This window comes from Weissella halotolerans DSM 20190 (genome assembly GCF_000420365.1).
GTDB classification, from domain to species: Bacteria; Bacillota; Bacilli; order Lactobacillales; family Lactobacillaceae; genus Weissella; species Weissella halotolerans.
In genome coordinates this window covers 1-57236 of the sequence record NZ_ATUU01000002.1, presented here as the reverse complement: position 1 = coordinate 57236, position 57236 = coordinate 1, and the positions used below count along the sequence as shown (strand labels likewise).

63 protein-coding genes and 1 rRNA gene (1 of these 64 running past the window's edge) are annotated in these 57236 nt (G+C 43.2%); 59 read left to right on the top strand and 5 right to left on the bottom strand.

What is annotated here, in order from left to right; translation table 11 throughout:
- Positions 1-986, top strand: the 3' portion of a protein-coding gene (locus G414_RS0102870) for a hypothetical protein (protein ID WP_022791357.1). The gene continues 97 nt to the left of window position 1, outside the view; only the last 986 of its 1083 coding nucleotides appear in the window; its start codon lies off the left edge, out of view; the stop codon is at positions 984-986.
- A gap of 40 nt (positions 987-1026) precedes the next feature.
- Here G414_RS0102870 and G414_RS0102865 read toward each other — a convergent pair whose 3' ends face one another.
- From G414_RS0102865 to G414_RS0102855, 3 genes are all read right to left on the bottom strand, one after another.
- Positions 1027-1365, bottom strand: coding sequence for a heavy metal-binding domain-containing protein (locus G414_RS0102865; RefSeq protein WP_022791356.1), 339 nt, complete (start codon positions 1363-1365; stop codon positions 1027-1029).
- Positions 1362-1802 carry a DUF4231 domain-containing protein gene (locus G414_RS0102860; protein ID WP_022791355.1) on the bottom strand — a complete coding sequence of 147 codons (441 nt, stop codon included), beginning with the start codon at positions 1800-1802 and terminating at the stop codon, positions 1362-1364. Before G414_RS0102860 ends, G414_RS0102865 begins: the two co-directional genes overlap by 4 nt.
- Before the next feature lie 86 nt (positions 1803-1888).
- The gene (locus G414_RS0102855) at positions 1889-2110 is read right to left on the bottom strand and encodes a hypothetical protein (protein ID WP_022791354.1); all 222 of its coding nucleotides are present in this window, start codon (positions 2108-2110) and stop codon (positions 1889-1891) included.
- Between the two features lie 170 nt (positions 2111-2280).
- Between G414_RS0102855 and G414_RS0102850 the strand changes: the two genes are divergently transcribed.
- From G414_RS0102850 to G414_RS0102755, 20 genes are all read left to right on the top strand, one after another.
- Positions 2281-2481 carry a hypothetical protein gene (locus tag G414_RS0102850; RefSeq protein WP_022791353.1) on the top strand — a complete coding sequence of 67 codons (201 nt, stop codon included), beginning with the start codon at positions 2281-2283 and terminating at the stop codon, positions 2479-2481.
- A 5-nt stretch (positions 2482-2486) separates the two neighbouring features.
- Positions 2487-2633, top strand: a complete 147-nt coding sequence (locus G414_RS07610; RefSeq protein ID WP_022791352.1) for a hypothetical protein — start codon at positions 2487-2489, stop codon at positions 2631-2633.
- Between the two features lie 16 nt (positions 2634-2649).
- A complete protein-coding gene (locus tag G414_RS0102840; RefSeq protein WP_022791351.1) occupies positions 2650-2931 on the top strand; it encodes a hypothetical protein in 282 nt (93 codons plus the stop codon).
- Between the two features lie 151 nt (positions 2932-3082).
- Positions 3083-3655, top strand: coding sequence for a cadmium resistance transporter (locus G414_RS07495; RefSeq protein WP_022791350.1), 573 nt, complete (start codon positions 3083-3085; stop codon positions 3653-3655).
- Positions 3656-3811: 156 nt separating this feature from the next.
- Positions 3812-4693, top strand: coding sequence for a phosphate ABC transporter substrate-binding protein PstS family protein (locus G414_RS0102830; protein ID WP_022791349.1), 882 nt, complete (start codon positions 3812-3814; stop codon positions 4691-4693).
- A gap of 2 nt (positions 4694-4695) precedes the next feature.
- Positions 4696-5613, top strand: coding sequence for a phosphate ABC transporter permease subunit PstC (gene pstC, locus G414_RS0102825; RefSeq protein WP_022791348.1), 918 nt, complete (start codon positions 4696-4698; stop codon positions 5611-5613).
- A gap of 2 nt (positions 5614-5615) precedes the next feature.
- Complete coding sequence (pstA, locus tag G414_RS0102820) at positions 5616-6506, top strand: phosphate ABC transporter permease PstA (protein ID WP_022791347.1); 891 nt, start codon at positions 5616-5618, stop codon at positions 6504-6506.
- An 80-nt stretch (positions 6507-6586) separates the two neighbouring features.
- A complete protein-coding gene (gene pstB / locus G414_RS0102815) occupies positions 6587-7348 on the top strand; it encodes a phosphate ABC transporter ATP-binding protein PstB (RefSeq protein WP_420031173.1) in 762 nt (253 codons plus the stop codon).
- 9 nt (positions 7349-7357) lie between these two features.
- Complete coding sequence (pstB, locus tag G414_RS0102810) at positions 7358-8116, top strand: phosphate ABC transporter ATP-binding protein PstB (RefSeq protein WP_022791345.1); 759 nt, start codon at positions 7358-7360, stop codon at positions 8114-8116.
- Positions 8117-8199: 83 nt separating this feature from the next.
- Positions 8200-8874: a phosphate signaling complex protein PhoU gene (phoU, locus tag G414_RS0102805; protein WP_022791344.1), complete on the top strand. Its 675-nt coding sequence runs from the start codon at positions 8200-8202 to the stop codon at positions 8872-8874.
- Between the two features lie 59 nt (positions 8875-8933).
- On the top strand, positions 8934-9746 hold the full coding sequence (locus tag G414_RS0102800) for a RecX family transcriptional regulator (RefSeq protein ID WP_027694516.1): 813 nt from the start codon (positions 8934-8936) through the stop codon (positions 9744-9746).
- A 78-nt stretch (positions 9747-9824) separates the two neighbouring features.
- Positions 9825-10376 (top strand): DUF402 domain-containing protein, encoded by a 552-nt coding sequence (locus tag G414_RS0102795; RefSeq protein ID WP_022791342.1) that lies wholly within the window; start codon positions 9825-9827, stop codon positions 10374-10376.
- Between the two features lie 126 nt (positions 10377-10502).
- Positions 10503-11099 (top strand): hypothetical protein, encoded by a 597-nt coding sequence (locus G414_RS0102790; protein ID WP_022791341.1) that lies wholly within the window; start codon positions 10503-10505, stop codon positions 11097-11099.
- A 139-nt stretch (positions 11100-11238) separates the two neighbouring features.
- On the top strand, positions 11239-12810 hold the full coding sequence (locus tag G414_RS0102785; RefSeq protein ID WP_022791340.1) for a peptide chain release factor 3: 1572 nt from the start codon (positions 11239-11241) through the stop codon (positions 12808-12810).
- Positions 12807-13016, top strand: coding sequence for a hypothetical protein (locus tag G414_RS0102780; RefSeq protein ID WP_022791339.1), 210 nt, complete (start codon positions 12807-12809; stop codon positions 13014-13016). The genes G414_RS0102785 and G414_RS0102780 overlap by 4 nt, the downstream gene beginning before the upstream one ends.
- Before the next feature lie 109 nt (positions 13017-13125).
- The gene (locus G414_RS0102775; protein WP_022791338.1) at positions 13126-13566 is read left to right on the top strand and encodes a DUF1694 domain-containing protein; all 441 of its coding nucleotides are present in this window, start codon (positions 13126-13128) and stop codon (positions 13564-13566) included.
- 27 nt (positions 13567-13593) lie between these two features.
- Positions 13594-14883, top strand: a complete 1290-nt coding sequence (locus G414_RS0102770) for a replication-associated recombination protein A (protein ID WP_022791337.1) — start codon at positions 13594-13596, stop codon at positions 14881-14883.
- Positions 14884-15158: 275 nt separating this feature from the next.
- Entirely contained in the window at positions 15159-15437 is a 279-nt protein-coding gene (locus G414_RS0102765) for a hypothetical protein (RefSeq protein ID WP_022791336.1), read from the top strand.
- A 59-nt stretch (positions 15438-15496) separates the two neighbouring features.
- Positions 15497-15943, top strand: coding sequence for a universal stress protein (locus tag G414_RS0102760; protein WP_022791335.1), 447 nt, complete (start codon positions 15497-15499; stop codon positions 15941-15943).
- A 125-nt stretch (positions 15944-16068) separates the two neighbouring features.
- A complete protein-coding gene (locus tag G414_RS0102755; RefSeq protein ID WP_022791334.1) occupies positions 16069-16773 on the top strand; it encodes a hypothetical protein in 705 nt (234 codons plus the stop codon).
- Positions 16774-16855: 82 nt separating this feature from the next.
- On the opposite strand, the gene trhA is transcribed toward G414_RS0102755, so the two are convergent.
- Positions 16856-17503 (bottom strand): PAQR family membrane homeostasis protein TrhA, encoded by a 648-nt coding sequence (trhA, locus tag G414_RS0102750; RefSeq protein WP_027694515.1) that lies wholly within the window; start codon positions 17501-17503, stop codon positions 16856-16858.
- Positions 17504-17905: 402 nt separating this feature from the next.
- Here trhA and G414_RS0102745 point away from each other — a divergent pair, with 402 nt between their 5' ends.
- The 34 genes from G414_RS0102745 to rpoZ all read left to right on the top strand — a co-directional run bounded on the left by G414_RS0102745 (position 17906) and on the right by rpoZ (position 54491).
- Positions 17906-20572 (top strand): valine--tRNA ligase, encoded by a 2667-nt coding sequence (locus tag G414_RS0102745; protein ID WP_022791332.1) that lies wholly within the window; start codon positions 17906-17908, stop codon positions 20570-20572.
- Positions 20573-20787: 215 nt separating this feature from the next.
- The gene (locus tag G414_RS0102740; protein WP_040761480.1) at positions 20788-22125 is read left to right on the top strand and encodes a bifunctional folylpolyglutamate synthase/dihydrofolate synthase; all 1338 of its coding nucleotides are present in this window, start codon (positions 20788-20790) and stop codon (positions 22123-22125) included.
- Positions 22126-22133: 8 nt separating this feature from the next.
- A complete protein-coding gene (locus G414_RS0102735; RefSeq protein WP_022791330.1) occupies positions 22134-24068 on the top strand; it encodes an ABC-F family ATP-binding cassette domain-containing protein in 1935 nt (644 codons plus the stop codon).
- Positions 24069-24230: 162 nt separating this feature from the next.
- Entirely contained in the window at positions 24231-24506 is a 276-nt protein-coding gene (locus tag G414_RS0102730; protein ID WP_022791329.1) for a co-chaperone GroES, read from the top strand.
- A 78-nt stretch (positions 24507-24584) separates the two neighbouring features.
- Positions 24585-26213 carry a chaperonin GroEL gene (gene groL / locus G414_RS0102725; protein ID WP_022791328.1) on the top strand — a complete coding sequence of 543 codons (1629 nt, stop codon included), beginning with the start codon at positions 24585-24587 and terminating at the stop codon, positions 26211-26213.
- Between the two features lie 169 nt (positions 26214-26382).
- The gene (locus G414_RS0102720) at positions 26383-28215 is read left to right on the top strand and encodes an APC family permease (protein WP_022791327.1); all 1833 of its coding nucleotides are present in this window, start codon (positions 26383-26385) and stop codon (positions 28213-28215) included.
- A gap of 146 nt (positions 28216-28361) precedes the next feature.
- Positions 28362-29096: an EcsC family protein gene (locus tag G414_RS07155; RefSeq protein WP_022791326.1), complete on the top strand. Its 735-nt coding sequence runs from the start codon at positions 28362-28364 to the stop codon at positions 29094-29096.
- Positions 29097-29182: 86 nt separating this feature from the next.
- On the top strand, positions 29183-30169 hold the full coding sequence (locus G414_RS0102710) for a DUF2785 domain-containing protein (RefSeq protein WP_081634555.1): 987 nt from the start codon (positions 29183-29185) through the stop codon (positions 30167-30169).
- Between the two features lie 90 nt (positions 30170-30259).
- Entirely contained in the window at positions 30260-31417 is a 1158-nt protein-coding gene (locus G414_RS0102705; protein WP_022791324.1) for a D-alanine--D-alanine ligase family protein, read from the top strand.
- Positions 31418-31549: 132 nt separating this feature from the next.
- Positions 31550-32077, top strand: coding sequence for a YqeG family HAD IIIA-type phosphatase (locus G414_RS0102700; RefSeq protein WP_022791323.1), 528 nt, complete (start codon positions 31550-31552; stop codon positions 32075-32077).
- Positions 32070-33212 carry a ribosome biogenesis GTPase YqeH gene (gene yqeH, locus G414_RS0102695; RefSeq protein WP_022791322.1) on the top strand — a complete coding sequence of 381 codons (1143 nt, stop codon included), beginning with the start codon at positions 32070-32072 and terminating at the stop codon, positions 33210-33212. The genes G414_RS0102700 and yqeH overlap by 8 nt, the downstream gene beginning before the upstream one ends.
- A gap of 7 nt (positions 33213-33219) precedes the next feature.
- On the top strand, positions 33220-33531 hold the full coding sequence (locus G414_RS0102690) for a YhbY family RNA-binding protein (protein WP_027694512.1): 312 nt from the start codon (positions 33220-33222) through the stop codon (positions 33529-33531).
- Between the two features lie 33 nt (positions 33532-33564).
- Positions 33565-34197, top strand: a complete 633-nt coding sequence (locus G414_RS0102685) for a nicotinate-nucleotide adenylyltransferase (RefSeq protein ID WP_022791320.1) — start codon at positions 33565-33567, stop codon at positions 34195-34197.
- Complete coding sequence (yqeK, locus tag G414_RS0102680; RefSeq protein ID WP_027694511.1) at positions 34190-34795, top strand: bis(5'-nucleosyl)-tetraphosphatase (symmetrical) YqeK; 606 nt, start codon at positions 34190-34192, stop codon at positions 34793-34795. The genes G414_RS0102685 and yqeK overlap by 8 nt, the downstream gene beginning before the upstream one ends.
- On the top strand, positions 34792-35163 hold the full coding sequence (rsfS, locus tag G414_RS0102675) for a ribosome silencing factor (RefSeq protein WP_022791318.1): 372 nt from the start codon (positions 34792-34794) through the stop codon (positions 35161-35163). The genes yqeK and rsfS overlap by 4 nt, the downstream gene beginning before the upstream one ends.
- Positions 35163-35909, top strand: coding sequence for a class I SAM-dependent DNA methyltransferase (locus G414_RS0102670; RefSeq protein ID WP_022791317.1), 747 nt, complete (start codon positions 35163-35165; stop codon positions 35907-35909). Before rsfS ends, G414_RS0102670 begins: the two co-directional genes overlap by 1 nt.
- A gap of 3 nt (positions 35910-35912) precedes the next feature.
- A complete protein-coding gene (locus tag G414_RS0102665; protein ID WP_022791316.1) occupies positions 35913-37115 on the top strand; it encodes a nucleotidyltransferase in 1203 nt (400 codons plus the stop codon).
- Between the two features lie 4 nt (positions 37116-37119).
- The gene (locus tag G414_RS0102660) at positions 37120-37671 is read left to right on the top strand and encodes a YceD family protein (RefSeq protein ID WP_022791315.1); all 552 of its coding nucleotides are present in this window, start codon (positions 37120-37122) and stop codon (positions 37669-37671) included.
- 81 nt (positions 37672-37752) lie between these two features.
- Entirely contained in the window at positions 37753-40425 is a 2673-nt protein-coding gene (gene mutS / locus G414_RS0102655) for a DNA mismatch repair protein MutS (protein WP_022791314.1), read from the top strand.
- A gap of 17 nt (positions 40426-40442) precedes the next feature.
- Complete coding sequence (gene mutL / locus G414_RS0102650; RefSeq protein WP_022791313.1) at positions 40443-42476, top strand: DNA mismatch repair endonuclease MutL; 2034 nt, start codon at positions 40443-40445, stop codon at positions 42474-42476.
- Between the two features lie 32 nt (positions 42477-42508).
- Positions 42509-42964 (top strand): flavodoxin domain-containing protein, encoded by a 456-nt coding sequence (locus G414_RS0102645; protein ID WP_022791312.1) that lies wholly within the window; start codon positions 42509-42511, stop codon positions 42962-42964.
- Between the two features lie 303 nt (positions 42965-43267).
- Positions 43268-45232 carry a threonine--tRNA ligase gene (thrS, locus tag G414_RS0102640; RefSeq protein ID WP_022791311.1) on the top strand — a complete coding sequence of 655 codons (1965 nt, stop codon included), beginning with the start codon at positions 43268-43270 and terminating at the stop codon, positions 45230-45232.
- A 166-nt stretch (positions 45233-45398) separates the two neighbouring features.
- Positions 45399-46106: a glucosamine-6-phosphate deaminase gene (locus tag G414_RS0102635; RefSeq protein ID WP_027694510.1), complete on the top strand. Its 708-nt coding sequence runs from the start codon at positions 45399-45401 to the stop codon at positions 46104-46106.
- Positions 46107-46190: 84 nt separating this feature from the next.
- Positions 46191-46685 (top strand): hypothetical protein, encoded by a 495-nt coding sequence (locus G414_RS0102630; protein ID WP_022791309.1) that lies wholly within the window; start codon positions 46191-46193, stop codon positions 46683-46685.
- Position 46686: 1 nt separating this feature from the next.
- Complete coding sequence (locus G414_RS0102625) at positions 46687-47211, top strand: ECF-type riboflavin transporter substrate-binding protein (RefSeq protein WP_027694509.1); 525 nt, start codon at positions 46687-46689, stop codon at positions 47209-47211.
- A 135-nt stretch (positions 47212-47346) separates the two neighbouring features.
- Positions 47347-48237, top strand: a complete 891-nt coding sequence (locus G414_RS0102620; protein WP_022791308.1) for a bifunctional 5,10-methylenetetrahydrofolate dehydrogenase/5,10-methenyltetrahydrofolate cyclohydrolase — start codon at positions 47347-47349, stop codon at positions 48235-48237.
- On the top strand, positions 48222-49496 hold the full coding sequence (xseA, locus tag G414_RS0102615) for an exodeoxyribonuclease VII large subunit (protein ID WP_022791307.1): 1275 nt from the start codon (positions 48222-48224) through the stop codon (positions 49494-49496). The genes G414_RS0102620 and xseA overlap by 16 nt, the downstream gene beginning before the upstream one ends.
- The gene (locus G414_RS0102610; RefSeq protein WP_022791306.1) at positions 49483-49710 is read left to right on the top strand and encodes an exodeoxyribonuclease VII small subunit; all 228 of its coding nucleotides are present in this window, start codon (positions 49483-49485) and stop codon (positions 49708-49710) included. Before xseA ends, G414_RS0102610 begins: the two co-directional genes overlap by 14 nt.
- A 5-nt stretch (positions 49711-49715) precedes the next feature.
- Positions 49716-50573 carry a polyprenyl synthetase family protein gene (locus G414_RS0102605; RefSeq protein WP_022791305.1) on the top strand — a complete coding sequence of 286 codons (858 nt, stop codon included), beginning with the start codon at positions 49716-49718 and terminating at the stop codon, positions 50571-50573.
- A gap of 11 nt (positions 50574-50584) precedes the next feature.
- Complete coding sequence (locus G414_RS0102600; protein WP_022791304.1) at positions 50585-51433, top strand: TlyA family RNA methyltransferase; 849 nt, start codon at positions 50585-50587, stop codon at positions 51431-51433.
- Complete coding sequence (locus G414_RS0102595; RefSeq protein ID WP_022791303.1) at positions 51420-51878, top strand: arginine repressor; 459 nt, start codon at positions 51420-51422, stop codon at positions 51876-51878. Before G414_RS0102600 ends, G414_RS0102595 begins: the two co-directional genes overlap by 14 nt.
- Positions 51879-51900: 22 nt before the next feature.
- Complete coding sequence (gene recN / locus G414_RS0102590; protein WP_022791302.1) at positions 51901-53580, top strand: DNA repair protein RecN; 1680 nt, start codon at positions 51901-51903, stop codon at positions 53578-53580.
- A 78-nt stretch (positions 53581-53658) separates the two neighbouring features.
- A complete protein-coding gene (gene gmk / locus G414_RS0102585; RefSeq protein WP_022791301.1) occupies positions 53659-54279 on the top strand; it encodes a guanylate kinase in 621 nt (206 codons plus the stop codon).
- Positions 54276-54491, top strand: a complete 216-nt coding sequence (rpoZ, locus tag G414_RS0102580) for a DNA-directed RNA polymerase subunit omega (protein WP_022791300.1) — start codon at positions 54276-54278, stop codon at positions 54489-54491. The genes gmk and rpoZ overlap by 4 nt, the downstream gene beginning before the upstream one ends.
- 71 nt (positions 54492-54562) lie before the next feature.
- Here the strand turns inward: rpoZ and G414_RS0102575 are convergent, their stop codons facing one another.
- Complete coding sequence (locus G414_RS0102575) at positions 54563-55201, bottom strand: VTT domain-containing protein (protein ID WP_022791299.1); 639 nt, start codon at positions 55199-55201, stop codon at positions 54563-54565.
- Positions 55202-55337: 136 nt separating this feature from the next.
- On the opposite strand from G414_RS0102575, the gene G414_RS0102570 reads away from it, so the two are divergent.
- From G414_RS0102570 to G414_RS0102555, 4 genes are all read left to right on the top strand, one after another.
- Positions 55338-55919: a peptidylprolyl isomerase gene (locus G414_RS0102570; protein WP_022791298.1), complete on the top strand. Its 582-nt coding sequence runs from the start codon at positions 55338-55340 to the stop codon at positions 55917-55919.
- 52 nt (positions 55920-55971) lie between these two features.
- A complete protein-coding gene (locus G414_RS0102565) occupies positions 55972-56361 on the top strand; it encodes a CvfD/Ygs/GSP13 family RNA-binding post-transcriptional regulator (RefSeq protein WP_022791297.1) in 390 nt (129 codons plus the stop codon).
- A 12-nt stretch (positions 56362-56373) separates the two neighbouring features.
- Positions 56374-56766, top strand: a complete 393-nt coding sequence (locus tag G414_RS0102560; RefSeq protein WP_022791296.1) for a hypothetical protein — start codon at positions 56374-56376, stop codon at positions 56764-56766.
- Between the two features lie 319 nt (positions 56767-57085).
- Positions 57086-57236 (top strand): 16S ribosomal RNA (locus G414_RS0102555); the annotation flags it as partial.

Below are 57236 nucleotides of genomic sequence, written 5' to 3'. Positions count from 1 at the left end.
GGCAAGCTGTGGAGGATGTGATTGATAGACATCACTTGTGGGCACGGCATTTGTGGCTAGTGGATGCTGGTCTGGCAACAATTAACCCCCTTCATTGGTATTGGCTGAAACTTATTTGGGGGCAGCACTTTTGGAAGATTGGTGGACATCAGCTCCATTTTCGTGAAGTGAAGCCGCAGATTAACCCCCTTGTACCAGCTGATCTACCATGGATGCTTGTGCAAACAGCGAGCAACGATGGAATGACGATTCCCTGGCGAACACGAAGTTTTAAAAAAGGTAGCTTTAATCAGGCACAACCAGTTGGCTACCAGGTAGAGAACATGAAAACTGGTCAACTGAGGTGGGTAGAAGGATGTAGCAATCCAACACAAACCATGTGGACGCTCGTTGAAGGCTTGCGGGCCGCTAACGGGGAAGTGGTGGCCTACCAATTGAATTGCCAGGGTAAGGGCCGCCACGACCACCTTGTTAGTCAAACTGATTGGTCTTGTTATACAGATCAGGATTATCGACCCAGTACTGGGCGCATTGCTTGTCAACCAGCGCCTCGCTACTTAGAGTTTCGCCAGCAGCCCGAACTGACTTATCCGCTCCTCCGAAAAAGAATTAAGCATTATTGGCAGTTCTTTTGGAAGTCACATGGCATAAGGTTTAGCCAAGCAAAACAGCAGCAGAATCTCTATAATCGAGCTATTTATAAAAGGCAAGCGGGATTCGCTATCACTACCGCTAACCTGCAACAAAAGGGAGTTAGTCTAGACATACAAAGCGTGTTGCATTGGCAGCGTCAGTTAATGCCGTGGTTAAGCAATCCTGAAGAAGAGATTACGCACTTTTATCAGCCTGAGGATGGACGGCTGATAAAAGTGCGCTTTCAAGCTGCTAATATTTGGTTATGGACTAGTCATCGGTTGACCTTAAACCTGATGAATAAACGTAGGCAGGTGTTACAACGCCAACAATGGAATAAATTGGATATATAAAAAACGGCTAATGTTATTAGCCGTTTTTTATATATCAGCCTTAGACCGAAAGGGGACTAATTTTGACTGCTGTACCATAAGCATTCACCGAATCACCAAGTGAAGAGGTGTTACTATCAAATCGAAACATGATTACAGCATTGCCGCCAAGGTTAGCTGCTTCTTTTTGCATGCGAGCTAGCGCCTCTTGACGAGCGGTTGTTTGCAACTTCGTATAGCCTTTGATTTCACCACCAACCATTGCTTTAAATGACTGGCCAAAATCGGAAATCACATTTCGTGAACGAGTGGTTTGACCAAAAACTTCACCTAAGACCTGGTCAATTTGGTAACCAGGGATATTTTCCGTAGTGACGACTAAAACGTTGTTTTCTTTCATGTGAGGGAAGTTCCTTTCTTTTGGGGTGCTTCACGAATAAAATCAGGTAAGACAGACTGTGTTTTGGTCGTAATCGCGTGGATTAAGGTTTGAACATCGGAAGCCTCTGTTTGATCATAAGGGGCGGAGTGACTTCGAAACAATAAGCGCTCTTTTTGTAAAACCATTAAATCTGTTGTATCACGTTGAATCTTTTCGTTTAAGTTATAAAAGGCCCCAAAGGCTTGTACAAAGGTAATCAGGGCTGCAAAAACTGCAATTAAGACCAATAAGCGGTCATCTTTACCAACTAAGGCAATCAGGATGGGGATACTCGTTGAAAGAACGAGTTGCAAAAGTTGGCTGAACAAAGCGAGTCGCTTGTATCGACGTAAGCGTTGGTCCAATGTATGGATGCTAGCATCTAAGCCAGCCAGCGTTGTTTCATATGTCAGCATGAAGTATAACATCTCCTTTACAATAATGGTAAGGCTCTCGATACTAATGTCCTTCCCTTAAAGGAGGGTTAACGAAAAGGAGGGCTTTAAATTTCAACAATATCAACCTGACCATCGCGATGGGCAATGGAACGGGTATCATCAGATTGATGGGCTAAGAGCATATTAACTGCTTGAACATCGGCATCATCATCAAAAAAATCTGCACCAAGGTGCAAAACAGTTTGACCGCTGCTGATGGCTAACTTAGCGTCTTCATGAATACGAGCAGCTTTAGCTTCTTGTTTTGGTGTTGGATCAAGGGTCATATTGGATACCTCTCTTTATTTAATAAATGGGCCTGATTTGAATACAGTTCCTAGTATACGGCTTAACTAGTAAAAGTAAAAGCATAGGCGGGTGGCTGAGCGCGTATTGGTTTTTGACGGGGTTAGTGGTATTCTAACAGTATAAATAAAGATTGAAGGGAGAACCCATGATGGCAACATTACGTGATGGTTTAGCAGAAAATCGCGAGTCCAAGGCACTAGGTAAGGAAAAGGAAGCTGAAGACAAGCTTTACAAGCATGAAAAGGAGGCTCATAAGGGCCAAGAAATCCATGCTGAACATGAAGAGCACAAAGAAGATCGTTATGAAGAAAAGGCTTTGCATGCTGAAGAAAGAGAATACGAGGGTTAAGCAAAATGACTGAAAAGCGCCATGAATTTGAAGCAGCTGATGCACGCGGAGTTGAAGACGAGAAGCGTAAGTATGAGCGTAAAATGAAGCAAGGTGAATTTGAAGAAGCTTCTAAGGAACAACGTGAAGCAGAACGCCAAGATAAAATCTAAAAAGGGGCTAATCGTCATGACAAAACAAGATTTATTAGCTGAGTTGGACGGTAATGTTGACTACGATGGTTTGAAGGTTGTCTACAATGAAGATACCTATGAATTATCTGCCTATCCAGATGAAGACGGGTTGGGTATCGACATTGACATTTACCGTGATGATGAATTACAGTCAACAATTTATAGTGCTTATAAGCCGGCTGAACTGAAGAAGTTAGATGTTGCACAAACCAAGCAGGTTTTCGCTGGTGTCAACGAAAAAATTGCGGATGCAATTTTAGAAGTTGCAAAGAACTAGGATCTTTGCCCCGTTAAATCCTGCTTATTGATATAGTTAATCTAGGTTTTTACCTGGGTTAACTATATTTTTTTTGCAGACTGGCTTAAGTGTGAGATAATAGTAAAGTATATTAATTATTAGCGGGTGAACCTTTTAAGGAGATAGTAGGATGGGATATTTGATTTCGGCCTTGATGGCCTATGTGGGTAGTAATTTAGATGATTTGGTCCTGGTTACCTTGTTTTATGCACAGGCGCGGACCAAAAAACAAAAAGTTAACGTGGTGCTAGCCCAATTCGTGGTTTTGACCTTAGTCTTTGTCGGAAGTGCCTTTATTGCGGTTGCACTTCAACAATTTCATTTAAGCCATTTGAATTTATTGGGTGTGATTCCTTTAGGACTAGGGCTTTATTCACTGGCTCAATATTTACGAGACAGAGAATACCGTTCCACCAAGTCATCTGAAAGTAAAATTAATCAGGTGACTTTTATGGAAGTGTTTGGCATTACCTTGGCTAATTGTGGTGACAATGTTGGCGTTTATATTCCATTGTTTAGTAATTATTCCATGTCACAGTTAATGGTAGTGGTGGGAATGTTTATTATGTTGATTTTTGTTTGGCAACTGTTGGGTCGCTGGATTGCTGACTTACCAGCGGTTAAGCAGGTGATTTTAAAGTATCAATCAATTTTGATGCCCACGCTTTTAATTATCTTAGGAATTATGATCTTAATGGGTTAAAAAATGTGCCGATATGGTCTTTTAAAAATCGTTTTCACGTTGGTGAGAACGATTTTTTTCTTTGTAACGGTTATCTTTACAAAACTGTGATTTACAGGTTACAAAGAACCAGGATAATAAAAAGGGTAGAAGAAGAAATTGAGGAGGCGTTCGTTTATGAAACGCAGTTGGTTGATCGGCACCATAGTAGTGGCGGTACTGGGTAGCTTCTTTGGCTGGAGCTATCTTAATCGCGATAGTCAAAATGGTGAGAATATTACAGCCGTTGGTTCGACAGCTTTGCAACCCTTAGTTGAGGCAGCTGGTGAAGATTATGCAAGTAAGCATTTAGGCGTATATGTGAATGTTCAAGGTGGTGGTACGGGAACTGGGTTAGCTCAGGTCCAGGCTGGCGCAGTCGATTTAGGTAATTCGGACATGTATGCTAGTGAAAAAAAGGGTATCGATGCGCATGCATTGGTTGACCATCGGGTTGCCGTCGTTGGGATTGCGCCCATGGTAAATAAAAAAGCCCAGGTGCACGATTTAACACAGCAGCAATTAATCTCTATTTTTACGGGTAAGGTTAAAAATTGGCGCGAAGTTGGAGGGGCCAATCTGCCAGTAGTCTTGGTTAACCGGGTTAACGGGTCTGGTACGCGAGCTACTTTTGAAAAATGGGGTCTGCAAGGCGCAAAGTCTGCAGATGCACAAGAACAAGATTCATCAGGAATGGCTCGCCAGATTGTTGCAACTACGCCAGGGGCGGTATCATATGCAGCCTTTGCCTATTTAGACAAGTCAGTGACCGTACCAACCTTAGCTGGTGTTAAGCCAAGTAAACAAACTGTCGCCAATAATACGTGGCCTATCTGGGCCTACGAGCATGTGTATACCAAGGGCCAGCCAAGACCAGCTGTGGCTAACTTTATTGCCTATTTACAAAGTGACCACATTCAAAAGAAGTTGGTACCTAGTCTGGGATACATTTCAATCAATGATATGAAAGTTGAACGCGATATGAATGGCCATGTAAAAATGGTCAGAGAGGAGTCGTAAGCATGGACGAAATTCGAGAATCTTTGTTAAAAGAATCGAAAGCGGCACGGCGCGATAAGTTTGGGCGTGCCATTTCATTTTCAGCCCTATTGCTGATTGTCGTGGTAGTGGTGTCTATTTTTTATTTTGTGGCTTCCAAAGGCTTGGCAACATTTTTTGTTAATAAGGTCAATATTTGGGACTTTTTGACTGGCACTAAGTGGGCACCTGGTCAGGTCGATGCTCATGGTAAAGCATTCGTTGGTGCAGCACCAATGATTACGGGTTCATTTTTAGTGACCTTTTTGTCAGCTCTAATCGCGACCCCCTTTGCAATTGGCACGGCCGTCTTTATGACCGAAATTTCACCTAAGCGTGGTGCCAAGATTTTAGGTCCTGTCACGGAACTCTTGGTAGGTATTCCTTCCGTCGTTTATGGATTTATCGGTGTGTCAGTTCTGGTGCCCTTTATGCGGGCAACCTTTGGCGGTTCGGGATTTGGTATCCTATCTGGGTCCATGGTCTTATTCGTTATGATTTTACCAACGGTAACCTCAATGACCGTTGATACCTTAAAGGCAGTTCCTCGACACTATCGTGAGTCAGCTCTGGCCTTAGGGGCTACCCGCTGGCAAATGATTTATAAAGTGATTCTACGTGGTGCGACGCCAGGAATCCTAACTGCCGTTGTGTTTGGCATGGCGCGGGCCTTCGGTGAAGCACTGGCCGTTCAAATGGTGGTTGGTAATGCCGCTTTGATGCCACAAAACTTAACGTCGCCAGCCGCAACGTTAACGTCTGTTTTGACACAGGGAATTGGTAACACCGTGATGGGATCATTAGAGAATAATGCCCTTTGGAGTTTAGCCTTAATTCTCTTGTTGATGTCATTGGTCTTTAACACTGTGATTCGGGCAATTGCTAAGAAAGGAGCGATGTAGTTATGAATGCAAAGCAAGCAGATAAAGTTGCCACTATTGTGCTCTATGTGATTGCCGGCAGTGTGATCCTTATTTTAGCGGCCTTATTAGGTTATATTCTGATTCAAGGGGTGCCACACTTATCTTGGCACTTTTTGACAGCACCAGCGACGGCCTTTACGGCTGGCGGTGGAATTGGCGTTCAACTTTTTAACTCCTTTTATCTTTTATTCATTACGATGTTGATTTCCTTTCCAATTGCCTTGGGAGCAGGGATTTATTTGAATGAATATGCTAACCAGAAAAGTCGTTTAACTGGTCTGGTACGGACTGCAATCGAAATTCTCTCGTCATTACCCTCAGTGGTAGTTGGCCTATTTGGCTTTTTATTGTTCGTGGTACAATTCAAACTTGGTTTTTCAATTTTATCAGGTGCGATTGCCCTAACTTTTTTCAATTTGCCACTCTTAACGCGGTCAGTGGAAGAATCCCTACGTACAATTCCTAACTTACAACGTGAAGCCGGAGCCGCCTTAGGCTTGTCACGGTGGGAAACAGTTGTGCATATTATCTTGCCAGCAGCCTTGCCATCCATTGTGACGGGAATTGTTCTATCAGCCGGTCGAGTCTTTGGTGAAGCGGCGGCCTTAATCTATACGGCCGGTCAATCAGCACCTGCCTTGAATTTTGCCGATTGGAACCCCTTTAATGTTTCAAGTCCTTTAAATATTATGCGACCTGCTGAAACCTTAGCGGTTCATATTTGGAAGATTAATTCTGAAGGGATTATGCCAGATGCGGCTGCGGTTTCTGCTGGAGCATCGGCAGTCTTGATTATTGCAGTGCTGCTCTTTAACTTCTTAGCACGCTACTTGAGTAATAGCTTGTATAAGCGGTTAACGGCAACGAAATAGGAAGGTGTGGTTAAATGACTGAGAATCAAAATGTGAGTTTTCACCTCTATGATGAACAACCTAAGCGCTTTATCTATGAGATGCGTCCTGAAAAAGAAATTGCTATTTCAACTCATGATATGCAAGTCTACTATGGTGATAAGTTAGCGCTAGATGATGCAGATTTAAGCTTTGAACGTTTTAAAATTACTTCCTTAATTGGTGCCTCGGGTTCAGGAAAATCAACGTTCTTGCGATCGTTGAATCGCATGAATGATGATGTTGCTACGGTAAAGGGACAGATCATGTATCGTGGCTTGGATATTAATTTCAAGGATATTGATGTTTATGAGATGCGCCGGCATATTGGGATGGTCTTTCAGCGGCCTAATCCTTTTGCCAAGTCAATCCGTGAAAATATCACCTTTGCCCTGAAACAGCATGGTATTACTGATAAAGCTTATTTGGATGAAATGGTGGAACACTCGCTGCGACAAGCTGCCCTTTGGGATGAAGTCAAGGACAGCTTAGACGCATCGGCCTTATCTTTATCAGGTGGACAAGCCCAACGACTCGTTATCGCACGTGCGATTGCCATGAAGCCAGATATTTTATTGTTAGATGAACCGGCATCAGCCTTAGATCCCATTTCATCTGCAAAAATTGAAGATACCCTCTTAGAATTGAAAAAGCACTATACCATCATTATTGTGACGCACAATATGCAACAAGCAGCACGAATTTCAGACTATACAGCCTTTTTCCATATGGGAAGGGTGCTTGAGTACAATGAAACGCGTAAGATCTTCACGCGGCCAAAGGTCCAATTAACGATTGATTATGTTAACGGAAACTTTGGCTAGGAGGAAAAGATGACAAATAAAATTTTAAAGACACGGAATGTGCGTTTATATTATGGCGAAAAAGAAGCCCTGCATGGCATCAATCTAAGTTATGAACCAACAGGTATTAATGCCTTGATTGGGCCTTCAGGATCAGGAAAGTCAACTTATTTGCGTACCTTGAATCGGATGCATGATTTGACTGACTATGTGACCGTTAATGGAACTTTCACCTTTAAAGGCCAGGATATCTATGCCCCTAATATGGACGTGGTAGAGTTGCGTAAAGAGATTGGCATGGTTTTCCAACAGCCGAACCCATTTCCCTTTTCCATTTACGATAACGTTGCCTTCGGTATTCGAATATCTGGTGAAAAAGATAAGGCAATCTTAGATGAACGTGTCGAAACGTCTTTGAAACAAGCAGCTATTTGGGATGAGGTTAAGGATAGTTTACATAAGTCAGCCTTATCTTTATCAGGTGGTCAACAACAACGGGTGTCAATTGCCAGGGCGTTAGCTACGCAACCTCAAGTGTTACTATTAGATGAGCCAACGGCAGCTTTAGATCCGGTTTCATCACATAAGGTTGAAGATACTTTAATGTCTTTGCGTGATCAGTATGCGATGATTATCGTCACACATTCGATGTCCCAGGCCTCGAGAATTTCAGATCAGACGGCGTTCTTTATGGATGGTCATCTGGTTGAAGTGAATGCTACTAAGAAAATTTTTATGAATCCTGATAAGCAGGAGACACAGGATTACATCTCGGGTCGCTTTGGTTAAAGAGGATTGACCACAGGGGTAATTAAGTTTAAACTAATAAAAACGTAGTTGCAGGTGCAACCAACAAATAAGGGGGAAAACGGATGCGTCGTATGTTTGATGAAGAGTTAGCAGATTTAGATACTTCTTTTAAGGAAATGGGCCTCCTGGTTTCTGAGACTTTAGAACAGTCGGTGCAGGCCTTTTTAGATCATGATCGGCAAAAGGCCCAGGAAATCATTGATGATGATAAGGCAATTAATCATCGTGAAATTGCGATTGAAAAAAAGACTTTTGAAATGATTGCTTTATATCAGCCAGTCACGACTGATCTTCGTGAAATTGTGACGATTTTGAAGGCTGTTTCTGTCCTTGAGCGAATTGGAGATAATGCCCGTAATATTGCAATTTCAACTATTCATATGAAGGGCAATAAGCGTGTGGCTAATATTGAAGAAAAAATTGGTCAGACTGGCACGATGGTGGCTAACATGGTTAACCGCGTACTTGATTTTTACGTTAACGATGATATTCAAGGGGCTGAGTCAATGGAAGGTGAAGTTGATCAGGTGACCCAAGATACAACTGATATTCGGGGAATGGCAATTTCAGTAATGGAAAAGGATCCTGATATCGTTACGGCTGCGACTGACTATATCGTGGTAGCTGGTTACATTAAGCGGACAGCCGATTATGTGACGGACATTGCTGAATGGTTAATCTATAAGCGAACTGGTAAGATTGTCGAACTCAATCCTGGGACATCATCTTATCTATAAAAGCAACAAGCAAAAGCATCACTTTGGTGGTGCTTTTTATGTTAAGTGAGGGGGCAATAATGGCTAAAGTAACCAGCGTACGCCAGCAGCGACGTCCTGGACGATATAATATCTACTTGGATGATGAATATGCCTTAGCAGTTGATGAAAAAATTTTGATTCAGTTTGATCTTTTTAAGGGACGTCAGTTAGATGATACCGAATTGGAGCGGGTCCAAGAGGCTGAATACGAGCAGAAAGCTTATACGAAAGCCCTTCTCTACGCTACTGGGCAAATGCGGTCTCAACAGCAGGTCATACGAAAATTACGCGACCAGGACTTTCCACTAGCAGTCATTAAAAGGGTGATTGAGCGGCTGTCGGCTGCCAATGTGTTAGACGACCAGCTGTTTGCTGAAACGTATGTACGGGGATTGCAGCGTTCACACAAGTTAGGACCTTTAGCAGCTAAGCAAAAATTACGTGAATGGGGCGTAGATAATGATATTATCACGGATGTTTTAACGGATTATTCAGCTGATGATGAAAGAACTCAGCTTGAGGATAAAGTGGCAACTTTAATGGCTAAACAGAGCCGGAATGCTCATCGAATGGCGATACAAAAGGTTAGTCAAAAGTTACGGCAACAAGGTTATCATCCGCAGTTAATTCAAGAGGCGTTACAAGACTACGAAGCCAATCATGAAGCTGATCCGGAGAACGAATGGGAAAATTTAGATCGGGATGGACGACGGGCATTTGATCGCTATGCCCGCTACGATGGTTATGAATTTACGCGTCGGGTGAAAGGGGCCTTGGCCCGTAAAGGCTACCAATTTGATGAAATCGATCGTTGGTTAAGAACGCAGGCCGCGACCTTACGTGATTTGTGATTTAGTATACACTTTTGGGGGAATCGTGCTACAATAAACGGGATAGATTTGGTTTAAGAACTGCAGAGGGCTCAGAGGATGAAGACAAGTCGACTACCACGGGAGGGTGACTTTATCACGATTAAGAGCTACAAGCATGATGGCAGTCTGCACCGAACTTGGCGTGACACGATGGTTTTAAAAACGAGTGAGAATGAAGTGATTGGATTAAACGACCATACTGTCGTCATTGAGGATGATGGGCGACGGTGGGTAACCCGGGAACCGGCAATTGTTTACTTTCATCGTAAATATTGGTTTAATATTGTCGCTATGTTGAGACCGGCTGGGATATCGTATTATTGTAACTTGGCCTCACCCTACGTTTTGGATAAAGAAGCCTTAAAGTATATTGATTATGACCTAGATGTGAAAGTATTCCCAGATGGTGAACGTCGTTTGCTAGATGCTGACGAGTATCAATCACACCGACAACGCTGGCACTATTCAGCGGATATTGACTTCATTTTAAAGGAACACGTTAAAATTTTGGTCGATTGGATTAATCGTGGTCGAGGGCCTTTTTCAGATGCATATGCTAACTTGTGGTATCGGCGTTACTTAGAAATTAAGCAACGACAAGGTCGCTAATGTAACAAAAGGAATGTGACAAATTTGTCACATTCTTTTTGTTTAAGATGCTTTCAACGAAAAAGGGTCCTTGTTATACTGACTGCATGGGGAAATTAAGCTGAGTGGAGAAAGAGAGTGTATATTATGAAAAAAATAGTAGCTGCAATTGGGCTTATTATTATCTTAGTAGGAGCAGGCGTCGGGTTCATGCGTTACCAAGACCAGCAATCTTATCAACATGAGATAAAAATTGCAGAGCGGGCCGTTAAGGGTCAAAAATGGAAAACAGCGCAAAAGGCTTATGAGGCGGCCCAGGGGAAAAAGCAAACGCCGACGACGTATACGGCCTTGCGACAATTAGCCCATATTATTCCGGCCCAAGATGATTATAACCATGAGGATTGGGATGGTGCCGTGTCTCAGTTTAAACTAGCGTTAGCAATCGACGATGGGTTACCTCTTATTCAAAAAGCGGTCAAGCCGGTTTTAACAGCTGCCAAGGAAAAGCAAACAGCTGCCCGTGAAGCCTCAAAAGAAGCAGCCCAGGCAGCTAAGGCGTCATCAATTGCTCGCGATGAAAGTCGGCGGGCTAAGAGTCGGGCTAGTGAGGAAAGTAGTCGGCGGGCAGCTGAAAAAGAAAAAAAAGAGAAGGAACAAGGAGAGAAAGAGCACCAGTCAGATACCAGTCCTTCGGATAAAGCGACTGAGAAAAAAGACGCTCAACAGGAACAAGAAGATTAAGCTGATTCGTAAGCTGGGCAGGTGCAAATCAAGTGAATTAGGGGCTAGCGGTTGAAGCTAGCCTTTTTTTTCGGTATACTAAGTTGTTAAGTTTATTAAGAAATGTTAAAAAAACTAAAGATTAAGGGCGAAAAATAGAATGACAGCTGAAGAAGAAAATTTTAAAAATCGCCGGACTTTTGCTATTATTTCCCACCCGGATGCGGGAAAAACAACCATTACAGAGCAAATGTTACTCTTGGGTGGCGTTGTTCGTGAGGCGGGGACAGTTAAAGGGCGGAAAGGTAATTTTGCCAAGTCAGATTGGATGGAAATTGAACAGAAACGTGGTATTTCAGTGACCTCATCGGTCTTGCAATTTGATTTTCAAGGCAAGCGAATTAATATTTTAGATACACCAGGCCATGAGGATTTTTCAGAAGATACCTATCGGACCTTAATGGCCGTGGACTCAGTTATTATGGTCGTGGATTCTGCCAAAGGAATTGAGCCCCAGACTAAAAAACTGTTTGAAATTGTTAAGGAACGTCATATTCCGATTTTTACCTTCTTTAACAAGCTAGATCGGGATGGACGGCCACCTTTAGACCTCGTAGACGAATTAGAAACAATCTTGGGTATTGAAGCTTACCCAATGAATTGGCCAATTGGTTCAGGAAAGATTTTATCAGGGTTGTTTGATCTGTATCATCATCGCGTGGAAGTCTATCATCCTAAAACAGATGCGGAGCGCTTTTTGCCGCTTAATGCTGCTGGAACGGACTTGGAACAAGCAAATTCAATTCAACAAAGTCCAGCTTGGGCTGAGACCCAGGATGAAGTAGAAATGTTAACCACAGCTGGTAACGAATTTAGTGAAACTGCAGTTTTGCAAGGTAAATTAACGCCAGTCTTCTTTGGGTCAGCTTTAACTAACTTTGGGGTGGAAACCTTTTTAGAAACTTATATGCAGTATGCCCCTGCGCCAGCAGCTAAGCCAACGGTGGACGGTGATGAAATTGCCCCTACTGACCCAACTTTTTCTGGTTTTGTCTTTAAGATTCAAGCTAATATGAATCCCAAGCATCGGGACCGCATTGCTTTTGTAAGAGTGGTTTCAGGTACTTTTGAACGGGGGATGGACGTTAGCTTAGCCCGGAATGGTAAGAAAATACGTTTGTCGAATGTGACAGAATTTATGGCTGATGCCCGTGAGAAGGTTGAGACGGCCGTTCCTGGTGATATTATTGGGTTATATGATACGGGAAACTTTCAGATAGGTGATACCATTTATGCTGGTAAGCGTAAGGTCACCTTTGCGGAGTTACCAACCTTTACACCAGAAATCTTCATGCGGGTTCAGGCTAAAAATGTACTCAAGCAAAAATCCTTCCATAAGGGCATTGAGCAGTTAGTTCAGGAAGGAACAATCCAAATGTATCAAGCATGGGATTCTGGTGATTATATTTTGGGAGCTGTTGGGGCCCTCCAATTTGAAGTCTTTCAATTTAGAATGGAAAACGAATATAATACAGAGGTTAACCTTGAGCCAATGGGGTCAAAAATTGCCCGGTGGATTAAGCCAGACCAGTTAAATCGGCAGATGGCCTCATCTCGAAATCTTTTGGTTAAGGACCGCCATGGTGCTCCAGTCTTCTTATTTGAAAACCAATTTGCTGAACGCTGGTTTAAGGACAAATATCCAGAAGTTGAATTGGAGGCGAAACTATGACCACATTACTAACTATGACGCCCCAAACTTGGTTAATGGGCTTTGAAATTTTTGCTTTTATCATGATTGTACCAACGCTAGTTTATTTTACCGGTCATCGTTTACTTAGACCATTTCCTCGTTTATTCAATGCCCTGCATTTAATTTTTGGCGGGTATATGATGTCGGTTTTGGTAGCGGGTATTTCTGTACTTGTGTTATCGTAACTAATTAAAAAACGTGTTCCTTTGGGTAAGGGCACGTTTTTTTACATATCACAAAGTATGGTAAACTTACGTTAATTACTAGAAGATAAGCAGCAAGGGGAGGTAGAGCATGACTGAAATGGACCCACATGTACAAAATGCGTTGTATGGTACGCCTAAACTTAATCCAGATGAGCAAAGACATTATTTGGGGAATTTTAGGGAACGAGTTTGTGCCTTGCAGATGAAAGCGACTCCTTTGAATCAGGCTATGCAGAAGGCTTGGCAAACAGCCCTGGCCCAATACCCTTCGGCAACTTTATATCTAAATGGTCAGTTGCCCGACGAGGAACTAACAACTTTTATGCAGTTAGCGAATCAAGCTAAGCGGCCCTTTACTTTAGTTGAGGATCCTGCTTATGCCAAAGCTGCCGTGGCAGCAGTATTGGTGGCTCCTAGGGCTGTGCATGTTAAAGCAGTTGATCTGGCTGAACAGGTAAAGAGTGTAGAAACAGACGAGCAAGCAACAAGTGAGACCAAGCCTTGGTATAAAAGATTATTTGATGTTTAGAGTGAAAAGGAAAAGAGGTGACCCGGCATGCAACAACCGTTAGCATATCGAATGCGGCCTAGGGATCTAAGCGAAGTGGTTGGTCAGCAAGCATTAGTCGGTCCTGGGAAAATTATTCGACGGATGGTGGAAGCGAAAACATTATCTTCCATGATTTTATATGGCCCCCCCGGCACTGGGAAAACGAGTATTGCCAGTGCCATTGCTGGGGCGACCAAGTATGCCTTTCGTAAACTCAATGCAGCAACTGACACCAAAAAAGATTTACAAATGGTGATTGAAGAAGGAAAAATGAGTGGTGGCGTTGTGTTACTCTTAGATGAAATTCATCGTCTTGATAAGACCAAACAGGATTATTTATTGCCACACCTAGAAAACGGGGCAGTTATTTTAATTGGGGCCACCACGGAAAATCCGTACTTATCGATTAATCCGGCCATTCGTTCACGGACACAAATTTTTCAAGTGCAGCCTTTGACCATTGATGATATTGACGTGACTATTGAGCGTGCACTCAAGGATAAGCAACGTGGCTTGGGCAATTTCAATGCTTATTTATCACCGGAGGCAAAACACCATTTGTTGACCGCAACCAATGGTGACCTACGCGCCGCACTGAATGGTTTAGAGCTGGCAGTTAAGTCAACCCCACCGGATGCACAAGGGAAAGTTGATATTACCTTAGCGATTATTGAAGAAGTATTAAGACGGAAAGCCTTATCAGCAGACAAAAATGGTGATGCACATTATGACGTGATATCAGCCTTGCAAAAATCGATTCGTGGTAGTGATGTGGATGCAGCCTTGCATTACTTAGCGCGGTTAATTGAAGCTGGTGACTTACCAATTATTGCCCGGCGCCTGCAAGTTATAGCTTATGAAGATGTGGGACTAGCCAATCCAGCTGTGGTCCAGCGGGCGGTTACGAGTATTCAAGCTGCTGAAAAGTTGGGTTTTCCAGAGGCCAGAATTCCTTTGGCGGATGCGACTATTGAATTAGCTTTATCAGCTAAATCTAATGCGGGTATCCGGGCAATTGATCAGGCCTTAGCTGATGTACGAAAGGGGCAAACCGGCGATGTACCGGATCATTTGCGGGATGCCCATTATCAAGGTGCTAAAGCCCTTGGGCACGGCAATGATTATCTTTATCCGCACAATTACCCAAATGACTGGGTTGCCCAGCAGTATTTGCCGGCTGGATTGACAGATGTTCAGTACTTACAAACTGAGGGAAATTCCAAGCTTGAACAAGCATATATGGAACGTTATTTACGGCTTAAGGCCGCACAAAAAAATGGCTTGAAGGGGCAATAGAAAGTAGATTTCTTGTAAGTCAACCCTTTTTATTCAGCTAAAAAACTTCTATAATAAGAGCAGGCAGATTTCTTAAGTGTACGCGTGATTCTATATACTGTAATTGCTTTACAACCTACGAGTTTGGGGATGGTAGATAGCTGGGCTTGCCCAGCTGCTGATTCACCCACTTTTCTTAACTGAAGCCAACTCAGGAGAATCCACTAACGGCACTCGGTAAGTGTCTGTCAGTCACTGGGTGAATGCTCAGTGACTTTTTTAATAGGAGAAGGTAGATGCTCAGTATTTTATATGATGTATATATTATTTTAACCTGGGTGATTGCAGGTTACTTATGGCTTAATCGCAACCAGCTCTTAGGTCTTGATTCAGCACGGTCGCGACAGATAACAACTATTTTTGCGCCTAGTTTCTTGCTGATTGGGGGGGCAACGGCTGCCTTATTGATGGCCTTTGGCGCACATTCCTTATGGCCAGTCCTAGGGCTTATCTTAGGTACATTACTGGTGCCAATCTTAGGGTTTATTTTGGTAAATCAGCTCTTTAATCATTAGCAAAGCGCTTTCAAATGCGGTATAATGACCGTACAAAGAAGAAAGTTGAGGGTTGGACGATGACAAAGACGGTATATCATAATATTCTGGTTCCAGTAGATGGATCAAAAGAAGCGGAAGCTGCCTTTCATAAGGCAATTGAAGTTGCTTTACAGAATGGAGAAAGTACACACTTACAAATTTTGCATGTCATTGATACGCGTTCTTTCCAAAACGTTACGGACTTTCAAACGACGATGGTTGATCAAGTGTCACAAACAGCTAAGGAAACCTTAGAAGCTTACGTAAAAGAAGCGCAAGCGGCAGGGGTTAAGAATGTTGCCTATAAAATTGAATATGGATCCCCTAAGGCTCTAATTGCAACTGAAGCGCCTAAAGAGTTTGAAGCTGATTTAATTATGATTGGTGCAACGGGATTGAATGCTATTGAACGGCTTTTGATTGGATCAGTTACAGAGTACGTTACCCGGGCAGCAAAAGTTGATACCCTAATCGTGCGGGCTTAGGCAGAGTGTTAAATAAAAAATAAAATGATTAAATAAAGATGGAGGTAACGGCGACGTTGCCTTTTCTTTTGGAAAAAACTATTATAAACTGATATTAGTTACCTTGTAGACTGGAGATTATATATATGAATGAGGGAAAAGTCGTAAACTTAGTGGCTTCTGCTCTAACAAATAGTTTGGGAACAACGGTCATTGGTCATGTTGGCCTGACGGCAGCCCAAATTACGATTGCTTATCCAGATGGTAAAACCGATGTTATCTCGGCTGATCAAAACGGAGATTTTGTGCAAAAGGCACCAGCTGATGTACGTACGGGTACCATTACTGTCTCAGCAATGTTACCAGATGAAATAGAAACCAAAGAACAAGTAGCGGTAGAAATCGAATTGCCGGCCCCAGTTATTACCGGGGTGATTTCGACTCGCAACGGTCAACGCTACCTTGAAGGATATGTCAATCAGTCAGCAGTTGAGGTTCAAATAGAATTAGCTGGTCAAATTATTGAACCAGTCATTGATGAGCAGCAAAATTTTGAATTGCGCTTACCGGATGATATTTTGCCTGAGGAAGTTACTCTTTTTTGTCGTAGTCAGAAGACGGGGAAGACGGGCCGCAACTCGGTTAGTCTTGGGGTAACATCTAAGACCCAACCTTTCCCCATTGTGACGGATGATATGATTGCTGAGTTTCAGCAACGTAATCAGCAATACGAGCGTTCTCAAGCGCAACTTGATCAGACCTCATCTCAAGCGCAAGCGCAACGACAGCCAACCAAAAATGGTGGTAATGTGATTACGCGTTTTTTTGGTCGGTTATTTGGTCGTAATTAAAAATCCTACTATGTGATGGTCCTGTTTTTAACGGGATTATTGACTAGTAGGATTTTTTAGTTTTTTTGATGATCAGCTCTGATTAAAAAAGGGTAACTAAAATTGAACTATACATGAGCGCAGCCGCCAAGACAACCATGATATGCCAATAGACATGGGCATAGGGTAGCTTGGGACTTAGATAGAACACTGCGCCTAAAGTGTAGGTTATCCCACCGGCAAGTAATAAATAAAAGGCTTCAGGTGATAAGAGTTGGTGTAGATCGGGCAAGGCAATGAGAATAAACCAGCCCATCACCACGTAGATAATGACGGAAACGAGCGGCCAACGACCGACAAAAAAGCGATCATATGTTAGCCCTAGTAGGGCTAGGCCAACGATACTCCACCAAATTGGCCAACCGAGGTGACTAGGTAGAACTAACCAGGTGTAAGGAGTATAGCTGGCGATGATCATTAGATAGATGCCACTATGGTCAAAAAATTGGAGTAACTTCCGATAACGGCTATGGATTAAACCATGGTAACAAGCTGAGGCTAGTAAAAAGCCACACAGGCCAGTAATATAAATCACTAAAGCTAACATCGCTTTAGGTGAAACCTGGGCAAGATAGGCACGGCTTAATAAAAAAGCGCCAGCAATTAGTGCTAGAGTGGCCCCTAGCGCATGGGTGAGGGTATTCCAATACTCGGCCCGATCATGATAGGTTAAGTTTTTCAAATTAATCATCTCCTTTTTAAGTCATAAGATTATGATAACGTTGTTATCTAGTCTTGTAAACTAGGTAATAGTTTTTTAGTGGATTATTGAGAGGAACTTGCATTTTAAAGAAAAATCCGTAAAATAAGGTTTAGAGCAAAGCATTAGAGGTTAGGAGTGACGACCTGTTTAGCGAGTGTGGGTAGGTGTAAGCACACCAGTTCGTCCTGTTAAGGTAGCTAATGGGCTTTATTAGTGAATTTCAGTAGCTAGTAACGTGATCGACGCGTTAAGTCGTCATTGAGATAGGATTAAAGAGATCCTAATTCAGGTGGTACCGCGAATTAATCGCCCTGAGGATGCAGTTGCATGCTCGGGGCTTTTTTATTGGTTTCTTGCGGGTAATATTCAGTTGAAAGAAGAGGAAAATGTATGCGTGATATTGATATGCCAGGTAAATATGATGCAAAAGCTGTCGAGGCTGGCCGCTATGATAAATGGTTGGAAGATCAGCGATTTGCACCATCAGCTAATAAAAAGGCTAAGCCTTATTCAGTCGTTATTCCACCGCCTAATGTTACGGGAAAGTTGCACTTGGGACATGCTTGGGATACGACATTGCAAGATATGATTATCCGTCAAAAGCGGATGCAAGGCTATGACACTGTATGGGTGCCTGGAATGGATCATGCGGGTATTGCCACGCAAGCCAAGGTTGAACAACGTTTAGCTAAGGAAGGCGTATCCCGTTATGATTTAGGACGTGAAAAATTCATTGATCAGGTATGGGCATGGAAAAATGAGTATGCTGATACGATTCATGCCCAATGGGCTAAAATGGGCTTGTCACTTGACTATAGTCGGGAGCGCTTCACCTTAGATGAAGGCTTATCAGATGCAGTCAAGAAAGTGTTTGTGGATTTATACAATAAAGGCCTGATTTACCGTGGGGAATATATTATTAACTGGGATCCAAAGGCACGCACAGCCTTGTCAGACATTGAAGTGATTCATCAAGATGATGAGGGAGCCTTCTACCATGTTAAGTATCCCTTTACCGACCCTGAACAAACATATCAAGGTCAGCATTATATTGAAATTGCGACAACCCGACCTGAGACGATGTTTGGTGATGTAGCCATTGCAGTGCATCCAAGTGACGAGCGATACAAAGAATTAGTTGGTAAAACGGTTACCGTACCATTGGTTAACCGTCAAGTACCAATTATTGCTGATGAATATGTTGATCCCGAATTTGGATCAGGAATGGTCAAAATTACGCCAGCACATGATCCAAATGATTTCTTAGTTGGTAATCGCCACGATTTGCAACGTATCAATACTATGAATGAAGATGCAACCATGAATGAGGCGGCTGGAAAGTATGTTGGTATGGATCGCTTTGCGGCACGCAAGGCGATGGTAGCCGATTTACAGGCTGGCGACTACATGATAGCCGTTGAACCAATTGTTCATTCGGTTGGTCATTCTGAACGGACTGGCGTACAGGTTGAATCACGACTATCAACACAGTGGTTTGTTAAGATGAAACCGTTAGCACAGGCGGCCTTAGATATGCAAAAAAGTGATGACCGCGTTGACTTCTTTCCACCACGTTTTGAAGAAACCTTTACGCGTTGGATGGAAAATGTTCATGATTGGGTCATTTCACGCCAGTTATGGTGGGGTCACCAAATTCCTGCCTGGTATCACAAGGATACTGGTGAAATGTATGTTGGAGAGACCGCACCGGCTGATATAGAAAATTGGGTTCAAGACCCCGATGTTTTGGATACGTGGTTTTCATCAGCCCTTTGGCCATTTTCAACCATGGGTTGGCCAAATGAGGATGCAGCAGACTTTAAACGCTATTTCCCAACGGATACGTTAGTTACCGGTTATGATATTATTTTCTTCTGGGTGGCCCGGATGATGTTCCAGTCTAAGGAATTTACTGGCCGGCGGCCCTTTAAGAATGTTTTGATTCACGGTCTAATCCGGGATGAACAAGGTCGTAAAATGTCCAAGTCATTGGGCAATGGAATCGATCCAATGGATGTGATTGACCAGTATGGAACAGATGCTTTGCGTTGGTTCCTAGCGACAGGGTCAACCCCTGGTTTGGATGTGCGTTTCTCTTATGCCAAAATGGATGCTGCTTGGAACTTTATTAATAAAATTTGGAATGCTGCCCGTTATGTCATTATGAATTTAGCAGAGGATACCAAGGCCGAATTGCCAACAGATTTGACTAGTCTATCACTAGCGGATAAATGGATTCTTTCACGTCTAAATGACACGGTTGAAAAGGTGACTAAAGACTTTGATAAGTTTGAATTTGGTGAGGCCGGTCGCGCCCTTTATAATTTCATTTGGAATGACTTTGCCGATTGGTATATTGAAATGACAAAGGAAACATTGAGTGGGACGGATGAGACAGCTAAAGAAACGGTACAAGCTGTTTTGGCCTATGTTTTGGACCAAACCTTACGTTTGTTACACCCAATCATGCCCTTTGTAAGCGAAAAAATATTCCTAGAGATGCCGCAACCAAGCGCTGACTCATTAGTCACCGCAAGGTATCCGACTGTGCATCCAGAATTAAGCAATCAGGGTGCTGAGGCTGATTTTCAGAGTTTGGTTGACTTGATTACCGCTGTGCGGACGATCCGCACAGAAGCAAATGCGCCCATGTCAACACCAGTCGACGTCTTAATCCGGACAAATGATGCTAATTTAGAGCGGATCTTTAAGGATAATGAAGACTATATCACGCGCTTTGTACGGCCAAAGACAGTCACTATTGCAAGTGATATCGTTGCACCAGCGCTATCAATGTCAAAGGTGATTACAGGTGCCGAAGTCTTTGTACCGTTGGCTGAATTGATCAACTTAGATGAAGAAATTGAACGTTTGCAGGGTGAAATTAAAAAGTTTGCTAATGAAGTAAAACGCAGTGAGCATAAATTGGCTAATGATAAATTTGTTTCTGCTGCTCCTGAAAAGGTTGTTAAGGCTGAACGTGAAAAGTTAGCTGACTGGCAGGCAAAGTTAAAGGCCACAGAAGAACGGATAGCAGAGCTAGAGGCTGCCCGTTAATTAACATCACGCAGATGACGATGAGGTCGGTGCTTTAGGCACTGGCTTTTTTGTTAAAGTCAATCTGCGTACACTAGTGGCAAAATGGCGGCCTACAAAATTGACGGTTCCCACGAGAAAAGGTAATTTAGACATGTGGATGGGTCACGGCAGCGGACCAACGCAGCCTGGTAATAAGATAGTAGGCTTTAAAATGAGTGCTGATAGGAGTAAATATGCAAAAAGTTAAGACAGTAGCGGAGGCCGTTGCGTTCATTCATAGTCGACAACGTTTTAAGAAGACACCATCCTTCAAACGATTGACGGCGCTATTAGCCGCCTTAGGACATCCAGAAAGAGCATCGCGCTTTATTCATGTCACCGGGACGAATGGTAAGGGATCTACTAGTAAAATGATTGCGCAGCTATTGCGCCAGGCGGGGCTAACCGTAGGGCTCTTTAGTTCACCTTATATCATGCGGTTTAATGAACGAATTCAAGATAATGCGGGGCCAATTAGTGATAACGATTTACTAGCGGTTATGCAAACTATTGAGCCCATTGTAGCTGACTTGGATCAAAGCGAGGAGCTTGGCCCAACTGAGTTTGAGATTGTGACAGCGGCCATGTTTTTATACTTCAAATGGCGGCCGGTAGACGTGGTGGTTTTAGAAGTTGGAATTGGTGGAACTTGGGATAGTACTGAAATTATTCCAGATAAATTAATTTCAGTCATTACAACAGTTAGCTTAGACCACATGCGGATTCTTGGGTCGACCATTTCAGCGATTGCGAGTCAAAAGGCTGGCATTATTCAAAGCCAACGCCCGGTAGTGGTGGGTGCATTACCCAAAGAGGCACTAGAGGTGGTGGAGAGCAAAGCACATGCCTTGCAGGCACCACTTTATGTATTGGGGACTGATTTTCAGGCTAGCCAACCGCACCAGGTTGATCTGGTTAATCAATATTTTGATTTTCAAAATCCAGGCTTAAAGCTAACGGATATTCGCTTAGCCTTGCAAGGAAACTATCAAGTGGAGAATGCAGCGATTGCTATTCAAACGGTCCTTTTAGTAGCTAAACCATTAGGAATTGATATAACGGCGGCCATGATTCGACAAGCATTGGGACAGGTTACCTGGCCTGGTCGATTTGAGACCCTGTTAGACAGTCCTAAACAGACCATCATTGATGGGGCTCATAATCAAGCCGGAATTGCAGCCTTGGCTAAGACCTTAGCTGGACCGTATGCCAATCAAAAGGTAGGTATTATTTTTGCGGCCTTAGAAGATAAGAATGTCCATGCAATGTTGTCGACCTTGATGGCCACTTTGCCAAATAGCAAACTCTACGTGGTGCCCTTTCAGGCCCCTAGTAAGCGGCAAGCGGTCCAGCTAGTAGATGTGCAAGCGTGGTTTAAAGAGACGACGGGCATCCACTTTGCTAAAAGTTGGCAAAGTGCTTATCAAGCCTTATTGGCTGATCCAAGTATTAGCACGATTGTCTTGACGGGGTCATTGTACTTTATTTCTGCGGTTAGACAATCACTGCTAGAGCATCAAGAGAAGAAGTAGGTAGAAAGATGATTTTATTACAAGCAAATGATGTAGCGCGCCGCTTTAACGGGCAAACGTTTTTTGAACATATTTCAATGCAAGTAAAGGACAAGGCACGGATTGGCTTAGTCGGGCGCAACGGAGCTGGTAAATCGACTTTATTGAAAATGTTAATTGGTCAAGAAGCACCAGATGCAGGTGAGGTTAGTTTAAAAAAAGGGACTAAGTTAGCTTACCTGGCCCAAAATTCGGGATTAGATTCTGATTTATCTGTGTATAACGAGATGTTAACTGCATTTGCACCGGTGATTGCGCTTGAAGATAAAATGCGTAAAATGGAAACTGAAATGGCCACCATGGTGGATTATGAAGGGGAACACTATCAAAAATTGCTGGCAGAGTATGATCAGGCTCAGCACGATTTTGATGAGCAAAATGGCTATGGATACGATGCAGCGATTCGTGGTGTTTTACATGGTTTTGGGTTTGATGATGCTTTTTATGATCGGAAAATTAATACTTTGTCGGGTGGTCAGCGGACACGATTGGCAATTGCCAAACAGTTGTTAGAAACACCAGATCTCTTGATTTTAGATGAGCCGACTAACCATTTGGATATGGAAACGCTAGCTTGGCTGGAGCAATACCTACAGAATTACACGGGGGCATTAGTGATTGTCTCTCATGATCGTTACTTTCTTGATCGGGTAGTCAATGAAATTTACGATATGCACTCGGGACAATTAGACCATTATCATGGTAATTATAGCCAGTTTATGGCCTTGAAAGCACAAAAGGTATTGGCTGAAGAAAAAGCCTATCAAAAGCAGCAAGCTGAAATTTCGAAATTGGAAGACTTTGTTGCCAAAAATATTGTACGGGCATCCACAACAAAGCGGGCACAATCGAGACGTAAGCAACTGGAGCGAATGGAAAAAATTGAGCCCCCTAAAAATGAAAGTGGCGTGGCCCATATTACTTTCCAGGCAGCTCAGGAATCAGGTAGTGAGGTATTACAAGTAACTGATGTGGAGTTGGGTTATGACCAAACGAAACCCTTGGCCAAAAATGTCAACCTCCAAGTGATGAAACAACATGCTGTCGCCTTAGTAGGACCAAATGGAATTGGAAAATCAACCTTGATTAAAACGCTCCTTGGCCAAATACCTGCAATAGCAGGAAGCATAAAACTAGGGTCAAATGTAGAAGTGGGCTACTATGATCAGGAACAAGCTGTTTTAGACCCATCAAAGACAGTTTTAGACACGGTCTGGGATGAGCATCCTACAATGCCCGAACGCGATATTCGAACTATTTTAGGTTCCTTCATGTTTAGTGGTGAGACCGTTGATAAGAAGGTCAAAGCCCTGTCTGGGGGTGAAAAAGCGCGGTTATTGTTGACAAAGCTATCGTTAGAAAAAGCAAACTTCTTGATTTTAGATGAGCCGACCAACCATTTAGACATTGATTCGCGAGAAGTATTAGAAACGGCCTTAAATGAGTATAATGGGACCATTTTCTTTGTCTCGCACGACCGTTATTTCATCAATGCTGTAGCTAGTGAAATTGTAGAACTGACTCCAGCTGGAACTCAGTTTTATGATGGGGATTACGATTATTACCTAGAAAAGAAAGCGGTACAAGCAACAGTAGCCCAAACAGAAAAAAGTCAGCCTACAAATCAGCCCGCCAGGCAGCAAAATAGTCAAGCCCACAAGACACATCAGCGCCAGGTACGTAAGCTACAGCGCCAATTAACTGAGCTTGAAGGGCAATTAGATCAATTAGCAGCTGATAAGGATACCTTGACACAAGAGTTAAATGCACCTGCTAATGCGCAAGACATAGATCAATTGACTGCACTGGCAGAGCAAATTGAAGCTTTAGATGGCAAAATAACGACTGTAGAAAATGAATGGGCCAAAGTAAGTGAAGAGTTGGAAATGTTAGAACAAGAATAGGAAAAACGTGATCTTTGATAAAAGGTCACTTTTTTTTTGAAAAGGGTTGTTTTTTTCCCCGGCTGTGCTAATATTAATAGTGTAAGTTAGCACTTAGATATCAAGAGTGCTAACTCGTTAATGTTGATTGCAACTGATTATGTATTTGGAGGTTATTGAAAAATGCTAAAGCCTTTAGGAGATCGTGTCGTTTTACAAGTTCAAGAAGAAAGTGAACAAAATGTTGGTGGTATCTTGTTGGCATCTAATGCACAAGAGAAATCTGTAATCGGTACTGTCGTGGCGGTTTCAACGCAGTCAGTTGGTGATATGGAAGCTCCTAAGTCCATTAAGGGAGGGGACAAGGTTGTCTTTGATAAGTATGCTGGTTCTCAAATCACTGTTGATGGTGAAGATTACTTGGTGGTACATGAGAAGGATATCATTGGTCTAGTTTAATCGAGCAACGCAGGTAATAAATCGCTAAGACTAAACAATCACTTAATAATAAAAAGAACAAAAAAGAGGTAAACAATTATGGCTAAAGACATTAAGTTTGCGGAAGATGCACGTTCAAAGATGCAAAAGGGTGTTGACAAGCTTGCCGACACTGTGAAGACAACCATTGGACCTAAGGGTCGTAACGTTGTTTTGGAAGAGTCATATGGTACACCTACTATCACTAATGATGGTGTTACCATTGCTAAGTCAATTGACTTAGAAGATCAATTTGAAAACATGGGCGCTAAGTTAGTTGCTGAAGTGGCATCAAAGACCAACGACATTGCCGGTGATGGAACGACTACTGCCACTGTTTTGGCTCAATCCATTGTTAATGAAGGTATGAAGAATGTGACAGCTGGTGCTAACCCAGTTGGTGTGCGTCGTGGGGTTGAGAAAGCTACTAAGGCTGCAGTTGATGCCCTACACGAGATGTCAAAGAAGGTTTCAACTAAAGAAGAAATCGCACAAATTGCTTCTATTTCAGCTGCTAATGATGAGATTGGTAAGTTGATTGCTGAGGCAATGGAAAAGGTTGGTAACGATGGTGTCATTACCATTGAAGAGTCTAAGGGAATTGAGACGACATTGGATGTCGTTGAAGGAATGCAATTCGACCGTGGTTACATGTCACAATACATGGTAACGGATGAAGATAAGATGGAAGCAACCTTGGACAATCCTTATATTTTGATTACGGATAAGAAGATTAGCAACATCCAAGAAATCTTGCCATTGTTGCAAAGTGTCGTTGAGCAAGGTCGTTCACTTTTGATTATTGCTGATGACATTACGGGTGAAGCACTTCCTACTTTGGTCTTGAATAAGATGCGTGGAACCTTCAACGTTGTTGCGGTTAAGGCACCTGGTTTTGGTGACCGTCGTAAGGAGCAGTTGACTGATATTGCAACCTTGACGGGTGGTACTGTCATTACGGATGACCTTGGTTTGTCTTTGAAGGACACAACGATTGCTCAACTTGGTCAAGCAAATAAGGTTAATGTTACCAAGGATACGACAACGATTGTTGAAGGCGCTGGAACTAAGGAAGCCATCAGTGAGCGTGTTGACGTGTTGAAGAAGCAGATTGCCCAATCAACGTCAGACTTTGATCGTGAGAAGTTGCAAGAGCGTTTGGCTAAGATGGCCGGCGGTGTTGCAGTCATCAAGGTTGGGGCAGCCACTGAGACGGAACTTAAGGAACGCAAGTACCGGATCGAGGATGCCTTGAACGCTACTCGTGCTGCCGTTGAAGAAGGCTTCGTCCCTGGTGGTGGAACGGCCTTAGTTAACGCTATTCCAGCCGTTGCTGCTTTGCAAGAAGAAGGCGACGAGCAAACTGGTGTTAATATCGTTAAGCGTGCCTTGGAGGCTCCTGTCCGTCAAATTGCCGAAAATGCTGGTCAAGAAGGATCAGTCATTGTAAATAAGTTGATGGAAGAAAAGCAAGGTATCGGTTACAATGCGGCTAACGGTGAGTGGGTCGACATGATTAAGGCTGGTATTGTTGATCCAACCAAGGTCACACGTTCAGCCTTGCAAAACGCTGCTTCAGTAGCTGCTTTGCTTTTGACCACTGAAGCCGTAGTTGCAGAACAACCAAAGGATGATGCGCCAGCTGCACCAGCTGCGCCAGCCATGGGTGGTATGGGCGGCATGATGTAAGCCTTAGTTAAAGTTAATTAAAAGCGTTAGGTTATCAGGTTAACCTAACGCTTTTTTTACTGACTGAAATAATCAAAAAAAGATGGACAACCTATAGGAATGGTCCTAAAATGACGGGTGTGAGTAAATATGGATTATCTAATTGAAGAAGAGGAAGCAGGAGAAGCATATGTGGCATTATCTAAAGCGGCTTATAATCGGTAAGCCACTAAAAACGCTCGATGAGGGATCACAGCACCTGAGTAGGGGCAAGGCCTTAGCACTACTTTCGTCAGATGCTTTATCATCAGTGGCTTATGGAACGGAGCAAATTGTGGCTACCTTATTGGTAGCAGGTACTGCTGCCTTATGGTGGCAATTACCAATTGCACTGCTGGTTTTAATTTTATTGGCAGCCATAACGGTATCTTATCGTCAAATCATTCATGCTTATCCTGGTGGTGGGGGAGCCTATGTTGTAACATCACAAAACTGGGGTCGCAATGCTGGCTTGGTAGCAGGTGGCTCGCTCTTGGTTGACTATATGTTAACGGTTGCGGTTTCCGTTGCAGCCGGTACCGAGGCCATTACCTCAGCAATTCCGGCCTTGCATCCTTATACCGTTGGGATTGCCATTGGCTTAATTCTGCTATTGATGGCGTTAAATTTGCGAGGTATTCGTGAATCAGCCGGTTTTTTGATGGTTCCCGTTTATCTATTTATAGTGATGGTGGTGCTAATGATTGCTTGGGGCTTCTTTAACATCATTACAGGTCGGGTTCCTTATCACGCAACAGCAGCTGTAGGGACGACATTTTCAGGGATGTCATTGGTCTTATTCCTGCGTGCCTTTTCAAGTGGGTCTTCATCTTTGACAGGAGTGGAAGCCATTTCTAATGCGGTGCCAAATTTCAAGGAGCCTAAGGCCAAAAATGCAGCCGGTACCTTAGGTATTATGGCCACCATTTTAGCCTTATTCTTTGCAGGGATTACTTTCTTGTCCTATTGGTATGGTATTGTGCCTAATAGTCAGGTAACTGTCCTATCGCAGATTAGTGAACAGACTTTTGGCCATGGGGTACTATTCTATCTCTTTCAGTTGGCAACTGCTTTGATTTTGGCTGTTGCAGCCAACACGGGTTATTCGGCCTTTCCGCAACTGGCCTATAATTTGGCTAAAGATAAGTTCATGCCACACATTTATATGGATAAGGGTGATCGACTTAGTTATTCTAATGGGATTATGTCATTGGCGACTGGGGCTATCTTGCTTATTATTATTTTTAAGGGATCAACTGATAGTCTCATTCCTCTTTATGCCATTGGTGTCTTTGTCCCCTTCACTCTTTCACAGTCTGGTATGATTATTCATTGGTTGCGGCATCGTGAGGGAAATTGGCGGATGAAAATCGTCGTTAACTTTATTGGTGCCCTTATCTCGGCTGCCTTGGTTTTGACCTTATTCTTCTTACGGTTTACCTCGATTTGGCCCTATTTGATTATTATGCCAATTTTGGTAAAGATTTTTTGGACGATTAATAAGCATTATCGTACGATTGCTAATGAATTACGGGTTCTCTCTAAGGAGCCAATTAAGCGCCATCATTATGATGGTGCAACGGTGATTATTCTGGTATCTAATTTGACGAAGGTTACCGCAGAAGCGGTTGATTATGCCAAGTCAATCGGGGATTTAGTCATTGCCATGCACGTCTCCTTTGATTCAAATCCAGAAAAGGAGCGTCGCTTGGGAGTTGAGTTTAAAAAGGAATTCCCAGATATTCGTTACGTGGACATTCATTCATCTTATCGGTCAATTTCAGAACCGGCCTTACGCTTTGTGGATGAAATTTCAAAGAGTGCTAAGGAACGTAATCATTCCCTAACGGTTTTGATTCCACGTTTTATTCCGCGTTATGGTTGGCAAAATGCTTTGCACAACCAAAACAGCCTACGCTTGCATAATGCCTTAGCAAGAAGAGATTTGATTGTGTCAATATATTACTACCACTTAAAAGAGTAGTCATAAGATATTTTAACGATTGTAGATAAAGAGAGTAGCGAAAGTCTTTGACTGTTCTAGCGGTCAAAAACTTTCGCTTTTTATTTGGACGCAATTTAATGATAGAATAAGGGTATCTTTAATATTATGAATAAGGGATTAGTTGCATGGTGACTGAAAAAACAAAACAGAGTAGATTACCAATTACTCAAGATAAGATGGTTGAAACACTAGATTGGATGTATGAAAAAACAGTATCGGGTATTCCTGGGCAAAAATCCGTGGATGAGTTAGCAGCAGATTATTTAGAAAAGTACGATGAGGAAACAGCGATAACTAAACTTATCCAGTTTCAAACAGCAAAAGCTGCTGTTTCTGGTTTTGTTACTGGGTTTGGCGGTGTATTAACGTTACCAGTTGCGTTGCCAGCAAATATTACCTCTGTATTGTTGTTCCAAATGCGTATGATTGCTGTCATTGCAAAAATTAGAGGGTATGATTTACGAAATGATCAGGTGCAGACGGTAATTTATACAACGTTAGTTGGAACAAGTGTGGCTGACCTAATTAAGAAATCTGGTATTGAGTTCACTAATAAACTTGCTAATGGGGTTGTTAAAAAAGTGCCCGGAACTGTATTGGTTAAAATTAATCAGAAGGTTGGATTTAGATTTGTTACGAAATTTGGCCAAAAAGGGATTGTTAATCTAGGAAAATTAGTTCCGGTGGTAGGAGCTAGTTTTGGTGGCGGTATTGATTATTGGACAACGAAAAAAATCGCAATGATTGCTCAAAATACGTTTTTAAATGACGGGGTAGCCCTTGGGAATGGAATCGTCCTGCCTAAAGCAATCAATTCTGTCGCAGAAGGCTCGCAACTTATTAGTGACAAAATTAAGTAGAGGGTAGATGTATTTAGTGAAGAATAGTGCAATTAAGGTCCTGTGCATGATTAACCGCACAGGCCTTTTTTAAATGAAAAGGGGGAATGATGGACTATACGATTGATGATGTACGCCATGAGGTACAAGCTTTGCGGCATGCGATTTACCAAGGGGACTTGTTTAATTCATTACGCGTAGATGTAGGAAATTTGTTAGCTGCTTTAAGACCAGGTCTGCCTACGCCAGTGGCAGGCCTAACAGATAGTGACGAAGCGGCACTACGCTCGTTAGCTACTAATCTACAGACACAATTAGCTCAAGAAACCCTAACGACGGTGGCAACGAATGAACTTTTACAATTAGTGACAGGACTAAAGACGACAGAACCAACTGTGCGGGATGACTTAGCCATGGCAACAATTCTTGACCTATTACAACAGGGCATCTTAACAGCAGAGCAAATGCAAGAACTCGCGCGGTATCTTTTGCGAGATGAGATGATATTAGCTCATATTGATGAGCAGGCATCAGACGCAGTCTTTTTACGATCTAGCAGTGTATACTTACTGATGATGATTATCTTTACTAGTCGCCAAAATGGTGGGGAACCTTTACCATTGGAATTACAGGAAACGTTAATCGATACCTTAGCGGTTTATTTGGTTTTAGAAACAGACACCCGGGGATTTGTAGATGATAAAGGATGGGCGCATGCTTTTTTCCATGTAGCGCTTTTGTTAGATGCTTTGGCTGAAGATCCTAGTATGACTAGGGCAGATAAGATTTTTCTGCTTACTTTGCTGTTAGAACGAGTTATTCGATTAGACCAACCGTTATTTGCCGGTGAATTTAAACGGCTAGCAACGTATATGGTTAATTTAATGCAAATGAGTTCTTTTTATAGTGATTATCTCCTGAACATCTTTAAGCAGTGGCGCCAGGCCATGATTAAAGAAAGCCGGCCTACTGATACAGCGGGATGGAATCGTTTTTATAACCAGATTACGCTCCTGCAAAATTTGATGCTAAAAGAGAATCTGCCAGAGCCTATTTATGATTATTTAAACGAACAACGCCATTATTTATCTTAAGGACCGGCCAATGTTACGGTCTTGGATATGGTATAATAGAGTTTCTGAAATACACGGAACAAAAGATGACGAAAGAGAAGGGTAGTTTGGATGGCTAATAAACTAAATGTGACTTTATTATTCGGCGGTAATTCGTCTGAGCATGATGTATCGAAACGTTCAGCCTTAAATATTTATGAGGCCATGCATAAAGATAAGTACAATGTGACCGTGGTACTGATTTCAAAAGATGGGATTATGATTGATCCTGAGTTATCAATGCAGGTCCTGCTAGGTCAACTAGACGAGGCGACTGCAGTGGCTAAGGCCATGCAAAAGCTTGACTTGTCAAATCCGCTAGCCCCGGTGGCAGCGCTTGACCAAATTGACCAAATTGATCTTTTCTATCCAGTTGTACATGGTAATTTAGGAGAAGATGGTACTCTTCAGGCACTTTTCCGCTTACTAAAAAAGCCTTATATTGGTGGTGGAGTCGCTGCCTCGGCTATTTCCTTTGATAAGGATTTGACGAAACGAATTTTGAATCAGGCGGGGATTCGCAATACTGCTTATGTCTTGGTGACAGCTGAGCATCCAACTGCTTATAGTTATGAAGAGGCTGTTGCTGCTGTTGGCACATCAACGCTATTTGTGAAAGCTGCTAAGCAAGGCTCATCGGTTGGCATTTACCGTGTAAATAACGCGGCTGAGTTTGAGCAGGCCATTAAAGGAGCCTTACAATATGATACGAAGGTCTTAGTGGAAGCGTCAATTCAACGGCCGCGCGAGATTGAAATTTCCATCTTAGGTAATGAAGAACCACGGGCTTCAAAGTTGGGTGCTGTGGTCGTACCAGAGTCAGATGTCTGGTATGATTACAACAATAAATTCGTTGATGCGTCAGGAGTGACTTTTGATATTCCAGTTCGTTTACCGGTTGCTTTGCGAGATGAAATTACGCAAATGGCCCTGGATGCCTATAAGGCTTTAGGCCTAGTTGGTTTAGCCCGTATGGACTTCTTGGTTGATGAAAATGATGTTCCTTACCTGGGTGAACCTAATACCTTACCTGGCTTTACCAATATTTCACTTTATCCGCAGATGTGGGAAGTTTCCGGACTGTCTTATGCAGATTTAATTGATGAAATTATTGCCTATGGCCTGGCTGAATTTGAACGACAGGCAAAGTTGTCGTATGACTTCATCCAACTTGGTGAGGAAAAGGTGGGAACAAAGCGTTACCATACTGAAGAAGCAGACGAAGACTAATCATAACGAGATAAACGTTTAAAAAATACGGTGATGCGCTGGCATGACCGTATTTTTCATGTGTCAGCTTTATTGGCCTGCAGAACTAGCGTATAATGAACATTAAGACTACGAAAGTATAAAGGATAGAAAATGACTGATTTGTTTAGGCCCACATGGCTTTTAGATGCCATCTATTATTTAGAACCAGCTCAATTAAAGGCCCAGCACATTAAGGCAGTTTTGACGGATTTAGATAATACCTTGATTGCTTGGAATAACCCCGATGGGACTGATCAACTACATGATTGGTTGACTAAGATGCAGGCAGCACATATTCCGGTGATGGTCGTATCTAACAATTCGGTCGCACGGGTAGGACGCGTTGCTGAACCATTGGCGCTTCCCTTTGTTGCCCGGGCTTATAAGCCAACGACAATTGGATTAAAACGTGCTTTAAAAAGACTAGACCTATCAGCAACTGAAGTGGTGATGGTGGGTGATCAGCTTTTGACCGATATTGTGGCGGCCAACCGGGCTGGTATACGGAGTATTTTAGTTAAGCCTTTGATTGAAACTGATCAGTGGAATACGAGAGCGAATCGCTTTATTGAAAAAGGCATCAAAAAACGGATGTTAAAACAACATTCAGAATTAACCTGGAGGAAGACGATTGATTAGTGATACAGAAGTAAAGGCATTGTTAGCTGATGATTTACGTTGCATTGGTTGTGGTGCTAAGATTCAGACAACTGATCCAAAGGCGGTGGGGTACACGCCATTATCTGCCTTAAAGAAAGGCTTTGATAAGGAAGAAGTTCTTTGCCAACGTTGTTTTCGTTTACGTCATTACAATGAAATCCAACCAGTAGATTTAACCGATGATGATTTCCGGCGTTTACTGAGTCAGATTGCCGATACGAAGGCGCTTGTGGTCTATGTGGTTGACGTTTTTGATGTAGCTGGTTCGATTATTCCAGGCTTGCATCGCTTTGTTGGTCATAATCCCATTTTATTAGTAGGTAACAAAGTTGACGTATTACCACATTCTGTCCGGCGGTCTAAGGTCAAAGATTGGATACGACAGCAGGTGAATATTGCTGGTATTCATCCTGAAGAAATTATGTTGACTTCTGCCAAGACCGGGGATGACATTGGCCCTTTGCTAGATCAAATTGAGCAAGCTCGGCATGGCCAAGACGTCTATGTAGTCGGGGTAACCAATGTTGGCAAGTCTACGCTCATTAATCAGATTATTCGCGAAGTGACTGGACAACGGCAAGAAGTGATTACAACATCTCGGTTCCCGGGGACAACCTTAGATCGAATCGAGATTCCTTTAGATGATGAAACAAATCTCATTGATACGCCGGGCGTGATTCATGCAGATCAAATGGCCCACTATCTATCAGCCAAAGATTTAAAATATGTTGCGCCACAAAAGGAAATTAAGCCCCGTACCTACCAGTTAAATGCTGGGCAAACACTTTTTGCTGGTGCTCTGGCCCGCTTTGACTTTATTCAGGGTGCACGCGCTGGCTTCACGGCCTATTTTGATAATAATCTGATGGTTCATCGGACTAAGCTCACGAATGCTGACCGTTTTTACGAGCAGCATGCAGGTGGTTTGTTAGTCCCACCTAGTGAAGATGAATTGGTAAACCTACCACCATTACAGCGACATGAATTTAAGACCACGATGAAAACGGATGTCGTCATTGAGGGACTTGGTTGGTTAACAGTACCTGCTAATACAGTAGTTGCTGGTTGGGCACCTAAAGGCGTTAGCGTATTAACTAGAAAGGCGATGATTTAATATGACCATGATACTAAGAGGTAAGCAAAAGCGTTATTTAAGGGCCCAAGCCCATTCAATGCGGCCTATTTTTTCGGTAGGCAAACAAGGCTTAACGCAAACTTGGCTGGACCAATTGCAGACAGCAATTGATAAACGTGAATTATTTAAAGTCAATATCTTGCCAAATGCGGGCGTCGATGTGGCTACCTTGCAAGCCTTCATTGAAGAGCATAGTGACATACAGGTTGTGCAGACAATTGGACATACTTTGGTTTTGTTTGGGGTATCCCATGACAAAAACCATCGTCATTACTCTCAGGCGGTAGCAGCAATATAAATGTGGATGTAAAGGCATAAAGGTAATTAAGCAATGATGGAAGCAAAAACAACTACAATGAGTCAAACGCAGGTTGTGTCTAAAGCGCACCGGCGAATCGGACTTTTAGGTGGTACGTTTAACCCACCACATTTTGGCCATTTAATGATTGGCGATCAGGTAGCTAATGAGCTTAATCTTGACCAAGTTTTATTTATGCCAAATGCCCAGCCGCCGCACGTCGATGCTAAGACGGCGGTGGATCCGATGATGCGGGCAATGATGGTTAAAGCGGCTATCATGGGCAATAGTAAGTTTGGTCTAGAAATGACAGAAATTGAGCGTGGTGGCAAGAGCTATAGTTACGACACAGTAGTAGCACTAGAAGCAGCCCATCCGGAGAATGACTATTATTTTATTATAGGTGGGGATGAAGTAGCCTACTTAAAGACATGGTACCGCATTGACGACCTAGTTGAACGAGTTCACTTTGTGGGTGTCAATCGCCCTGAGCAACCAGTAAGGAGTGACTATCCTGTTGAATGGGTTCAGGTTCCTAATGTCGCCATTAGCTCGTCGGATATTCGTCAACGAATCAAGGAACACCGCAGCATTCGCTATTTAGTTCCTGATATGGTGGCGGCGTATATTTTTAAGGAGGGCTTATATCTTGACACAGCTGAATGAAGTTAGTCTACCAACTTATCGCGGACGTTATTACCCTCGATCCCGGGCGGATTTGGTCCAACGAGTAGCCAAGCAAGTCTCTCCAAAACGCTTTGAACATATTTTGCGTGTCGAAGAGATGGCATTACGTTTGGCCAAACAATGGGGTGTCGATCTAGAACAGGCATCCGTGGCTGCACTTACACATGACTATGCAAAGGAGCAGTCCACACAAAAATTTTTGGATTTTATTGATGCAAAACAACTTGACCCAAATTTGAAAGCATGGAATTCAGCAATCTGGCATGGTATTGTGGGCGCTGAAATAGTGGCTGATGAATTAGACATTCAAAACCAACCCATTCTAGATGCCATTCGACAGCATACAACGGGCGCTCCTTATATGACGACCCTCAGTCAGATTCTCTATATGGCTGATTATGTTGAGATGGGACGAGACTTTCCAGGTGTAGACGAAGCACGGGCCTTAGCCTTTGAAGATTTAAGAGCGAGTGTTGGTTGGCAAACCAGGCATACCTTGGCCTTTTTAGTGGCTAATGGTAAGCCGGTCTATCCATTAACAATTTTGACTTATAATGAATGGAGTGTTGAAAAATGACGCATGAAAAAACGCCCTTGGCCGTTGCGGTCATGGCAGCAGACGATAAACGGGCTGAGAATATGATGGCCTTAAATGTAAATGGGTTGAGTTCGGTTACTGATACCTATTTAATCATGGATGCAGCAAGCGAACGCCAAGTAGTCGCCATCGCTGATGAAATTGAAGACAAAATGGCTGCTGCCGGTTTTGCACTTTTGCGCCAAGAAGGACGACAAGCTGCCCAGTGGGTACTCTTGGACTATGGTGATTTACTTGTGCATATCTTCAAACGGGAGAGTCGTGATTTTTATCAACTGGAAAAGTTATGGAGTCAAGCAGCAGAGATTGATGTTAGTCCTTGGTTAGCTAAGAAAGTAGCGTTTTAATGAATTATCAAACCTTTGCCCGTTTATATGATCAGTTGTTTGATGAAGAAGCTTATGAGGACTGGTTGGCGTATGCCCACCAGGTGATTCGTCAACCGGAAGGTCCATTATTAGAACTTGCCGGCGGGGCCGGACGGCTAGCCATCATGATGAAGCAGACTGGCTTTCCAGAGGTTATGAATTTTGATTTATCTGAAGAAATGTTAACCTTGGCGGCTGAACATGCACAAGAAGCAGGGGTTCAATTGCCCTTGATTCAAGGTGATATGCGAGAATGGTCGGGGTTGGAGCTGACTTTTCAGACAATAACTTGCTTTGCGGATTCGTTAAATTACCTAGCTGATGAACAGGCGCTTCTGCAGACCTTTCAACAGGTAGCACAGCACTTGGTAGTAGGTGGGCAGTTTATTTTTGACGTAATTACCCCTAAGCAGACTGACGACATTTATCCAGGGTATATGTATAACTGGCACGATGAGCAAACGGCATTTATGTGGTCCTCTTTTGCAGTACCTGAAGTGGCGCATCAGATAGAACATGAATTAACATTTTTTATGTACCAAGAGGAAATTGATGGTTATCAACAGGTTCAAGAATTTCATATGGAACGGACGTATCCTTTGGCAACCTATCAACACTTGCTCACTAAGGCCGGTTTTTCAAATATTCAAGTAAGTGCCAATTATGGTAAGCAAGATGATTTAGCTGGGGCTACCCGTTGGTTTTTCAATGTGACAAAGGAATAAGACATGCGAGCAGTTGGTTTAATTACAGAATATAACCCTTTCCATAATGGCCATCGTTATCATATTCAGCAAGCTAAGCAATTGACCCAAGCAGATGTTGTGATTGCAATGATGAGTGGTAATTATGTTCAACGAGGGGAACCAGCTATTTTTAATAAATGGCAACGGGCAGAGATTGCTTTAAATCAAGGAGTCGATATCGTTTTAGAATTACCCTTTGCCTATGCAGTTCAGCCGGCCCATCTGTTTGCTTATGGGGCTGTGAAACTGTTAGCCGCCATTGGCGTAGCTGACTTGGTTTTTGGGGCGGAACATGCTGACTATGACTTTGGTGCTTTAGCACGTGCGGCTAAGACTGTTACACAAGATCACGAACATTTTCAAAGCGATTATCGACAGACCTTTGCCAGTCAGTTTAATCAATTGTTAGTGGAACAATTAGGAGTCGATTTGACTAAGCCAAATGACTTGTTGGGCTTTGCCTATGCTCAGGCCCGGGTAGACTTAAACTTAGCGGATCAGATTCAATTACATCCAATTCAGCGACAGCAAGCCCAATATCATGATGTTAGGCTTCCATTTGGGGGCCAAATTGCAAGTGCGACTGCTTTGCGCCGCCAAATTGAACAAGGTAAGGGCATGACGAATGTCGCTCAATATGTTGCGCCACAGATGTTGGCTTTAGCCAAAAAAGGACCAGAGGTCCATCCTTTTGCAGGGGCTTGGTTTGATGCCCTACGTTATCAAGTTTTAACGAGTTCGGTGGCACAACTTGAGACAATTTACCAATTAAATGATGGGTTAGCCCCACGTCTAAAAAAGTTGGTGGATTATTATCAAGGGGCCAGCTATGAAGACTTTCTGGCGCAATTTAAGAGCCGTCGTTATACGAAGGCACGGATGCAGCGACTTTTACTATATACTGTTTTACAAGTGCGGCCAGAACAAATACAGGCAGTTTGGCAGCATCCATACTTGCGGTTACTGGGTGTTACTGCACGGGGGCAGCAATATCTACATGAACGTAAGAAAAAGCTGGCTATACCTTTAATTAGTCGGGTGACACAAGAAGATGTCCAGGGCCGATTACAGTTAGACTATCAAGTTGGTAAGGTATATCAGCACTTCGCGCGTCAAGCTTTGCAGCAACAATTTACACAGGATACAGGACGGCAACCGATTATCAGAGATAAAAAGGAGAAATGAGCACATGCAAACGTCTTTAAAATGGCCGTTGGCTAACTTAAAAAAGATTCCTGCTAGTGGTATGCGGGTGCAGGAGACGGTTGATTTATCTGCTTTGTTGGCAGACCGATTTGCCGATCGCGTGATTTCAATGGAGCCAGTTACGGTAGATGTGATTATCGAAGCTGATGAGGCTGGTCGTATATCAGCTGTTGGTAGCGCTGATACGGTAGTAACCCTACCTTCTAGTCGTTCCCTAACTCCTGTTGCCTTACCCATACATAATGAGATTGATGAATGGTTTGTTGACAACGAAGAACAATTAGCACGTTTTGATCAGCAAGTTAATGTAAGCTTGGTTGAAAAGACGGTTGATTTAGGTACCGCCTTATTAGAATCGTTGATGCTAGCCTTGCCAACGCGTGTACTGACACCGGATGAAGCGGCTAGTTCTAAATTACCACAAGGAACTGATTGGGCGGTCACAACTGAAGAAACAGCTGCGCAGCAAAGTAAGCCCAATACACCATTAGCAGGATTGGCTAGCTTATTAGAGCAAGACGGTCAAGCTGATTAGGTTAGTAAAACGCTGATTGGTTGAATAAGCCAGTGAGCTTTTTTCACTAAGTGGGTCCTCAAGGGAAGAAAAGGAGTAGAAATGGCCAAAAAACCAAGAGTAACACCAATGATGCAACAGTATAATGAAATTAAGGCCCAGTACCCAGACGCCTTACTGTTTTATCGTTTGGGCGATTTTTACGAATTGTTTAATGAGGATGCGATTTTAGGGGCCAAGCTACTTGAATTAACCCTAACGCAGCGTAATAAAAATTCAGCGCAACCAGTTCCCATGGCCGGCGTGCCCCATCACGCAGCCCAAAGCTACATTGATATTTTAGTTGATAAGGGCTATAAAGTTGCGGTCGTTGAACAGATGGAAGATCCCGCTCAAGCCGAGGGAATGGTTAAGCGGGAGGTCATTCAGTTAGTAACGCCAGGCACACGCATGAAAACCTCTGCGGATGCAGCAAAAGAAAATAACTATATGGTTGCATTGAGCCAATTGCCAACTGGTCAGTTCGGGTTGGCTTATGCTGATTTATCAACCGGAGAATTAGAGGCGACGACGGTTGCGACCACAGGCAATGTGATGAATGAGTTAAGTCGGCTAGAAACTAAGGAGATTGTTACCGATGTTACCTTGCCTGATGATTTAATGGCCACGCTTACGAATCTTGGTATTTTAGTTTCATATCAGAGTGAGGGGTTAGCGGACCATCAATTGGATTATCTGGTGCAAGACTTAGCTCAGCCAGCTCAAAAACATAGTGCTGACTTGTTATTAGCATATTTGATGGCGACGCAAAAACGCTCTTTGGACCATTTACAGGTGGCTAAAGGCTATGATATTGCCCAGTATTTGGAATTGGATCGACATTCACGGGCCAATTTAGAATTAACAAGTAATATCCGCACGCAACAACGTTCAGGTACGCTATTGTGGTTATTAGATTTGACAAAGACGGCCATGGGAGGGCGCCTTTTAAAGCAGTGGATTGAACAACCCTTACTTGATCGGACGGCCTTGGAGGGACGGTACGACATTGTCGGGGGATTATTAGATGACTACTTTGGTCGGGCTGCGTTGCAAGAGGCCTTACAAGGGGTGTACGACCTAGAACGTTTGGCTGGCCGCGTTGCCTTTGGAAGTGCCAATGGACGTGATCTTTTACAATTAAGCCATTCACTAGAACAGGTACCGGCCATTATGCTGACGCTACAAGCCATGGATCAACATATTTTTGGCACCCCCTTGGCGGACTTAGATCCCGTATCTGATATCCAAGAGCTGATTAGTCAGGCGATTACAGATGATCCGCCAGTATCAGTTAAAGAAGGTGGACTGATTAAAGATGGGTATAATGCCAAGCTTGATGAGTACCGCTATACCATGCAACATGGTAAACAGTGGTTAGCTGATTTGGAAGCTAGTGAGCGTGAAGCAACGGGTATCCACTCGTTGAAAATTGGCTATAATAAGGTCTTTGGTTACTATATTGAAGTGACGAAGGCTAATATTGATCGTCTAGACCCTGATCGGTATACGCGTAAGCAAACATTGGTTAATGCCGAACGCTTTATTACACCCGAATTAAAAGAACATGAACAGTTAATTCTAGAGGCGCAGGCACAGTCAAGTGAACTTGAATACGACTTATTTACCCAGCTGCGCGATACTATCAAAATGAATATTACGCGACTACAAAAACTTGGGGCCAACCTGGCGCGGTTAGATGTTTTACAGAGTTTGGCTACCGTTGCTGAACAATTTAATTTTGTAAGGCCTCAATTGACAGACGAGACTGAAATTGAGATTAAGGATGGTCGGCATCCAGTTGTGGAAAAAGTACTAGGCCATCAAGCCTTTGTGGCAAATGATGTGGTGATGCCAGTGGACGAAACAATTATGTTGATTACTGGCCCTAATATGTCGGGGAAGTCCACTTATATGCGACAATTGGCATTGACGGTAGTGATGGCACAAATTGGCTCTTTTGTACCAGCGACGAGCGCTAAGTTACCTATTTTTGATCATATTTTCACTAGAATTGGGGCTGCAGATGATTTGATTTCGGGTAACTCGACCTTTATGGTTGAAATGGCAGAGGCTAACACAGCACTACAAGAGGCGAGTCCACACTCGTTAATTTTGTTTGATGAGTTGGGACGAGGAACGGCTACCTATGACGGCATGGCTTTAGCCCAGGCCATTATTGAATATGTGCATGATCATACGCAGGCCAAAACACTTTTTTCAACACATTATCATGAATTAACTAGCTTAGATACGACCCTACCTCATTTAAAAAACGTTCATGTTGGCGCAACTGAAGAGGATGGAAAACTGATTTTTTCACATAAGGTCTTACCAGGACCAGCTGATCAGAGTTACGGGATTAATGTGGCTAAGTTAGCTGGTTTACCTGAGCAATTAATTAAGCGGGCTAGTGAAATTTTGCAGGATTTGGAAGCCAGTGATCAAAAGGAAAGTCAACTCTTACCATCACAGGCTGAAAAAAATAGTACTAATTCTTCACTAGCGGAACCAATGGTTGCTTATCCAAGTTCCGTTACGCCAGATAATCTGGCAGTTGAAACGCATCAATCAACTAGTGATAGTGAGCAACCAAGTCAACTGGCCTTATTTGATATAGCAAGTGATCAAGATGAAAGCGTGTTAGCTGAGCTAAAAACACTTGATTTGGCCAATATGACACCACTTGAAACCTTGCTTCAAGTTAGCAAGTGGCAAGCCAAACTTGGTAAGTAGGGGGTGCAGGTAAGCTAATGGCACAAATACAAATGTTATCTGAAGTACTAGCTAATCAAATTACGGCTGGTGAAGTGGTGGAGCGTCCGGCGTCGGTAGTTAAAGAATTGGTCGAAAATGCAATTGACGCCCATGCAGAGCATATTGATATTATCGTGGAAGATGCAGGCGTTTCTAAAATTCGCGTAATTGATGATGGTGATGGCATAAAAAATGACCAGGTAGAGTTGGCTTTTCAGCGCCATGCAACGTCAAAAATACTAACGCAACGAGATTTGTTTCACGTGGCCTCGTTAGGGTTTCGCGGGGAAGCCTTACCCTCCATTGCCTCAGTTAGTGATGTTCAACTCGTAACGGCCCAGCAAGATGCTAGTCAAGGTATGCAAGTTCATTATGAAGGTGGAACCCTACTTGAGGCGGGGAGTGCTGCGGCTCGTAAAGGAACTGATGTGACGGTGAAAAACTTGTTCTTCAATACACCGGCCCGGTTAAAATATTTAAAATCGCAGGCGACTGAGCTAGCAAAAATTGTAGAAGTGCTTAATCACCTAGCCTTGAGTTATCCTCAGGTCGCCCTGCGTTTGCGGCATGGGCATAAGGAAATTTTGCGGACTGTTGGTAATGGTGACCTACAGCAGGTCCTAGCAGCGATTTATGGTGTGCAACAGGCCAGAAAAATGCTAGCGCTGCAAGCAGAAGATAATGACTTTCGCTTAAGTGGGTATACGTCTTTACCTGAATTAACCCGGGCTAATCGTTCTTATATTGCGATTCTGATTAACGGTCGCTTTGTTAAACAGTTTCAGTTAACTAATGCCCTCATTAAAGGGTATGGATCAAAATTGATGGTGGGGCGTTATCCAATTGCCGCCCTTCAAATAGAAATGGATCCGACTTTAGTGGATGTAAATGTGCACCCACAAAAAAATGAAGTGCGACTTTCAAAAGAAGATGAGTTAGAGGCCTTTATCGAAGAAACCGTACGATTGCGGATTCAACAGGAAAATTTAATTCCTGATGGCTATCAGAATTATCAGGATCAAAAACAGCCTAGTCAGACCAGGGCCTCCTTTTTAACGACACTCAATGATGTATCGCGACAGAAGCAATCAACTGCATTAGAAGGGCAGATGCAGCCTGCTTCAAAAGCACCGGCTCAACCAGATACTACCAGGGTAGTGTTACCAAAAGAATTAGTTGAACAACATAGCCACTTGACCCCAGTGCTTATTAGGCAACGGTCGGACTTGGCGAATGCTGATGTGCAGGCCTTTGTAAAGCGATATCAGGATGTTCCTTTGCTGCCAGCGTTTGGAAAAGATAATCAGCACCAACAGGCAGCCGGACTAGCAGATGACGGTCTTTTGCTTTCGTTTGGGACACCAGATGTAGGTACTGAGTCACAGACAGTTACCGATAATAGCGAACGATTTCCAGATCTGACGTATATTGGTCAAGTCTATGGAACCTTTTTGTTAGCCCAAGGGACAGGTGGCCTTTATATTATTGACCAGCATGCTGCCCAAGAGCGCATTAAGTACGAACATTATCGGGCAGTGATTGGTCAGGCAGGGCAGGAAAAACAGCAGTTATTAGTTCCAATTGTGCTCGAGTATTCAGCTTTAGATGCCCTTAAAATTGAAGGACAGTTATCACAGTTGGCGGCAGTAGGAATTGAATTAGCCCCCTTTGGGGAACACACCTTTATTTTGCGTGAACACCCAGGTTGGTTTCCAGCCGGTCAAGAGGAGGCTACAGTGCGCGAAATGATCGATTGGCTCTTGCGGGATCAGTCGATTACGGTGGCTGCCTTTAGGGAAAAGACGGCTATTATGATGGCTTGCAAACGGTCGATTAAAGCGAATTGGTCTTTAAATCGGTATGAAGCTCAGGGCTTACTTGACCAGCTTGCCCAGACCGAGAATCCGTTTAACTGTCCCCATGGTCGACCCGTGGTTGTCTCTTTTTCACTTACAGATATGGAAAAAATGTTTAAGCGCATTCAGGATCGCCACGAATCCTGGATTGACTATGATCAGCATCCCTTCTAGGGCGTTGTTGGTAGAAAGGAAGCCGTAACTTAATGGTAGAAGCAACGGTATTATACGCTACGATTACTGGTAATAATGAAGCTTTGGCAGACCGCATAATTGACCAATTGCACCTAGCTGGCCTAACTACGGTGAAGCAAGCCTTGGAATTAGTGGATCCATTGACTATAACGGCCGTTAATACACCCTTGTTGGTGATTGTACCTTATACGTTTGATCAGGGTTCATTACCCGAAGAAGCCTTGGACTTTTATGATGATTTAAGCCAGGTTGATTTAGGCGGGGTTGTTTTTGGGGTGGCCGGGTCAGGTGATGATTTTTATGGTCAAGATTTTTGTACAGCAGTGGATGCTTTTACGACTCGGTTGTTAGCTGCCGGTGGGCAGCAGGGTGCACCTTCGTTGAAAATCAATTTAAATCCGACAGCCAGTGATCAACCAGCCATTGAAGAGTTTACCCGTTCCTTAGTGCAGGCTTTAAAAAACTAGCGCTTTCTTTTTGGCGGGGGTCTGTTATAATAAGTGCAGATAGAAAACGTTGACGAAGATATGTCACAGAATGAAACGACTGTACAGAAAGCCCTGGGGATGCGAATGGGTCAGCACGTCTTTTGTGGTACTCCTTCCGAGTGGATTAGCCAACTAATCCCGTTGATTCACGTTACGAATCGTCATTGAGGCCAGTTTAGACTGGTGAACTCGGGTGGTACCACGGTAAAACGTCCCGTTGCTATATAGCAACGGGGCGTTTTTTGATATATTGAGCAATGAATAAATAAAGGAGATAGATAAATGGCAGAATTAGTAAAGATTGTATTTCCAGATGGGGCGGTTAAAGAATTCCCAAGTGATACGACGCCTTTAGAAATAGCTAACAGCATTTCAAAGTCCTTGGCTAAAAAGTCAGTATCAGCTAAACTTAATGGTCACTATGTCGGTATGCATGATGCAATTAAAGAAGGTGGTGATTTTTCCCTCATCACCAAGGATGATCCTGAAGCCTTAGACATTTTGCGGCATTCAGCATCGCATTTATTAGCGCAGGCCCTCTTGCGTCTCTATCCTAATATGCATTTTGGAGTGGGACCTTATATTGATAATGGCTTTTATTATGATACTGATAAGCCTGATGGTCAGATTACGGTGGACCAATTTCCAGCTATTGAGCAGGAAATGCGTGATATTGTAGCTGAAAATCTGCCCATTGTCTCTCGTGAAATCTCTCGTGACGAAGCATTGGAAATGTTCAAGGATGACCCTTATAAGATTGAGTTGATTAATGACTTGCCAGCCGATGAAAAGATTACCATTGCTGTGCAAGGGGAACATGTTGAATTAGATCGGGGTGGGCTAGTACCATCAACTGGCTGGTTGAAGCACTTCAAATTGACTTCAGTAGCTGGTGCCTACTGGCGCGGAAAATCATCCAATCCAATGCTCCAGCGCATATATGGAACTGCCTTTTGGAATGAACAAGACTTAGCTGATGAGTTGGAGCGCCGTAAAGAAGCCAAGGAACGCGACCATCGTAAAATCGGTGCTGACCAAGATCTCTTCTTTACCTCGCAAGAAGTAGGAGCGGGCCTACCTGTTTGGTTACCAAATGGGGCAGCAATTCGACGGACCCTAGAGCGTTATATTGTAGATCGTGAAGTCCAGGATGGTTATCAGCATGTGAATACCCCTATCTTGTCGAATTTGAATCTATATAAGCAATCAGGCCATTGGGATCATTACAGAGAAGATATGTTCCCACCAATGGATATGGGCGATGGTGAATTCTTAGAGTTGCGGCCAATGAATTGTCCATCACATATCATGGTTTATAAGCATAAGCCACGGTCGTACCGGGACTTGCCTTTCCGAGTGGCAGAGCTTGGCATGATGCACCGTTATGAAAAGTCAGGCGCCTTGACTGGCTTATCCCGGGTACGTGAAATGACCTTGAATGATGGGCATACCTTCGTAACGCTGGATCAAATTGAAGATGAATTCAAGAAGATTCTTGAATTGATGGTAGATGTTTACAAGGACTTTAACATTACAGACTATCGCTTCCGCTTGTCTTATCGCGATCCTGAGAATACGGAAAAGTACTTTGATGATGACGATATGTGGGAGCGGGCTCAGACGATGTTGAAGTCGGCTATGGATGATTTGGGCTTAGATTACTTTGAAGCAGAAGGTGAAGCAGCCTTTTATGGTCCAAAGTTGGATGTACAAATTAAGACGGCTTTAGGTGGCGAAGAAACCCTATCAACGATTCAGTTAGACTTCCTATTGCCCGAGCGGTTTGATGTAACCTATGTGGGGGCTGATGGTGAAAAGCACCGGCCAGTAATGATTCACCGGGGAATCATCTCGACCATGGAACGGTTTACAGCTTATTTGACTGAGATGTACAAAGGGGCCTTTCCAACCTGGTTAGCCCCACAACAAGTGCGCATCATACCAGTCAATCGTGAGGCCCATGGTGACTATGCACAAGCTTTGAAGGAACGTTTAGTTAAGCAGGGTATTCGTGCTAGTTATGATGACCGTAATGAGAAGATGGGCTACTTGATTCGAGATGCTCAGACGGCCAAGGTACCCTATACCTTGGTTGTCGGGGATGACGAGGTTGCCAATGAGTCAGTAACTGTGCGTCGCTTTGGTTCAAAGAAGACCAATACGGAGGCCTGGGATGCCTTTGAACAGGATCTGTTAGCTGATATTGCGCGCAAGTCACGACCTGTTGAATCAGTATCACAAGCATAATAAACTAAAGACTATGATGGTCCAATTAGACTAATTGAAGGGTCTTGCCTAGCTGGCTAGGTAAGGCCCTTTTAGTGTTTAAAATTTTTCTTGCATTAGTATAGACCAATCGGTTATAATTGGTCTATACCAAAAAAGAGGAATATGGGAGGCTTCGATTATGACGATGGATATTAAAATTGTGAAGGACCAGCAGGCCGGTGGACAAGCAGGCTATCAGCTGTTTGCAGACGCATTGGATGCAGGAGCAAACGTGTTTGGGCTGGCAACAGGTTCGTCACCTATTACGATTTACCAGGCATTGACGGCATCGGATTTAGATTTTTCAGATAAAATTTCGATTAACTTAGATGAATATGTTGGTCTATCAGCTACTAATCCCCAAAGCTATCATTATTTCATGCAAGAACACTTATTTAATCAAAAGCCATTTAAGCACAATTATCTACCTGATGGTTTGGCAACAGATGCAGAAGCTGAAACAAGCCGTTATGATCGCATTATTGAAAACAATCCTATTGACCTACAATTGCTGGGCCTAGGGGTTAATGGACATATTGGCTTTAATGAACCAGGAACGGCATTTTCAGAATTAACGCATAAGGTGGCGTTGACACCATCAACGATTGCGGCTAATGCGCGCTTTTTTGCTGACCCAAATGAGGTACCAAAATACGCATATTCAATGGGAATTGCTAGTATTATGCAGGCTAAGCATATAGTCTTAGTGGCCTATGGTGAAAATAAGGCACAAGCCGTAGCACAAATGATTGAAGGGCCGGTAACAGAGGCGGTGCCTGCGAGCGCTTTGCAAAACCATGCCAACGTAACCGTTATTTTGGATGAAGCTGCCGCTAGTCAATTACAAAAGTAAGACCAGCTAAGGTAGGGATGGCTGACGAGTTGGGCGGTATGTGGTAGACTGGTACTAATAAAACTAGAGATTGAGAGATGCATAATGCAATTAACGGGTAACGACTTAATTGAGGCATTAAATGCGAATACGATTAGTGAAGCCAGCTTTATTGCGCCTGACCAAGCAACAATCGATTTAGATGAATTATTGGCATTTGTTCGCCAGGCATTAACAGCTGGGGATTTAGTGGGAGCAGAATTAGTCATTAGTGGTGATGAACCGATTCATTTACGATTGGAGAGCAATTTGATTAATCTCCCTTTACGCTATGTTAATCAGATTAGTAAGATTGTGATCAATAATCCGGCTAGTGAAGTGAATGTTTATATGATTGTTGAGCATCCCTTAGTAAGTCAATCCGGGTTACGAATTGACCAAGCAGCTACGGTAACCGGTTTTTTAGATGACCTTGATTCAGTAGCAGCTAAAATTGCAGCCTATTTTGATGAAAAGATAGCACTGATTAACCAGGCGATGGAAGAAGAACGTGCTAGTGAAGCGACTGTGGTGACTGAAACCGAGAGTGAGGAAGGGTAAGATGAAGGACTTTCTGAGACGACTGGTAGAGATAGTCATAGCCGCTGGCGGTATTTGCCTACTTTATGAATTTACCAGTGTGGCAACTTGGATGCCCAATACACAAGCTTCTTTAGCACAAGGAGGGTTAGTATTAGCAGCAACTTCATTAGGCGCGGTGTGGACGCCATTTGTAGCCTTTTTTGGCCATTTACTCTACGATAGTTTAAACTACACGAATGTTTGGTGGACCTGGGTCGTAGCTGATGGGGTCTTTGGACTGTTAATTGGTTTGGTCGTGCAGCGGTTGGAATTATTAACACAACCACTAACTTGGCAACAAATAGTACGGTTTAATGGCTGGCAAGCATTGGCTAACGGATTAGTTTGGGGTGGTTTAGCACCGCTTGGCGATTATTTAGTCTACCAATCAGCTTGGCGTTATGTTTTTCTACAGGGTGGCGTAGCGGCACTAGTTAATACGTTAAGTGTTGGCATTGTTGGCACACTCTTTATCTACGGCTATCATTGGATGAAGAAACACTAATTTAAAAAGGTCAGTTGATTACTCGATGAGTGACAATTGACCTTTTTTATGTTTGGTTGAGTTGCTACCCTGGTGGTGGTATAGTAAACTTTATGCAAGTATATTGAATAAATACAGGTAAAGTGGGGGTGGAAAATGGCTGAAATCATTGATGGACGAACAATCGCCAAAGAACTGCGCACAGCGGTTAGTCAACAAACAGAACGGTTAGCGCAAGTGGGCGTAAAAGCGGGCTTAGCAGTCATTTTGGTTGGGGACGATCCAGCTAGTCAAATTTATGTACGTAATAAAGAACGTGCTGCTAAAAAAGTTGGGGTGGTTGCAGAAACACTACATTATCCCACGACGGTCACTCAAGCTGAGCTCTTGACTAAAATTGATTATTTAAATCAGAACCCAACGGTTGATGCCATTTTAGTTCAAAGCCCCTTACCTGCGCATATAAACGAGGAGACTATTCAAGCCGCGATTAGTCCGGCTAAAGATGTGGATGGTTTTCACCCTGAAAATATAGGCCGTTTATTTGCCGGGCGAAATGAATTTTATCCAGTTGCGAATACCCCCCGCGGTGTGATGACGATGTTAGCTCATGAAGGGGTATCACTTGATGGGAAAAATGCGGTTGTCATTGGGCGGTCAATCTTGGTTGGACGGCCAATGTTTGCCTTGTTAGCAAAGGCAGGCGCAACAGTAAGCCTGCTCCACCGTGGTACCCCTTCAGCACTCAAACGGCAATTAGTTCAAGCCGCTGATATCGTGGTGGTCGCGGCAGGACACCCAAACCTATTGAAAGGTGAAGACATTAAACCCGGAGCAGTTGTGATTGATGTCGGTATTAATCGTATGGATGATGGCTCGTTAGTTGGAGATGTTGATTTTCAGGCAGTCAGCCAGCTAGCAAGTAAAATTACGCCAGTTCCGGGTGGGGTTGGACCAATGACGATTGCAACCCTATTAGAAACGACAGTTGAGCTGGCAGCACGGCATCATGGTATTGAATTGGAGCAAGGATGGCAGAATATTTAACAGTTAGTGCCTTAACACAGTATTTAAAGCGTAAGTTTACGCAAGATCCATATTTAGCGCATATTTATGTAACGGGTGAAGTGTCAAATTTTAGGCGGCGACCAACACATCAATATTTTTCGCTTAAAGATGAACACGCTGTAATAAATGCAACGATGTTTAAACGTGACTTTGCCAAGTTACCCTTTGACTTAGAGGCAGGCATGAAGGTGAATGCATATGGTCATGTGGACTTATATGCACCCAATGGGTCATATAGCTTAATTATTGAAAAGTTAGAACCTGATGGTATTGGGGCTCTCTATCAAGCTTATGAACAATTGAAGGCGAGACTACAAAAGGCTGGTGTCTTTAATCAGTTGCAACGACCAATCCCCCGTTTTCCAAAGAAAATAGCGGTTATCACGTCACCTAGTGGGGCGGTCATCCGTGATATTTTGACGACGGTAAAACGCCGTTATCCAATTGCAGAGGTGGATTTATATCCTGCAGCGGTACAAGGCGCACAAGCCGTCCCCGAACTTATAAAGCGGCTGGACCAAGTGGCCACTACTAGCGATGCAGATGTACTGATTATTGGCCGGGGAGGGGGTTCCATTGAAGATTTATGGGCTTTTAATGACGAGAAACTGGCCAATAAATTATTAACAATGCCCATGCCGGTCATCAGTTCTGTGGGTCATGAAACGGATACAACGATTGCTGATTATGTTGCTGATCAACGGGCGGCTACGCCAACGGCAGCGGCGGAATTAGCGACACCAGTTCCCCTAGCAGATTTATGGTTAGGCATTGAACAATTACGGCAACGACTTGTGCACGTTTTGCAGGGGCAAATTAGCCAAGACCGTGATAAATTACAACACCTACAACAGAGCTATGTACTACAAGATCCACGCCGCTTGTATGAAGGTTATGCGCAGCGGATTGATTTAGCTAGTGCTCAATTACAACGGATGATGGCTAAGGGATTAGCACCAGATCAGCAGCGTTTTGATTTGTTAGCACCACGTTTGCCAGTAGCGATGAAATCGATGTTGGAACATAAAAAGCAGACGCTCAGACAGGCGGTTAGTGGGCTGCAATTGGTTAGCCCACTTGCCGTATTGAGTCGGGGGTATGGTTTAGTAGAACAAAAGGGGCAGCTAATCCGGAGCATACAAGACGTTAGCCTAACAGAGCCATTAACGATTGAATTAGCAGATGGCCAGATAGAAGCCACGGTAGTAGAAAAGAGAGAAAAAAATGACGGAAAATAAAGAACATACATTCGAAGAGGATTTAACGCAATTAGAGAACATTGTGAGCCAGCTTGAAAAGGGAGATGTCCCATTGGAAGAAGCCTTGCAGGCTTTTGAAAAAGGGGTTGCCCTAAGTCGGTCATTACAAAAGACGCTTCAAGATGCCGAGCAAAGCCTTGCTAAAATTGTTGATGAGCAAGGTGAAACGAATGACTTTAAACCAGCAGGGTAAGCAGCATGACATTGACTGAATTTCGTAATATCTGGCAACCTCAAATTAATGCACAATTAAGGTCGCAGCTGAAGCAAAGTATTGAGTTAAACCGGTTATTAGCCCCAATTGAGTATGCGGTTATGGGGGGCGGTAAGCGGCTTCGGCCCTTACTTACAGTAGCGGTAATTAAAAGTTTTGGTTTGGATCCTAAGCCCTATTTACAGGCTGTGGATGCAGTTGAATTAATCCATGCTTATAGTTTAATCCATGATGATTTACCTGCCATGGACAATGATCAATTCCGACGTGGTCAGGCAACAACCCATGTCGCATTTGATGAAGCCAGTGCTATCTTAGCAGGGGATGCTTTACAGCCATTAGCCTTTGACTGGCTTAGTCAGGCAAAGGATTTGAGTGAACACCAGCGATTGGCATTGATTGCCGCCCTAGCAGATGCAAGTGGTGGTCGAGGCATGGTGGCTGGTCAAGTACTTGATATGGCCTATACTGGGCAAACAGAAATCACACTGGACCAAGCACAGGCGGTGCATCGTGCTAAGACCGGCGCTCTGATTGTTTATGCACTGAAGGCGGGTGGCATTATGAGTCAGGCCGACGAAGCCCAATTAACAGCCTTAAAGCAGTATGGGGCTGCTTTTGGGCTAGCCTTTCAAATAAAAGATGATTTGGATGATTGGCAACAAGATGGTCGTGAAGATAAACAAGCGTATCCTAATATTTTAGGCCTGGATGGGGCAGCTAAGATGTTAGCAGAGCAGGTGCATCAGGCACAGATAGCCCTAACTGACTTAACCAATACTGGGGTTGACCCAGACTTATTGACAGCATTTTTAAACTATTTTGAACCACTAAAAAGGTAAATGGAGAAAACATGAAAATAGAAAAGGAAAGAGTTGATGTCCTGGCTGTTCAGCAAGGCCTATTTCATTCACGAGAACAGGCCAAACGGGCAGTGATGGCTGGCGAAGTGCTGGGGACCAATGAAGAGCGGCTAGATAAGGCTGGTCAAAAAATTCCAGTAACGACAGAGCTACACATCAAAGGGACGCCCATGCCCTATGTTTCAAGAGGTGGTTTTAAGTTAGAAAAGGCGACGCAGGTCTTTCACTTGGATTTCACTGGTAAAACAGTCTTAGATATAGGCTCTTCTACTGGTGGCTTTACAGATGTAGCACTTCAGAATGGGGCTTCGTTAGTCTATGCACTTGATGTTGGCACCAACCAGTTGGTATGGTCACTACGTTCTGATCCACGGGTCGTCGTAATGGAAAACACCAATTTTCGGTATGCTACGCCGTCCATGTTCACTGCTGGGCAACCTGACTTAGCCACAATTGATGTGTCGTTTATTTCCTTAAACTTGATTCTCCCAGCCCTCGCTACGATTTTAGTTAAGCAAGGACAGGTAGCGGCTTTGATTAAACCTCAATTCGAAGCTGGTCGCCAAGCTGTTGGTAAACATGGGATTGTTAAAGATGCGCTGACTCACTTAGCTGTGATTGACCAGGTAGCCGATTATGCAAAAGCGAATGGCTTTAGTCTAACTAATTTAGACTTTTCCCCCATTAAAGGTGGTTCAGGAAATATTGAGTTCTTAGCTCAGCTAGTTTTAGATGGTGGGGCTAGTACCATTGATCCTGTACAACGGCAGGCCGTGGTGACTGCAGCTCATCAACAGTTAAATGCGCATCGAAAGGAAGAAGAGGATGCGGAAAAATAAACAGGCTCGTCAACAGGCTATTCGCGAATTAGTCATGCAAGAACAAATTAGACGGCAAGAAGACTTGGTGGCAAAATTAAATGCCAAGGGATGGGCAGTGACCCAAGCGACCGTTTCACGTGATATTGCAGACTTACATCTAACGAAAGTTCCCCAATCTGATGGTGGCTTTGCCTATGCGGTTATGACACCAGCAGACTATGTTGGTCAACTACAGCGTATTTTGGCTGAACAAGGAACCAGTTACTACTGTCAAGGTAACATGGTCATGTTTAATGTAGCGCCGGGTTCGGGGCCAGCTTTAAAAATGGCTTTAGCCGCTGGAAACTATCCGGATATCTTTGGCATGATTGGTGATGATGCAGGTGTTCTAGTGATTTTGCGTCAGTCACGACAGGCAGAAGAATTTATGCAGGCCGTGTTAGGTTCAGCGATAAGCAAATAGCGCATTGGCCAGGAGGTGAAGAATGTTACAAGAACTATCTATTCAAAACTTTGCAATTATTCAAAAGTTAAATATTAGTTTTCAACCTGGTATGACGGTATTAACTGGTGAGACAGGGGCTGGAAAGTCGATTATCATTGACGCAGTTGGTCTGTTAACAGGCGGTCGTGGATCACAGGATTATATTCGTGAAGGTGCAGATAAGGCTGTAATTCAAGGCTTGTTGGATCTACAGCCTTCAACCGACTTGCAAGCGCTTCTGCAAGAACATAGTATCCCGCTTGATGACCAACAACTATTAATTCATCGCGAATTACATCGGACGGGTAGAAACGTGATTCGCGTCAATGGAACCTTAGTCAACGCAAGTTTACTCAAGCAAATTGGACATTATCTGGTGGATATCTATGGACAAAATGAACAGCAAGAGTTGATGCAGGTTGATCAACATATCCGGCTCCTTGACCAGTATGGTGCAAAAAAAATAAGACCGGTATTAACAGCTTATCAGCAGGCCTATCAGGACTACCAACAGCTTACACAAACATTAAAAAAACACTTAGCAGACGAACATGCTTGGGCGCAACGTTTAGACATGTTAACGTTTCAAGTTAATGAGTTACAGGCTGCTGATTTGCAACCAGATGAAGAGGAGCATTTAACGGCTGAATATCAGGAGTTATCCAATTTTCAGGATGTACTTGAAGGTTTGTCGAAAGCACATGAGGTACTTGATGGTGACTGGGAGCCCAATGGGTCGCAAAGCATTGGAACTGCTCTGGCAGCGCTAGAAGGGATTGAAGATTTATCTCCTAAATATGGTCATTTAGCAGAAAATATGCGCGAAGTTTACTATAATTTGCAGGATGTTTCTTCTGATATTTTATCAGTTAAAGATAGTCTTGCATTTGATCCTGCACGGTTACGCGAAGTTGAGTCACGTTTAGATTTAATTCGAGGACTTGAACAGAAATATGGAGCAACAGTAGCAGAAGTTTTGGCACACCAGGCCAAGGTAGAAGCAGAACTAGATGCAATGAGTGGCGAAAACCAATCGGTGGAGGGACTTAAGGAAAAGGTTGAAGGAGCTAAAAAAAGATCCGAGGAACTTGCTAATCAGCTGCATAAAAAGCGACAAGTAGCGGCAAAAGAACTTACTAACCAAATCCACGAACAGCTAAGAGATCTTTATATGGCTAAGGCTGAATTTTCGGTTATCATTAAGCCAACTGAGAATTTACAGCTCACTGGTAGTGATCAAGTCGAATTTTACATTAAAACCAATGAGGGTGAACGAGCAAAACCGTTAGTTAAGATTGCTTCGGGTGGTGAACTATCACGAATGATGTTGGCAATTAAAACCATCTTCTCTCAGGAACAGGGGACCACAGCGATTATTTTTGATGAAGTCGATACAGGTGTTTCTGGACGGGTTGCCCAAGCGATTGCGGAAAAAATTGCAGATATTGGGCAGCATTCACAGGTGTTAACTATTACGCACTTACCTCAAGTGGCAGCACTGGCTGACCATCATTTCTTTATCCAAAAAAAGGTGGATGCGGGACGCACACAAACAATGGTTACCACGCTTGATGAGACTGGTCGAATTGATGAATTAGCACGCATGCTATCAGGGGATAAGTTGACTGCAGCGGCTAAGGAAAATGCACGTACCTTGTTAGCGAGTGGTCAGGATAAGTAGCCGGAAGATTGTATATCGTTGCCTAAAGGAGTACAATGTAAGTTACTTAGTTTTTACTTGAAGAGGAGTATGTCGACCATGAAGCGTGGCGTTTTAATTGTCTTGTCAGGTCCGTCTGGCGTTGGTAAAGGAACAGTTCGGAAGGCTTTGTTTGAAGAACCAGATATTGATTTTCAATACTCGATTTCTATGACGACCCGTCAGCCTCGAACTGGCGAGGTTGACGGCGAAGATTATTTTTTTGTTACCCGCGAGCAATTTGAGGATGCCATTAAACATAATGAGGTGCTTGAATATGCCCAGTATGTGGGAAATTATTATGGTACCCCTAAGGCTTATATCGAAAAAACTTTAGCGGCAGGAAAAGACGTGCTTCTTGAAATTGATGTCCAGGGTGCCTTGCAAGTGAAGGAAAAAATGCCAGAAGGGGCTTACATCTTTTTGACACCACCTAATCTACGTTCGTTAAAGACACGTTTGATTGGACGCGGAACTGAAAATCTAGATGTCATTAATCGTCGCGTTCAAACGGCAGCTTCTGAAATTCGGATGATGAAAAATTATGATTATGCCGTTGTCAATGACGAGGTTGCTGCAGCCGTTGATCGTATTAAGGACATTATCAAGATTGAGCGCTTACGTGTGGAGCGAGTATTGCCAGAGTATATTTCAATGATAGAGGAGTTTGAAAAATTATGATTTTATATCCATCAGTTGATAAGTTGTTAGAGCGTGTAGATTCACGATATAAGTTAATTGCTCTAGGTTCACAACGGGCACATGAATTAGAACAAGGTGCTTTGCCTACCTTGCCAGAATTTAAGTCGGTAAAACCGATTGGGCAAGCATTTGAAGAGATTGAAGCTGGGAATGTTATTATTGATCCTGTACCTGGTAAGTTAGACGATTAGCTGATAAAGAGCAGAAGTAAAAAAGAGGACTGTCGACTGACAGTCCTCTTTTTTACTTCTCGTAGGTTATCTTATTTGTTCAAGCGTGCTCGAATAGCCCCAATCACAGCAGGTAAAATAGTTATAAAAAGAATTCCTAAGATTACTAGTGAAAAGTGTTGTTGAATGAACGGTACTTGACCAAAGAAATAGCCACACCAAACGCCAATGAAAACCCAAAGCGTTGCGGCTATTGTATCCAACATGATAAATTGTCGATAGGGATAACCAGATAGGGCAGCGGTAAAGGGGGCTAAAGTCCGGATAATTGGTAGGAAACGGGCGAGAATGATGGCTAATTTACCATGCTTAATGAAGAAAGATTTGGTATCCTCCAAATTTTTCTCCGTGATAAAGCGCCCAAGAAAGGGATGTCGCACTAAGGGCAGCCCAATTTTACGACCGAGAACAAAGTTTAGTGAATCGCCACTTAAAGCGGCAACCCAGAATAATAGCAATAGGGCCCAAGGATCGAGCACATTGTGGGGTAGGGCTGCAGTTGCGCCGGCCGCAAATAAAAGGGAGTCACCAGGTAGGAAAGGTAGGATGACGGCCCCAGTCTCGATAAAGATGACTGCAAATAAAAGGGCGTAGGACCAAGGGCCTAAAATATTAACCCAGGTCGATAAATGTTGGTCTAAGTGTAGAAAAATATCAATAATGTGTGCCATGTTGTTACTCCACTGATTAAGATTATGTCTGATAAGAGTCATGAATTAGTCTAGCACAACCAAGTAGTGAGCGCAGAGTATGATATAATAACGAAGATACTGTTAACTAAAAATTAAACTATAAAAGGGTGAAAAGATGACATTAAAACAACTTAACCTTGAACAAGTAAAGGGGCCACGAGTCCAATTGACAACGAGCTTGGGTGATATCCAAGTAAAATTGTTTGAACAAGAAGCACCGAAGACGGTTGAAAATTTTCTTGGATTAGTAGAAGCAGGTTATTATGACGGAACCATCTTCCATCGGGTGATTAACGATTTCATGATTCAGGGGGGTGATCCAACCGGAACGGGAATGGGTGGAGAATCAATTTGGCATAAACCCTTTAAGGATGAATTTAGTTCTGACTTACATAATTTTCGCGGTGCTTTGTCGATGGCCAATGCTGGGCCTAATACAAATGGCTCTCAATTTTTTATTGTGGAAGCCAGTCGTGTGCCTAAGCAAATGCTACAGGATTTAGCTAATCATGAAGATAAAGAGGTGGTTGATGAATATCGTCAACATGGTGGTACACCTTGGTTAGATGGTAAACACACCGTATTTGGGCAAGTTCAACAAGGAATGGAGATCGTTGAGGCCATTGCTAAGGTTAAGGTTGATTTTGCTGACCAGCCTAAAGAGCCTGTTCGCTTACTTAAAGCGACGGTCATGTAGTATTGTTGATAGAGAAATTAGACAGCAGGATAACGTGCAGAAGGGAAGATGTATGGGTTATCAGATTGGCGATGTACTAAAAGGTACCGTGACCGGCATTCAACCATATGGGGCTTTTGTGCAGTTGGACAAAGAACATCAAGGACTAATTCATATTTCTGAGTGTCGGTCAGCCTTTATTCAACATGTTCGAGATGAGTTAGCACTGGGAGAAGAAGTCGAAGTGTTGGTGTTAAATATTGATGAATATAGTCAAAAAATTTCACTATCCAGACGTGGTCTAAGTGAGCGAGAGCGGCTAGCTAGATTAGATTATCGACGAATAGGCAAACAGGGCCCCCATTATTTTTGGACTAATCGGCATGTTAAGCTAGGCTTTTCAACTATAAAACAGGCTATGCCGACTGCAATTCAGGAAAGTTTACAGCGATTACGAGGTTAAGAGGAGAAAGTAATGTCATTAGTAGCAGGAACGGTTGTGTTTACCCGGGGTGATCAGTCCTTTTTTTTAGTTACTGAACAGGCACCTAGGGCACGGTTTTATACAGTTAAAATGCATAAGCACAAAAATGAAACGGCTTTGGGCTCATTGTTAACGGGCTTTAAAAGTGATTTAGGGTTGTCAATTGAAAATTTACGGTTATCTGAATTAGCAGTTTGGCATGATGCTAGTCTCCAAGTAGGGCCAATCTCCTTATTTACGTTTACGCCGGTGAATATTGAAGCCATTGATTTTGAGCGGCTTCATGCAGTCGGCTTAGCATTTATGAATGCCCGTGATGTCCGCGAGTTATTAAAAAGTGTTGATATGACGGCGGTGGCCGGGTTTGATGAAGGCAAACACTAAAACTTTTCCCTAAAAGGTTGACAGTTGTTAATAAACTCTGTAATATAATACGAGTTGTCAGGTGAGCGTTGCAGATAATATATGTACTGTCCTTTAAAAAAGGTGTTGACATCTATTTTAAGACGTGTATAATTAATTTCTGTTGTCGCTATTAAAGCAGTCAACAATTTGTAGATCATTGAAAACTGAATATCGTTTCGATATAACAAATGTGTAGGGTCACCACGTATGTGGTGCAAACATTTGCGAAGTCAATTCGCTAGTAAATTCGTTTAACATCTGTTAAACAACAACATAATTTGAGTACTACTCAAATTCTCAAAATGAGAGTTTGATCCTGGCTCAGGATAAACGCTGGCGGCGTGCCTAATACATGCAAGTCGAACGCCTTGTCGTTCTACTGATTTAGAGAGCTTGCTCAATACTGACGTAGAACTATACAAGGAGTGGCGAACGGGTGAGTAACACGT

Coding starts and splice junctions, on each gene's coding strand:
- G414_RS0102660 (WP_022791315.1), top strand. CDS start 37,120: ATGCAAACGTCTTTAAAATGGCCGTTGGCTAACTTAAAAAAGATTCCT.
- G414_RS0102865 (WP_022791356.1), bottom strand. CDS start 1,365: ATGAAAGAAAACAACGTTTTAGTCGTCACTACGGAAAATATCCCTGGT.
- G414_RS0102760 (WP_022791335.1), top strand. CDS start 15,497: ATGACAAAGACGGTATATCATAATATTCTGGTTCCAGTAGATGGATCA.
- G414_RS0102800 (WP_027694516.1), top strand. CDS start 8,934: ATGGCTAAAGTAACCAGCGTACGCCAGCAGCGACGTCCTGGACGATAT.
- G414_RS0102830 (WP_022791349.1), top strand. CDS start 3,812: ATGAAACGCAGTTGGTTGATCGGCACCATAGTAGTGGCGGTACTGGGT.
- G414_RS0102740 (WP_040761480.1), top strand. CDS start 20,788: ATGCAAAAAGTTAAGACAGTAGCGGAGGCCGTTGCGTTCATTCATAGT.
- pstC (WP_022791348.1), top strand. CDS start 4,696: ATGGACGAAATTCGAGAATCTTTGTTAAAAGAATCGAAAGCGGCACGG.
- G414_RS0102630 (WP_022791309.1), top strand. CDS start 46,191: ATGCAATTAACGGGTAACGACTTAATTGAGGCATTAAATGCGAATACG.
- G414_RS0102720 (WP_022791327.1), top strand. CDS start 26,383: ATGTGGCATTATCTAAAGCGGCTTATAATCGGTAAGCCACTAAAAACG.
- G414_RS0102605 (WP_022791305.1), top strand. CDS start 49,716: ATGACATTGACTGAATTTCGTAATATCTGGCAACCTCAAATTAATGCA.
- G414_RS0102855 (WP_022791354.1), bottom strand. CDS start 2,110: ATGACCCTTGATCCAACACCAAAACAAGAAGCTAAAGCTGCTCGTATT.
- pstB (WP_420031173.1), top strand. CDS start 6,587: ATGCGTCCTGAAAAAGAAATTGCTATTTCAACTCATGATATGCAAGTC.
- G414_RS0102765 (WP_022791336.1), top strand. CDS start 15,159: ATGCTCAGTATTTTATATGATGTATATATTATTTTAACCTGGGTGATT.
- rsfS (WP_022791318.1), top strand. CDS start 34,792: ATGACGCATGAAAAAACGCCCTTGGCCGTTGCGGTCATGGCAGCAGAC.
- G414_RS0102700 (WP_022791323.1), top strand. CDS start 31,550: ATGACTGATTTGTTTAGGCCCACATGGCTTTTAGATGCCATCTATTAT.
- rpoZ (WP_022791300.1), top strand. CDS start 54,276: ATGATTTTATATCCATCAGTTGATAAGTTGTTAGAGCGTGTAGATTCA.
- gmk (WP_022791301.1), top strand. CDS start 53,659: ATGAAGCGTGGCGTTTTAATTGTCTTGTCAGGTCCGTCTGGCGTTGGT.
- groL (WP_022791328.1), top strand. CDS start 24,585: ATGGCTAAAGACATTAAGTTTGCGGAAGATGCACGTTCAAAGATGCAA.
- G414_RS0102755 (WP_022791334.1), top strand. CDS start 16,069: ATGAATGAGGGAAAAGTCGTAAACTTAGTGGCTTCTGCTCTAACAAAT.
- G414_RS0102860 (WP_022791355.1), bottom strand. CDS start 1,802: ATGCTGACATATGAAACAACGCTGGCTGGCTTAGATGCTAGCATCCAT.
- G414_RS07495 (WP_022791350.1), top strand. CDS start 3,083: ATGGGATATTTGATTTCGGCCTTGATGGCCTATGTGGGTAGTAATTTA.
- G414_RS0102625 (WP_027694509.1), top strand. CDS start 46,687: ATGAAGGACTTTCTGAGACGACTGGTAGAGATAGTCATAGCCGCTGGC.
- mutS (WP_022791314.1), top strand. CDS start 37,753: ATGGCCAAAAAACCAAGAGTAACACCAATGATGCAACAGTATAATGAA.
- G414_RS0102600 (WP_022791304.1), top strand. CDS start 50,585: ATGAAAATAGAAAAGGAAAGAGTTGATGTCCTGGCTGTTCAGCAAGGC.
- G414_RS0102690 (WP_027694512.1), top strand. CDS start 33,220: ATGATACTAAGAGGTAAGCAAAAGCGTTATTTAAGGGCCCAAGCCCAT.
- G414_RS0102775 (WP_022791338.1), top strand. CDS start 13,126: ATGACTGAAATGGACCCACATGTACAAAATGCGTTGTATGGTACGCCT.
- G414_RS0102710 (WP_081634555.1), top strand. CDS start 29,183: ATGATGGACTATACGATTGATGATGTACGCCATGAGGTACAAGCTTTG.
- G414_RS0102620 (WP_022791308.1), top strand. CDS start 47,347: ATGGCTGAAATCATTGATGGACGAACAATCGCCAAAGAACTGCGCACA.
- G414_RS0102560 (WP_022791296.1), top strand. CDS start 56,374: ATGTCATTAGTAGCAGGAACGGTTGTGTTTACCCGGGGTGATCAGTCC.
- G414_RS0102780 (WP_022791339.1), top strand. CDS start 12,807: ATGACCACATTACTAACTATGACGCCCCAAACTTGGTTAATGGGCTTT.
- pstB (WP_022791345.1), top strand. CDS start 7,358: ATGACAAATAAAATTTTAAAGACACGGAATGTGCGTTTATATTATGGC.
- G414_RS0102730 (WP_022791329.1), top strand. CDS start 24,231: ATGCTAAAGCCTTTAGGAGATCGTGTCGTTTTACAAGTTCAAGAAGAA.
- G414_RS0102670 (WP_022791317.1), top strand. CDS start 35,163: ATGAATTATCAAACCTTTGCCCGTTTATATGATCAGTTGTTTGATGAA.
- G414_RS0102795 (WP_022791342.1), top strand. CDS start 9,825: ATGAAGACAAGTCGACTACCACGGGAGGGTGACTTTATCACGATTAAG.
- G414_RS0102735 (WP_022791330.1), top strand. CDS start 22,134: ATGATTTTATTACAAGCAAATGATGTAGCGCGCCGCTTTAACGGGCAA.
- mutL (WP_022791313.1), top strand. CDS start 40,443: ATGGCACAAATACAAATGTTATCTGAAGTACTAGCTAATCAAATTACG.
- recN (WP_022791302.1), top strand. CDS start 51,901: ATGTTACAAGAACTATCTATTCAAAACTTTGCAATTATTCAAAAGTTA.
- phoU (WP_022791344.1), top strand. CDS start 8,200: ATGCGTCGTATGTTTGATGAAGAGTTAGCAGATTTAGATACTTCTTTT.
- pstA (WP_022791347.1), top strand. CDS start 5,616: ATGAATGCAAAGCAAGCAGATAAAGTTGCCACTATTGTGCTCTATGTG.
- G414_RS0102685 (WP_022791320.1), top strand. CDS start 33,565: ATGATGGAAGCAAAAACAACTACAATGAGTCAAACGCAGGTTGTGTCT.
- G414_RS07610 (WP_022791352.1), top strand. CDS start 2,487: ATGACTGAAAAGCGCCATGAATTTGAAGCAGCTGATGCACGCGGAGTT.
- thrS (WP_022791311.1), top strand. CDS start 43,268: ATGGCAGAATTAGTAAAGATTGTATTTCCAGATGGGGCGGTTAAAGAA.
- G414_RS0102770 (WP_022791337.1), top strand. CDS start 13,594: ATGCAACAACCGTTAGCATATCGAATGCGGCCTAGGGATCTAAGCGAA.
- G414_RS0102610 (WP_022791306.1), top strand. CDS start 49,483: ATGACGGAAAATAAAGAACATACATTCGAAGAGGATTTAACGCAATTA.
- G414_RS0102850 (WP_022791353.1), top strand. CDS start 2,281: ATGGCAACATTACGTGATGGTTTAGCAGAAAATCGCGAGTCCAAGGCA.
- G414_RS0102645 (WP_022791312.1), top strand. CDS start 42,509: ATGGTAGAAGCAACGGTATTATACGCTACGATTACTGGTAATAATGAA.
- G414_RS0102595 (WP_022791303.1), top strand. CDS start 51,420: ATGCGGAAAAATAAACAGGCTCGTCAACAGGCTATTCGCGAATTAGTC.
- G414_RS0102840 (WP_022791351.1), top strand. CDS start 2,650: ATGACAAAACAAGATTTATTAGCTGAGTTGGACGGTAATGTTGACTAC.
- G414_RS0102575 (WP_022791299.1), bottom strand. CDS start 55,201: ATGGCACACATTATTGATATTTTTCTACACTTAGACCAACATTTATCG.
- G414_RS0102665 (WP_022791316.1), top strand. CDS start 35,913: ATGCGAGCAGTTGGTTTAATTACAGAATATAACCCTTTCCATAATGGC.
- G414_RS0102570 (WP_022791298.1), top strand. CDS start 55,338: ATGACATTAAAACAACTTAACCTTGAACAAGTAAAGGGGCCACGAGTC.
- xseA (WP_022791307.1), top strand. CDS start 48,222: ATGGCAGAATATTTAACAGTTAGTGCCTTAACACAGTATTTAAAGCGT.
- G414_RS07155 (WP_022791326.1), top strand. CDS start 28,362: ATGGTGACTGAAAAAACAAAACAGAGTAGATTACCAATTACTCAAGAT.
- G414_RS0102785 (WP_022791340.1), top strand. CDS start 11,239: ATGACAGCTGAAGAAGAAAATTTTAAAAATCGCCGGACTTTTGCTATT.
- G414_RS0102705 (WP_022791324.1), top strand. CDS start 30,260: ATGGCTAATAAACTAAATGTGACTTTATTATTCGGCGGTAATTCGTCT.
- G414_RS0102635 (WP_027694510.1), top strand. CDS start 45,399: ATGGATATTAAAATTGTGAAGGACCAGCAGGCCGGTGGACAAGCAGGC.
- trhA (WP_027694515.1), bottom strand. CDS start 17,503: ATGATTAATTTGAAAAACTTAACCTATCATGATCGGGCCGAGTATTGG.
- G414_RS0102790 (WP_022791341.1), top strand. CDS start 10,503: ATGAAAAAAATAGTAGCTGCAATTGGGCTTATTATTATCTTAGTAGGA.
- G414_RS0102745 (WP_022791332.1), top strand. CDS start 17,906: ATGCGTGATATTGATATGCCAGGTAAATATGATGCAAAAGCTGTCGAG.
- G414_RS0102565 (WP_022791297.1), top strand. CDS start 55,972: ATGGGTTATCAGATTGGCGATGTACTAAAAGGTACCGTGACCGGCATT.